Annotated in this window: 56 protein-coding genes and 1 pseudogene; 48 read left to right on the top strand and 9 right to left on the bottom strand. The window is 52.5% G+C overall.

The features are described from left to right. Nucleotides 1-60 precede the first annotated feature (60 nt). From FVQ81_02120 to FVQ81_02030, 19 genes are all read left to right on the top strand, one after another. Nucleotides 61-1,269, top strand: a complete 1,209-nt coding sequence (locus FVQ81_02120; protein ID MBW7995370.1) for a hypothetical protein — start codon at nt 61-63, stop codon at nt 1,267-1,269. Nucleotides 1,270-1,298: 29 nt separating this feature from the next. Continuing rightward, the gene (locus FVQ81_02115; GenBank protein ID MBW7995369.1) at nt 1,299-2,513 is read left to right on the top strand and encodes a hypothetical protein; all 1,215 of its coding nucleotides are present in this window, start codon (nt 1,299-1,301) and stop codon (nt 2,511-2,513) included. 69 nt (nt 2,514-2,582) lie between these two features. After that, nucleotides 2,583-3,161 (top strand): hypothetical protein, encoded by a 579-nt coding sequence (locus FVQ81_02110; protein ID MBW7995368.1) that lies wholly within the window; start codon nt 2,583-2,585, stop codon nt 3,159-3,161. 47 nt (nt 3,162-3,208) lie between these two features. Continuing rightward, nucleotides 3,209-3,547 (top strand): hypothetical protein, encoded by a 339-nt coding sequence (locus FVQ81_02105; GenBank protein MBW7995367.1) that lies wholly within the window; start codon nt 3,209-3,211, stop codon nt 3,545-3,547. An 8-nt stretch (nt 3,548-3,555) separates the two neighbouring features. Continuing rightward, the gene (locus FVQ81_02100; GenBank protein ID MBW7995366.1) at nt 3,556-4,050 is read left to right on the top strand and encodes a hypothetical protein; all 495 of its coding nucleotides are present in this window, start codon (nt 3,556-3,558) and stop codon (nt 4,048-4,050) included. Nucleotides 4,051-4,118: 68 nt separating this feature from the next. Next, a complete protein-coding gene (locus tag FVQ81_02095) occupies nt 4,119-4,916 on the top strand; it encodes a hypothetical protein (protein ID MBW7995365.1) in 798 nt (265 codons plus the stop codon). Nucleotides 4,917-4,919: 3 nt separating this feature from the next. After that, complete coding sequence (locus FVQ81_02090) at nt 4,920-5,612, top strand: hypothetical protein (protein MBW7995364.1); 693 nt, start codon at nt 4,920-4,922, stop codon at nt 5,610-5,612. A 12-nt stretch (nt 5,613-5,624) separates the two neighbouring features. Continuing rightward, a complete protein-coding gene (locus FVQ81_02085) occupies nt 5,625-7,613 on the top strand; it encodes a hypothetical protein (protein ID MBW7995363.1) in 1,989 nt (662 codons plus the stop codon). Nucleotides 7,614-7,721: 108 nt separating this feature from the next. Then, nucleotides 7,722-7,952: a hypothetical protein gene (locus FVQ81_02080; GenBank protein ID MBW7995362.1), complete on the top strand. Its 231-nt coding sequence runs from the start codon at nt 7,722-7,724 to the stop codon at nt 7,950-7,952. Nucleotides 7,953-7,955: 3 nt separating this feature from the next. Next, a complete protein-coding gene (locus tag FVQ81_02075; protein MBW7995361.1) occupies nt 7,956-8,582 on the top strand; it encodes a hypothetical protein in 627 nt (208 codons plus the stop codon). Further along, the gene (locus FVQ81_02070; protein ID MBW7995360.1) at nt 8,583-11,720 is read left to right on the top strand and encodes a hypothetical protein; all 3,138 of its coding nucleotides are present in this window, start codon (nt 8,583-8,585) and stop codon (nt 11,718-11,720) included. 30 nt (nt 11,721-11,750) lie between these two features. Further along, entirely contained in the window at nt 11,751-12,647 is an 897-nt protein-coding gene (locus FVQ81_02065; protein MBW7995359.1) for a hypothetical protein, read from the top strand. A gap of 118 nt (nt 12,648-12,765) precedes the next feature. Beyond that, nucleotides 12,766-13,350 carry a hypothetical protein gene (locus FVQ81_02060; GenBank protein ID MBW7995358.1) on the top strand — a complete coding sequence of 195 codons (585 nt, stop codon included), beginning with the start codon at nt 12,766-12,768 and terminating at the stop codon, nt 13,348-13,350. 106 nt (nt 13,351-13,456) lie between these two features. Beyond that, nucleotides 13,457-14,182: a hypothetical protein gene (locus FVQ81_02055; protein ID MBW7995357.1), complete on the top strand. Its 726-nt coding sequence runs from the start codon at nt 13,457-13,459 to the stop codon at nt 14,180-14,182. 8 nt (nt 14,183-14,190) lie between these two features. Further along, nucleotides 14,191-24,249 carry a hypothetical protein gene (locus FVQ81_02050; protein ID MBW7995356.1) on the top strand — a complete coding sequence of 3,353 codons (10,059 nt, stop codon included), beginning with the start codon at nt 14,191-14,193 and terminating at the stop codon, nt 24,247-24,249. A 4-nt stretch (nt 24,250-24,253) separates the two neighbouring features. Continuing rightward, nucleotides 24,254-24,781: a hypothetical protein gene (locus tag FVQ81_02045; GenBank protein ID MBW7995355.1), complete on the top strand. Its 528-nt coding sequence runs from the start codon at nt 24,254-24,256 to the stop codon at nt 24,779-24,781. A 280-nt stretch (nt 24,782-25,061) separates the two neighbouring features. After that, a complete protein-coding gene (locus FVQ81_02040; protein MBW7995354.1) occupies nt 25,062-26,585 on the top strand; it encodes a hypothetical protein in 1,524 nt (507 codons plus the stop codon). A gap of 9 nt (nt 26,586-26,594) precedes the next feature. Continuing rightward, on the top strand, nt 26,595-27,023 hold the full coding sequence (locus FVQ81_02035; protein MBW7995353.1) for a hypothetical protein: 429 nt from the start codon (nt 26,595-26,597) through the stop codon (nt 27,021-27,023). 57 nt (nt 27,024-27,080) lie between these two features. After that, entirely contained in the window at nt 27,081-27,434 is a 354-nt protein-coding gene (locus tag FVQ81_02030; protein ID MBW7995352.1) for a hypothetical protein, read from the top strand. Nucleotides 27,435-27,692: 258 nt separating this feature from the next. On the opposite strand, the gene FVQ81_02025 is transcribed toward FVQ81_02030, so the two are convergent. Both FVQ81_02025 and FVQ81_02020 read right to left on the bottom strand, forming a co-directional pair. Continuing rightward, nucleotides 27,693-28,082: a DNA-binding protein gene (locus tag FVQ81_02025; protein MBW7995351.1), complete on the bottom strand. Its 390-nt coding sequence runs from the start codon at nt 28,080-28,082 to the stop codon at nt 27,693-27,695. Further along, a complete protein-coding gene (locus tag FVQ81_02020) occupies nt 28,079-28,690 on the bottom strand; it encodes a hypothetical protein (protein MBW7995350.1) in 612 nt (203 codons plus the stop codon). The genes FVQ81_02025 and FVQ81_02020 overlap by 4 nt, the downstream gene beginning before the upstream one ends. A gap of 160 nt (nt 28,691-28,850) precedes the next feature. Here FVQ81_02020 and FVQ81_02015 point away from each other — a divergent pair, with 160 nt between their 5' ends. The 28 genes and pseudogenes from FVQ81_02015 (at nt 28,851) to FVQ81_01880 (ending at nt 50,690) form a co-directional block, all read left to right on the top strand. Then, complete coding sequence (locus FVQ81_02015) at nt 28,851-29,072, top strand: hypothetical protein (GenBank protein ID MBW7995349.1); 222 nt, start codon at nt 28,851-28,853, stop codon at nt 29,070-29,072. A gap of 278 nt (nt 29,073-29,350) precedes the next feature. Continuing rightward, nucleotides 29,351-29,539: a hypothetical protein gene (locus FVQ81_02010; GenBank protein MBW7995348.1), complete on the top strand. Its 189-nt coding sequence runs from the start codon at nt 29,351-29,353 to the stop codon at nt 29,537-29,539. Nucleotides 29,540-29,649: 110 nt separating this feature from the next. Further along, nucleotides 29,650-30,027 carry a hypothetical protein gene (locus FVQ81_02005; protein ID MBW7995347.1) on the top strand — a complete coding sequence of 126 codons (378 nt, stop codon included), beginning with the start codon at nt 29,650-29,652 and terminating at the stop codon, nt 30,025-30,027. A gap of 55 nt (nt 30,028-30,082) precedes the next feature. Continuing rightward, nucleotides 30,083-31,381, top strand: coding sequence for a hypothetical protein (locus FVQ81_02000; protein MBW7995346.1), 1,299 nt, complete (start codon nt 30,083-30,085; stop codon nt 31,379-31,381). Next, nucleotides 31,382-31,825 (top strand): annotated as a pseudogene (locus FVQ81_01995) (hypothetical protein). Nucleotides 31,826-32,012: 187 nt separating this feature from the next. Then, the gene (locus FVQ81_01990; GenBank protein MBW7995345.1) at nt 32,013-34,133 is read left to right on the top strand and encodes an AAA family ATPase; all 2,121 of its coding nucleotides are present in this window, start codon (nt 32,013-32,015) and stop codon (nt 34,131-34,133) included. 53 nt (nt 34,134-34,186) lie between these two features. Continuing rightward, entirely contained in the window at nt 34,187-34,378 is a 192-nt protein-coding gene (locus tag FVQ81_01985; GenBank protein ID MBW7995344.1) for a hypothetical protein, read from the top strand. Continuing rightward, nucleotides 34,375-34,695: a hypothetical protein gene (locus tag FVQ81_01980; protein ID MBW7995343.1), complete on the top strand. Its 321-nt coding sequence runs from the start codon at nt 34,375-34,377 to the stop codon at nt 34,693-34,695. Before FVQ81_01985 ends, FVQ81_01980 begins: the two co-directional genes overlap by 4 nt. A gap of 18 nt (nt 34,696-34,713) precedes the next feature. Then, nucleotides 34,714-35,076, top strand: coding sequence for a hypothetical protein (locus tag FVQ81_01975; protein ID MBW7995342.1), 363 nt, complete (start codon nt 34,714-34,716; stop codon nt 35,074-35,076). Then, entirely contained in the window at nt 35,073-35,810 is a 738-nt protein-coding gene (locus FVQ81_01970) for a DUF5131 family protein (GenBank protein ID MBW7995341.1), read from the top strand. The genes FVQ81_01975 and FVQ81_01970 overlap by 4 nt, the downstream gene beginning before the upstream one ends. A 698-nt stretch (nt 35,811-36,508) precedes the next feature. Further along, nucleotides 36,509-37,075, top strand: coding sequence for a hypothetical protein (locus tag FVQ81_01965; protein MBW7995340.1), 567 nt, complete (start codon nt 36,509-36,511; stop codon nt 37,073-37,075). After that, nucleotides 37,068-37,319, top strand: coding sequence for a hypothetical protein (locus FVQ81_01960; GenBank protein ID MBW7995339.1), 252 nt, complete (start codon nt 37,068-37,070; stop codon nt 37,317-37,319). The genes FVQ81_01965 and FVQ81_01960 overlap by 8 nt, the downstream gene beginning before the upstream one ends. 8 nt (nt 37,320-37,327) lie before the next feature. Beyond that, nucleotides 37,328-37,942: a hypothetical protein gene (locus FVQ81_01955; protein MBW7995338.1), complete on the top strand. Its 615-nt coding sequence runs from the start codon at nt 37,328-37,330 to the stop codon at nt 37,940-37,942. A 210-nt stretch (nt 37,943-38,152) separates the two neighbouring features. Beyond that, on the top strand, nt 38,153-39,949 hold the full coding sequence (locus tag FVQ81_01950; GenBank protein MBW7995337.1) for an ATP-dependent helicase: 1,797 nt from the start codon (nt 38,153-38,155) through the stop codon (nt 39,947-39,949). Next, nucleotides 39,942-40,517, top strand: a complete 576-nt coding sequence (locus tag FVQ81_01945) for a 3'-5' exonuclease (GenBank protein ID MBW7995336.1) — start codon at nt 39,942-39,944, stop codon at nt 40,515-40,517. The genes FVQ81_01950 and FVQ81_01945 overlap by 8 nt, the downstream gene beginning before the upstream one ends. A 646-nt stretch (nt 40,518-41,163) precedes the next feature. Further along, on the top strand, nt 41,164-42,135 hold the full coding sequence (locus tag FVQ81_01940) for an HNH endonuclease (GenBank protein ID MBW7995335.1): 972 nt from the start codon (nt 41,164-41,166) through the stop codon (nt 42,133-42,135). After that, nucleotides 42,128-42,493 (top strand): hypothetical protein, encoded by a 366-nt coding sequence (locus FVQ81_01935; protein MBW7995334.1) that lies wholly within the window; start codon nt 42,128-42,130, stop codon nt 42,491-42,493. The genes FVQ81_01940 and FVQ81_01935 overlap by 8 nt, the downstream gene beginning before the upstream one ends. Then, nucleotides 42,477-43,013: a crossover junction endodeoxyribonuclease RuvC gene (locus FVQ81_01930; protein ID MBW7995333.1), complete on the top strand. Its 537-nt coding sequence runs from the start codon at nt 42,477-42,479 to the stop codon at nt 43,011-43,013. Before FVQ81_01935 ends, FVQ81_01930 begins: the two co-directional genes overlap by 17 nt. After that, on the top strand, nt 43,010-43,699 hold the full coding sequence (locus FVQ81_01925) for a helix-turn-helix transcriptional regulator (protein ID MBW7995332.1): 690 nt from the start codon (nt 43,010-43,012) through the stop codon (nt 43,697-43,699). The genes FVQ81_01930 and FVQ81_01925 overlap by 4 nt, the downstream gene beginning before the upstream one ends. An 8-nt stretch (nt 43,700-43,707) precedes the next feature. Beyond that, entirely contained in the window at nt 43,708-44,052 is a 345-nt protein-coding gene (locus FVQ81_01920) for a hypothetical protein (protein ID MBW7995331.1), read from the top strand. A 47-nt stretch (nt 44,053-44,099) separates the two neighbouring features. Next, complete coding sequence (locus FVQ81_01915) at nt 44,100-45,398, top strand: hypothetical protein (protein ID MBW7995330.1); 1,299 nt, start codon at nt 44,100-44,102, stop codon at nt 45,396-45,398. Nucleotides 45,399-45,761: 363 nt separating this feature from the next. Next, nucleotides 45,762-46,016: a hypothetical protein gene (locus FVQ81_01910; GenBank protein ID MBW7995329.1), complete on the top strand. Its 255-nt coding sequence runs from the start codon at nt 45,762-45,764 to the stop codon at nt 46,014-46,016. Further along, entirely contained in the window at nt 46,013-46,435 is a 423-nt protein-coding gene (locus tag FVQ81_01905; protein ID MBW7995328.1) for a hypothetical protein, read from the top strand. Before FVQ81_01910 ends, FVQ81_01905 begins: the two co-directional genes overlap by 4 nt. After that, nucleotides 46,435-47,310, top strand: a complete 876-nt coding sequence (locus FVQ81_01900; GenBank protein MBW7995327.1) for a hypothetical protein — start codon at nt 46,435-46,437, stop codon at nt 47,308-47,310. The genes FVQ81_01905 and FVQ81_01900 overlap by 1 nt, the downstream gene beginning before the upstream one ends. Beyond that, nucleotides 47,216-48,784 carry a site-specific DNA-methyltransferase gene (locus FVQ81_01895; GenBank protein ID MBW7995326.1) on the top strand — a complete coding sequence of 523 codons (1,569 nt, stop codon included), beginning with the start codon at nt 47,216-47,218 and terminating at the stop codon, nt 48,782-48,784. The genes FVQ81_01900 and FVQ81_01895 overlap by 95 nt, the downstream gene beginning before the upstream one ends. A gap of 2 nt (nt 48,785-48,786) precedes the next feature. Next, a complete protein-coding gene (locus FVQ81_01890; GenBank protein MBW7995325.1) occupies nt 48,787-49,308 on the top strand; it encodes a hypothetical protein in 522 nt (173 codons plus the stop codon). Next, complete coding sequence (locus tag FVQ81_01885; protein MBW7995324.1) at nt 49,309-49,503, top strand: helix-turn-helix domain-containing protein; 195 nt, start codon at nt 49,309-49,311, stop codon at nt 49,501-49,503. Then, nucleotides 49,500-50,690, top strand: coding sequence for a site-specific integrase (locus FVQ81_01880; protein MBW7995323.1), 1,191 nt, complete (start codon nt 49,500-49,502; stop codon nt 50,688-50,690). The genes FVQ81_01885 and FVQ81_01880 overlap by 4 nt, the downstream gene beginning before the upstream one ends. Before the next feature lie 169 nt (nt 50,691-50,859). Here FVQ81_01880 and FVQ81_01875 read toward each other — a convergent pair whose 3' ends face one another. The 3 genes from FVQ81_01875 to FVQ81_01865 form a co-directional block, all read right to left on the bottom strand. Beyond that, a complete protein-coding gene (locus tag FVQ81_01875) occupies nt 50,860-51,687 on the bottom strand; it encodes a transporter (GenBank protein MBW7995322.1) in 828 nt (275 codons plus the stop codon). Next, complete coding sequence (locus tag FVQ81_01870; GenBank protein MBW7995321.1) at nt 51,687-52,046, bottom strand: heavy-metal-associated domain-containing protein; 360 nt, start codon at nt 52,044-52,046, stop codon at nt 51,687-51,689. The genes FVQ81_01875 and FVQ81_01870 overlap by 1 nt, the downstream gene beginning before the upstream one ends. A 362-nt stretch (nt 52,047-52,408) precedes the next feature. Next, nucleotides 52,409-52,888, bottom strand: a complete 480-nt coding sequence (locus FVQ81_01865) for a DUF1917 domain-containing protein (protein MBW7995320.1) — start codon at nt 52,886-52,888, stop codon at nt 52,409-52,411. A 499-nt stretch (nt 52,889-53,387) separates the two neighbouring features. Here FVQ81_01865 and FVQ81_01860 point away from each other — a divergent pair, with 499 nt between their 5' ends. Next, nucleotides 53,388-53,591: a cold shock domain-containing protein gene (locus tag FVQ81_01860; GenBank protein MBW7995319.1), complete on the top strand. Its 204-nt coding sequence runs from the start codon at nt 53,388-53,390 to the stop codon at nt 53,589-53,591. Between the two features lie 426 nt (nt 53,592-54,017). On the opposite strand, the gene FVQ81_01855 is transcribed toward FVQ81_01860, so the two are convergent. The 4 genes from FVQ81_01855 to FVQ81_01840 form a co-directional block, all read right to left on the bottom strand. Next, a complete protein-coding gene (locus FVQ81_01855) occupies nt 54,018-54,224 on the bottom strand; it encodes a cold-shock protein (protein MBW7995318.1) in 207 nt (68 codons plus the stop codon). 1,204 nt (nt 54,225-55,428) lie between these two features. After that, nucleotides 55,429-55,812, bottom strand: a complete 384-nt coding sequence (locus FVQ81_01850; protein MBW7995317.1) for a hypothetical protein — start codon at nt 55,810-55,812, stop codon at nt 55,429-55,431. Between the two features lie 284 nt (nt 55,813-56,096). After that, nucleotides 56,097-56,582 carry a nuclear transport factor 2 family protein gene (locus FVQ81_01845; GenBank protein ID MBW7995316.1) on the bottom strand — a complete coding sequence of 162 codons (486 nt, stop codon included), beginning with the start codon at nt 56,580-56,582 and terminating at the stop codon, nt 56,097-56,099. 43 nt (nt 56,583-56,625) lie between these two features. Continuing rightward, nucleotides 56,626-57,420 (bottom strand): CPBP family intramembrane metalloprotease, encoded by a 795-nt coding sequence (locus FVQ81_01840; GenBank protein ID MBW7995315.1) that lies wholly within the window; start codon nt 57,418-57,420, stop codon nt 56,626-56,628. Nucleotides 57,421-57,671: the final 251 nt, after the last annotated feature.

Genomic DNA, 57,671 nt, shown 5'->3' with positions numbered 1-57,671 from the left:
GGTTACGCCGAGGATTGTGCTCCCGGCCGCTTATGACCGGGGAAATCAACAGGAGATAGAATGTCTGAAGATACAGCAGGAAAAACGGTAGAAGGAATCGAAAAGCCAGCATCGACCGAAAAGCCAGCGGCTACTGAAACGAAGGATGGAACGGCGAAGCCCGCGGATACAGAGAAGGCGGCTTCGGTTTTCAGTGGAAGGACCTTCGTAGTCACTGGTCCAGACGGCGAACCAAAGACGCTTAAGGGCGATCAAACGCTGGCGGACCTTGAGGCCGCTGAAAAGGCCAAGGAAGAAAAGAAGAGCGGTTCCGAAGAGGCCGGAGAGGAAGAGACCGGAGAGAAAAAGACCGAGGCCAAGAAAGAGAAGCCGGAAGATCCAGAGAAGGCGGGGGATTCGGACCCTCCGGATAAGCCTGAAGATGTCGATAGTGATCTGATTGCTGAAGATGATCCCACTGGTGTCAAGAAGCGTATCGGTAAGGCTGTAATACAGCGGAAAGAGGAAGAGCGCAAGAACGCGGCCCTGCAAGCTGAACTCGATAAGAGGGACAAGCGGATTACCGAACTGGAAGGTAAAGACTCTGATCCTGATAAGAAGGGTGATGCAGATCCCGAAAAGAAGGCGGAGAAAAAAACCGACCAGGCTGATGATACCGGGAAACCTGTCAAGCCAGTTGTTAGCGACTTCGAGAATTACGATGATTTCGAGGTCGCGCGTGATGAATATATCGAAAAAATGACTGACTGGAAGGTGGATCAGGCTCTAAAGGGCGAACGCACGAAGAGAGAGCAAGATGCCAACACCGCTCTTGATCTCGAGCGTCAAGCGGAGGATGATCGCAAGATCGCCGCTGCTGTAGTTCAGTATGAGGATTTCGAGGAAGTGGCAATGGTTGAATCGTTGCCATATACCCCGTTAATGGTCGAAGAAGTGTATGAGAGCGATAACTTTACCGAGTTAGCGTATCACCTCGGGAAAAACCCCGAAGAGGTAAAGCGGATAGCTGCTCTCTCTCAAAAAGGCCAGATACGGGAGCTTGCTAAAGTCGATATGCAACTTCGGGCCGATGGCAAGACTCCTATTACCGCCGGCAAAGAAGATAAGCCGGCCAAAAAACGTACAACCGCCGCTGCTGAGCCTATCAAGACGGTATCCGGCGCGGGCGATGCGGAGCCGTTCGATGCAAATACGGCTTCTCCGAAGGCGCTGAAAGAACATTTAGACAACGCCTCACTTGCGCGTATCAGAGGTGAACAGGGCGGTTGAGCGGTTGATGAGAAAGAAGGCAGTTACCGATGGCTAACACTATAATGACCCAGGATATTGTCGCAAAGGTATTTGCGGCTGTCCTGACCAACAAGACAGTGGGCATAAATATCGTCAATATGGACTATACGGCCGAGTTCAAGCCCTCGGGCAAGGGGGATACGGTTCGGGTGCGTGTTCCGGCCAAGCTGAGGTCCTATGACGGTCCTGACATTACTGGCAACGGTGATAGTCAGAACGCAATCGAGTCCTACGTCGATGTCAAGTTGTCACAGCACAAGGTGACGCCGGTTACGATAACGGCAAAGGACATGACCCTGGAAATCGCGGACTTCCAGAGACAGATCGCCGATCAGCAAGTGATCCCGATCGCGGATGACTTCGACACCTACATATTCGGCACCCTCCCCCTGGGTTGCGCGAATATCGTTGGCGAAGCCGGTGTAACGCCGGCCTCGGACGAGGTGGTCAGCGATGCCGCTGTTCGTCTGACCGAGATGGGCTGTCCGGGTGAGGACCGCAATTTCGTGCTCAATCCGGTAGCTCGAGGAGCCCTGGCGCAGTACATCAAGGCGACCTCGAACCAGAAGATCGCCGCAGACGCGCTCCGGCGCGGCTTTGTCGGTCGCACGGCCGATATGGCGTTCTGGCAGAGCAACAATATCTCCCGCCACACCAACGGCTCGTTCAACGGTACCCCGATCGTCATGGGCGCCAGCCAGACGGGTGCTACCGTGGTAATTGACGGGATCGGTGGAGCGTACACCGACTTCCTGCTCCAGGGCGACATTATCACGTTTGCAGGTTGCTATGCGGTCAAACCCGTCAACGGCGAGGCCTTCCCGTACCTGCGTCAGTTCGTGGTAACGGCGGATGTGGATTCGGTTGCCACCGGCACCGGACAGGCCACGGTTCCAATCTGGCCGGCAATCGACATTGCAGTACCCGGTAAGACCTGCTCGGCCAGCCCGTCCAATGACGGTGCGGTTACGCTGTTCGGTGGCGCATCGACGTCCTTCTCCCGTAACCTGGCCTGTCACAAAAAGGCCATTACTTTCGCCAGCTCCCCGCTACATCCGCTGGACGGCGGGAGCAGGTCGTTCAATACCTCGGTAGACGGGGTAAGTCTGCTCTTCACGGCGGGTGATCAGATCAAGGAGCTTCAGACCATCAAGCGGTTCGACTCGCTGTTTGGCGGTCTGATAGTCAACCCGGATATGTGCTGCATGATCGCCGGGGAGTAACTGACGGTGTTCCGAATGTGATGGAAGGGATTTAGGTCCCTTCCCTAACTTTACCCGGAGATTGGCGAAATGAGGAAAGTATTTCTGGCATTGGCGCTGTTCGCTCTGCTGCTGACGGCATTTATTGTCGTTTTTGCACAGAACACGGCGCCGGTTCCTTCTACTTTTGCAATACGCGCAGAACTCTTCAGCCTAATCTTTCGGCCTCCGGCAGACCCCCGGCCAGTGAAGAAAATTACCGGTTACTTTCGTTGGTGGAACGCGAGAGGCCGGACTGACTCATTGGTCACAGCAGATAGTTCCGGTACGGATACGTTGTCTACTCCAACAGAAATGAGGGGTAGACCGGTCGCTTTTGTTCGTGCGGATTCCGCGGCTTTTGTGAACAGATATGGCTTGACGCAAAAGTCGTGGACACTGGTGATTACGGCGAAATCCGATATAGGCTCGGACTTCGGAACCGTTTCTTTCTCAACGATGGATATTTTTGGCGGTTCAAGGCAAGATACGTCTTTACGTATATCCAGTGACGGGCTTGAATGTGATTCGCTCTTTATGGATCTTATTGACGTAGGATTTGCACCGTATGATTCAATATCTGTGGGGGATCGAACTATATTCTCTTGGGTAACAAGTACTTGGCAGTGAGGTGAGCCACTATGTTCACGCACCAGGATTGCGCGGTGGGCCGAAGGATGGATTTCGGCACCATCGGAGTTACGGCGGCCACCGAGTTAATACTTGAAACCTACCAAGTGCAGGAGGCCAGTTTTGGTGTTGCTGTTTCAAATCTCGATGCGGCTGCCGCATTCCAGCTTGAGGGCAGAATCGGTGATTATTGGTTTGTGCTCCCAGGCACCCTTATTAATCTAACGCCCGCCGATGATCCGGCAAGCGATGTTGTCTCCGGGCTGTTGGTTTACAGCCATTGCGCAAGCATTGAGGCAATTCGATGCAGGTTCGTTTTCGCGGGCCCGGGGACCTTGGTTCCCACGGCCCGAGTAAGAGGCGTGGGCGTTAAAATCGCAAGATGAGGATAGTTATGGACATTTTCGGGAATCGATTTAATGCTATCAAGGGCAGGCCTAAAGCGGCTGGTATCGAAGCGTTGGATATCGGCGTAGACGGCAAATGCCGGTACTTTATCTCGGCTTACAACCGGGTGGGAACGGAGCTGGCGAAGGGACAGCCGGTAACGATCGATTATGTTATCACCTACATGTTCGGCGCTATCGCCAACGCCACAACCGGCAGTGAGGTCTACAAGAAGACTGCCGGCGCTCTGAGGGTTACTGCTATTAACGAGTTGGCCTGGTTCCAGACCGGAGGTAAAGGTCTTGGCCTGGTCGATGGCACTGCTGACGTAGCGGCCGGTGACGCCCTCGAAGTGATTAACGCTGGCACTTCCTGGATCAAGGCCGGCTCCGCCCGTGAGCTGGCTACCGGTGCTCTGGCTCTGGTGGCTCAGGCTGCCGATTCCGCAGTGCTGGTGGACGTTCTCTACATCAACGAGCGGCATTCCGTTGAGGCCGCGTAAGTGAAATCGGGGGGGGAAACCCCCCTGTTTTCTTTTTTAACCCTCAGTGCTGTAAAAAGGAGAGCAACATGGGAACGGAGCAACTTCCAGGTCAGACCTACGAGTATGTGAAATACCCCGCGGTCCGCTATCACGCAACCGAAGCACCCCGGACCATCACCAGCGAGGCCCAAGAGGAAAAGGGCTGGCATGATTCTCCCGTAAAGGCCGCGGCGGATCTGCAGAAGATCCAGCAGAAGGCCTCTGACGCCGCGGTGAAAGAGAAAGAGGCAGCTCGTAAAGAGCGGGCCGCTGCTCCCCCGCCCGACTCTGATCCCGACGACACCCTCCCGGACCCGGAAGAAGTAACCGCGGAAGACCTGGCTCAGTCCGCCGAGAATTTCGGTGTCGATATCGAGGGATTGACCGATGAAGAGGCGGTTGCAAAGGTCAAGGCCCACATCGAGGAGAACTTCGATCTTTCGGATGGCCAGGTTATCGATGTGGTCAAGACCGCGGGGCGCTACGGGGTTGATATCGATGGGCTTACCGAGGATGATGCGATTCTCAAGATCGTAGCCTACCTCGAGAAACGTCCCGAGACGACCCCGCTGAATGGCGATGTTCCTCCCGAGGGTGGAGCTGTCGACACAGACAAGAACGAGTCCGAGCCGCCTTCTGCGGATGGCGAACAGGCCCCTGGCCCTGAGATTGTCGACACGCCCGGGCCGGCAGTGGTAATCCCCTCGAAGTCGGCTGTTGTCAAGATGAAACATGCCGACCTCTACGAGCTGGCCGGCAAGCTGTTAATCCTTCTTCCCTCCGATCCCAATGCGATTACCCGGGGAGAAATGATCACGTCCATCCTCAAGATCAAGGAGAAGTAAGTAATGATCGCCACCGAAATGGTTTCAAAACTCGGGGAACGATTAGATCACGATGCCCCTGAAAGAAGTTTCGGCCTTCCCGAGCGTTATGCGCTTCTTGACGAGGGACAGCAATATGTTGTCCAGGAACTACCGATCAACATGGTGCGCCCGGTTGAAAAGGTAAGCACAGCCCAAGCTGTTGATGCCAGTGGTGGCGTGGCACTCGGCAGCCTGGACCCGCTAATTCTGAACGGCGATCGCGGAATACTCGATGTTCTACATTCGAGCGGGTATTACTGCACCGAGATCTCAGATGATGATGAATGGAGGCTTTCGGTAGAAAATAACTGGATATTCTCGACAAACGCCCCTCGTTATCGCCTGCAGGGAACCGATCTGCTACTCCGGCCGTTTACTTTCGGATCGACAACCGGAGTTATCCGTTACAAATCGGTACCAGCGACTATAACCAGTTCTGTTGATTGTGCGCTCTCCGGTACAGTCCAGGAGCTTATCGTTGATTACGCCCTGTATCTCGGCCTCAAGACGGCAAAAGATTACAACGCTGCGGGATCACTGCTCAAACTGGTGGACTCACAGATTACAGCCTACGTCAATACATACGTTAAAAAGAGAACCGTCCGCATGGCAGCGGGCATGATGGATGGCTATGGTGGCGGTGGTGGCCGGGGTGATATTAAAACTTTCGGATAATAGGGCGATAAGATGGCGGCTCCACTTGGGAAAACGGTTCACGAGTTGACGGCTCTGGCTCTTCTTGATATCTCCGATTCCGATCAGTTTCTTATCGGTGATGCGAGTGAACCGTTAAAAGCAAAGAGGATCTCGTATAATATCCTTCGGACTTCCCTCGGCCAAACAGGCGGCTCCGGAAATCCTGAGAATCCAGCTATCGATGTTCCATCATGGGTTCTTGAGGGCAAGAGGGGCTTCTGGCGTGTTAATGTCCTGTCTGCGGTAACTGATGCCTACGCCTATCAGATTTGGTACTATAACGAAGATACGGACACTTGGGTACTATACCCCGTAACTATTACCGAGACTCGCGGGGTCGTTGGACTTTCCGCTGGACCGCTTATCAAGGATATTCAGGTCCAGAGGGATGTGGACGGTATCGCCCCGCGCACCTACAGGCGTTTCAAGATTCAGACCGTGACGGCCACGGAAACAAGCTCTCTGAGCGCGGAACAATCCGCTTACTCGATAACAGCCCTGCCAGCCGATTACGTCCCGACTACGCCCACCCTGGAAGACTCGGGCAGCTATCCCTTCACCGAATCCAGGCCTAAATATATGGCTTACGGCCACAATGTCATTTTGAAGATTCACGCGGCCTCCGGAGAAGAGGATTATATCGATCGCTACGAGCTGCAGCGGCGGGATTATTCTGGCGGCCAGGGAGATGAGGCTGGATGGGCAACCCTGCCGATGCACACACTGACGATCGATTCGCAGTTACCCTCTCCGCTGGCGGTTATCTATAAAGACGACAGTTCCGCGGCGGCGCCCGGGGATGTATTCGAGTACCGGGTAAGAGCGATCGACAGCAACGGAGCTCCGAGTGTTTGGACTTCGCCAGGCAGCCTTCTACAGTACACGGTCGAGGAAGATACTACCGCGCCCGATGCCCCGGTCCTGACGATTATACGGGTGGCACTCGGATTCAAGATTATTATCGCCCCTCCTACCCAAAATGGTGGCGATCCCTGCAGCGATGTTAGACACTGGTTTCTTTTCGGGAGAAAGGGCGCAGATGCCTACGCTAACATACTTGGAGCCGATAAGTTCTTAAAGAGTCCAGAGTTCACCTACCACGTTCCGGATGCGAATCTCGGCCTCGGTTATCAGTTCAAGGCGATGGCCGTAGATTGGAGCGGAAATGAAAGTACCTGGTCAACTCCCGCCGGCGCCACCACGCCCAATAAGCTGAGTGATGCTGTTATGGACACGGCCTGGACCTCGAGGTTTACTGATGTAGAGGATGGGGTGTCTTCTAACACTACATCGATAAGCCAGAATGCCACTGCGATCACGTTGCGGGCTACAAAGGTTTACGTTGACGGCTCGGCCATCCTGGGGGAAATCCAGGTCAATGCCGGTAATATCAACCTCCGGGTGCAGAAGAACGACGTTATCAACCAGATCAATATCAGCATCGAGAGTATTGATATTACGGGACGGACAATCGTATCAGCCGGATCGGGTTCCAGGGTGGAATTTTTCCCCGATAGCGATACCGGCCTCATGGCTTATGACAACTCCAGCAACGAGATATTCAAGATACTCGTGGGCGGCGCTGGCGTTGGCGACGTTATTATAGGTGATGAGGCTGGCCAGTATGCAAAATGGGATAAATCCGCTGGTAAATTTTATATAAACGGGGAGCTCGACGCGGCGGGTGGCATAAGGGTAGGGGCAACGCTATTGGTGGGAGGCGACAAGTCGCTGAGAGGCTCTACGCTGAACCTTACAGGCAACATAGACACGATTGCCAATATATATGCACAGGGCCATGTCGATACCGATACCGCGCTTAAAATCAACGGCGCCAATGTCCTGACCGGGCAAGTCGCAGACCAGGGCTCGGCCAGTGGTGCGGCTGGCGACCCTCCTACAAAAGCAGAATTTGACGCCCTGGTAGGTATCGTGAACGCTGGCCGAGACGCCATGAGGGCGAAAAGTTTAATGGCATAAGGAGGCGCAGCAAGCCCCGAGGACATGGTAATAAAGTTTAACCAGATGCTTACGGCCATGAGAAACCACGGACTGATTGAAAAATAAATATTTGATAGAGACGGGAAAATGACACCACCGAAAAAGCCAGCTCGGAAGAAAGAACCAGAGCCAGATGTAACGCAGGAACATATCGATAAACGCAAGGAACAACTCCAGGCCGCCCTCGATGAGCAATGGGCTATCAGGGGCCAGGCCGGGAAAACCGTGGAAGCGGCCGACAGGATGATAAAACAGATCGAACACCGGATGGATGAGGTTGAACGCGCTGTTATCGCCAGAAGATCAAAGGAGGATTGACCAATGTTCGGTATCTATACCGATGCTGCCCTGACGGTCCTGGTCACTGCCGAGGGTAATATGTCTAACCCGGATGAAGAAACCGACCTCGATGGGGATGCTGGCGAAACGGCTATCCTGGCTCTCTGGTGTGGAGCGATTCAGAGCAAACTCGCCGCGGGGATCGATGATGTTGTGACCACTGTCACGATCGATAACGCCTATTTCCGGTTTACCGATCTACCGGTTATCAAGTGTGGAACCGAGTTGATGTATGTAACCGCGGGCCTGAGTCCTGCCAGTACGACTCTCACGGTGATCCGGGGATGGAACAATACGACCAAAGCAGCTCATTCCCTGGGCGATCGCGTCTACATGGCCTACGACGGGGAAAGTATTACCGTTGCCTGCCGCGATAACGAGCAGGTTGTTACTGGCGATGAGTCTGGTTGGCTTTATTACTGCCTTGATAATGGTAGTGGCAGCCCTACCGGAACGTGGATATTGGTCCAGAACCTCGGCGATATTGACATGGCCGATAGTGTTGCCTTCCACCGCAGAGTTATCGTGCCGGCCAGCACTGGCGCCGTCAGCAAAACAGACCTGATTCACGATATGGAAGATATAAAACTTATCGCGTTGGGATCATAAGTGGCAGAGCCAAGAATAAAAATCCGGGATTTTAACAGCGTGGTCCAGTATGCCGACCTCGAGGATTTACCCGATGGGGCATCCACTGAATTAAAAAACCTGCGGATCATCTACGGCAAGCTGGTGAAGACCTCTGAGCATGGTGCTTTTATAGCATCAGCACTTGATATAACCGGCCTCGCGGTATCCCGGCTCTATACATGGGTACACTCTCGGTTGGGCGCGGCCAGTGCGCCGGTAGGCTCGGGTACGGGCTATCTCTATATAATCGCAACAGTAAATGACTCAACGCAGAAATTACAGGTCTGGTGCTGGAACGGGACAAGTTCGGCCTGGGTCCTGATCGATGCGGTGGCCGGCGGACTCGATCTTACAACCGTTGATTACTACCAGACGCTTGGTGCCGATGTGCCAACACAACAAAACCCGGTTATTTATGCCAATGAGATCCTCCGCTTTCTTCCGGGCCCCACCGCAAAACCGGATGGAACGAATACCGCTAACGGCCTGTGGATCGGCTGGATCGGGCGGGATTACTTTGACGGCCTTCTCCTGGCCGCCTCCTACGGTGCCAAGTTCTTCAGCTATCCCGCGGAAATAGCAAAGCCTGATCTGGATAATGACTTTTCTGCTTTTACGATCGGCCAAGTGCAGGGTGGAAAGTATGCCGAGATAACGGCGAGTGACGGTTACGAGATTGATCAGTTTACCGCTGTGGCAAGTAGCGATTATGCTGATACCCTGTTAATAAGCGGTGATGTGCGTAAGGAAGTCGGAGTAGGATCGAGAATATTTATAACCGGTAGTTCCGCCAATGACGGGCTTCACCGTGTTCTTTTATCGAGGTTCGATATTGCTCTTAATAAAACCTATGTAATGATTGATCGGGTTTACCTGGCCCTGGTAAACAATGTCGGAACAGGTTCCCCGATATTCATTCTCTTTGCCCCGGGATCGGGCGAAGAGGGGTACCGCCAATATTACAAGTTTTCCTATATTTACGATGGTGTCCAAGAGAGCCTTTTAAGTGATGAACTGCTGATAGAGTTCAACTTCGCTCATGGCATGTTTGCTCATATTGAGTTCACAATAACAAATGCAACTTGGAATAAGCGTAGAACTGCTCTGAATATGTACCGTTCAGAAAGCAGCGAGGGTCCATATAGTCTTGTCCAGACGATTGATTTTCTTCGGGAGGCCTCCGATGTGATCAGTGGTAGCACCGGGAAATATATCGGCATGAATGTCTGCTATATCCCCGCCCTGTCTACCTACAACTTCAATGTGGCTTACAATTACAAGATATTCTTGCGCCGGGATGGAACAAATGTGGACGGGAATATTGTTCTCGATGTAGGATCTGCTGCCCTGAATGGAACCGGGTACGATACCTTCCGGGTATCAGGCATAGATTGGATGGATTATCCTTTTTGGGATGTCGATTGGGAGCTCCAAGAAGACGATGGTGGCGGTTACGATGTTGTGAAGCGAGGTGTCGGCGGTGCTTATTCAGGCGATAATACGATCATACTCAATAATGAGGATACCGGGCAACACAGTGCTGCAGGATCGATGATCCATATAGAGCAGATCGGCAGGGGTTTCCACGGTACAACAGTAGCAACCAGTGTTGATTCAGGTAAGAGGACAAAATTCGCCTCACAGCTTATCCACCATCTAAAAGTTGGTGATGTTGTCGAACACACTGGTTTTTCAAACGCGCTGAACCTGCATTACAACAATAGATTTGTCGTTATGATAGTGGATTCTACGACAGAATACACGGTTGATTGCCTGTTCGGTGCAAACGAAACAGGCGCGAATTGGGGCTTGGTCGGGAACTGGCGCGAGATCGAGGATAATTATATCAAGGCCGTCAAGGTCAGTCGGCGCATTACCGGGACCTCTACCAACGATGCCTATGTCATGATCCAGCGCAAGAACGGCCTTTATGCTGCTATAGCAAACGGCGCGACTTCCGAATATGATGCTTTCGACAACGACCTGGTGGACGGCGCGGCCCCTCCGCTCGAGGGTGAAGTCTCGATAAATGCCAACGGCCGCTTCGCAAAAATGATCGCCGGCCGGCTACACCAGGCGAATATAGTTCTCGATCCGGACGGCAAAGCCGAGGAACATCCTGATTGGGGTTCATTCTCCGAGCTGGAACAGCCTGATGTAACACCCGTTTCCAATGTAATGCGCTTCCAGGATAGTGAAGGTGGAGAACTGACCGGGCTTGAGGAATTATTCGGGATGGCCGTCTATACCAAGAAACAGGCAATAATCACCGTCAACTGTAAATCCAGCCCTGCAGAACCCGGCCTGTGGACACGGATGGAATCAAATCACGATATTGGCAACCTGGCTCCCCTCGGGATGGTTAAAGCCAAAGATTCGATCTACCCCTGCTCGAGCGATGGGATCTATCAGATTTCACCGAATAACCTGTCCGACACCGATTCAACTCCCACTGAGAAGCTAAAGATCACGGAGGTGATCAATAATATCTATAACAGCATGACCACGGCTCAAAAACGTGCGATCGTAGGTGTGTACCATCACCGAAGGAACGAGATACACTACTTTATGACATATCCGGTAGATGAGGTAGATACTCTCAAGCGGTGGGCTTATAACGTTGTTACAGGGGGATGGCGGGAGATTTACGCTGATTATGCTATCTTGGTGGCCGGTAAAGACGAAGACGCCAACGCGATCGCTATTGAATCGCTTTCGGCTGGAAATGGAGCTGGTGTCGTTGCGGTTGAAACAAACCTCGATGATCAGGATGGAAGGTGTCTCTTCCGATCGAAGGTTTTCCCGCTTTCCGAGGAAACACCCGTTCCAATCCCTAAGATCATTGTAATTTATAAGAGCCCGCATGATTTGGTGCTCCGCATTTACCTTGATGGCAACGAAACCATGACAGAGGAATACAACCTGCCCGCTCAGGCAGAACAGAAACCTTATACGGTTGCTGTGGGATACAGTGCCTACCGCCTTCAGTTCGTTATCACAGATGATACCGGCGAAGCATTGGTAGCCGAGGAAACAAGTGCTGGCCCTGTGTACTTGATAGTAGAACAGAACGATTTAAGCCCCAATGTTGAAATCGGGGGCATGGACATATACTAAGCACGGTTATCTCTCACGGAGGTTTCAGAAATGAATGTTGCAAAGGCAGTTGGATTTCTCGCAGAACGCTTTGGCGATCTCGGCGAGAATAAATTCACAGGTCGAATCAAGGTCGATCTACTGGAAAACGCCGAACTCGATCTTGCGAACAAGCTTCACCCGGCTTATCTGACCGAGCTGGAAGTCCCGGAAGAACAGGTCGCTTATGCGACCGAATTTACCCTCTTGTCGGCTCTGGCGAATAATGTCCTCGGTGGTGCCGAGGGTATCCTGACCGTAAGGCTGACTGGCGGGAAATACTGCCGCAAGATCGACCCGCGGAAGATCAAGGATACCGAATCGTACTACCGGACCGGTTCTGACGAAGACCCGATGTATTACGTCGAGGGGAACCGCATCAATATTCTGGCGAATAGCGCCTCGGGGAATATCGATGTTACATACCGGAAAGTTCCCGGTCCTCTGTATTATCTGTTCACGGTAGTTGAAGAGGGAACTCCCTCGACAACCTTGTTCAAAGGCACTGCGGGGGAAGGGCTTTCCGCGACCAACGATGCCTACAACGGCGCGGTGATCTATAACGTCACCAACGACACTTACCATGTCGTTACCGATTATGTGGGGGCTACGCTACAGTTTACCGTTACTGCAGAGGTGGCCGGTGCGCCGCGGACTTTCGATAGCGGTGATAAAATCCGCTTCCTGACCCACGATTTCGACCTGCTCAATCTGGCGAGTGTGGAATTCACCCTTAACCCCTCACTGCATGAGACTGTCCTCCTGCTGACCGAGGCCGCGGGATGGGCGCAGACACCAGAGGTCAGCCGGCGCGATGGCGCTTGGGATAAGGCGGTAGCCTCGATCAACACATTAAACGCGAAGTACAAAGAGCCGGAGGTTCTCGGCACACAGAAACAGGGGAGGTAATAATATGGCCTGGCCCTTAATTGCGGCATCTGCCGGGTTACAGTTCGGTAGGGGTGTCGCTGGATACCTGACTCGCCCCAAAGTCCCGAGGGCGGGGGAAACAGCCAGGGGGCGGCAGTTGCTTAAACGCTCTCGTGAGGGCATCTACAGCCCGACCGCGAGGCGGGCTATCCTCAATGTTGCTGGCCGTGCCAGTGCAGACACCGCGCAGAGTTCGAGAGCTAAAATCCGTGGTGGCCTGGTGCGTGGTGGCCAGATAGGTTCTATCTCGTCACAGCGTCTTCTTGCTCAACCTGGTTTACAACGGCAAAAAACGATGGCTGACCAGGGCGATCGCCTAACCACCACCAATGAGCTGTCGAAGGTGCAGGCAGGAGAGGACTTCGCAAGTCTTCAGGATAGGTTGGATTCAGGTAGGCGCGAATCCCGCAGGCAAGGCTTGGGTAGCTTGCTCGAGGGAGGATTGAACGCAGTCGGGGCTGGCGTTGAAACCTATTTACAGGAGGATGCCCTCGAGGATCTAACCGATTTCAACCGGAGATACTCTCAAATCGATCTGCTTATTCAGGCCGGCAAGTATGATGAGGCACAGCGGATGATGGAAGAGTTGTTCGGCGCCGGCGGCGGTTTATCAGTATCGGGTGGCCTGAGAAGCCGAGTACCCGCCGTGCAGGACAGGGTACATCAGCATGGGGGAAGCTAACATGCCCTACAATCGATACCAGAGAGATCGGATAGGATATTCCGGGAGGGGGGGATTTGAAACGACAACGGCTCGTTTCCAGCTCGAGCAGTACAAGGCTGATAGGATGGCCGAATTGTCCAACCGGTTCCAGTCGAAAAAGAAGTATGATGAAGACCATGCATGGATGAAAACCATGCGGTCCAGGTCAAGGACCAACTGGACACAAGAGGATGAGGACCGCGCCCTCAGAATCCAGCGCGAGGCAAAAACGGAAACGAGGCAAGATACTCTCTATAGCCAGGGGCAGGAGAAATACGAACATGGCTTACAGCGCCGTCCGAAAGTTGAGGCACAACAGGACGAACTCTCTGGCCTCCGGAGGCGTGGGGAAACGTTGCGGATAGAGGATTACGAAAGAGGTCCCCGGCCGACCATGACAACCGGCTATAACACCAAAACCGGCAAATACGAAAGGGAGCTGATCGATCCTTACACCGGAAAAGCCACCCCGATCGAGAGCGATCTATCTCCGGTTCAGTCCAGACGGCTTTATGATGTGACCTCCGCGGAAGTATCAGCGTGGAAGGCCTCGAATTTCGACCAGTCGAACGGTGTCCCGAATGAAGATTTTGTTCCCCTGGACGAATGGGTGTTACGGATGCGGGCGGCATTGGGCGAAACTTCCAGGGGATTGCGATCGCGATCGCAGGGCCGGGCTCCACTGTCCCCAAGAATCAACATTGACTCCTTGGATGGTGGTTTGAGGCTGATGAGAGGCCAAAACCGCGGAGGTGGTCGCAAGCCCGCACAGAAGATAGCTATCCCGGACCTTTACGAACCTATTGGTTGAGGTACGGCATGCCGACTGACAAGCTCAGATTAATCTTCGATACTGTGGGGAAAAATTACGATCTCGGTAAGTTTGAAGATTTCAGAACGGCAATGGGGGCGCCAGAGAAACGAAAGGCCTTCCATTCAGCCGTCAGTAAGGGTATCGAGGGCGGTCCTGCCTTCGAGCTTGGAGATTACGGCCAGTTTGATAGCTTAATGACTGCAACACTTGAACCACCTTCCCGCATCCCCGCTCGAGAGCTTGGACAATCTCCGGAAGGGGCGTTCTACACCCCACCGAGTAAACCCAAACCCAAAGCCGACCCGAACCAGCTAACCGCCCTCGATCGATTCAGGGCGATCGGGGAAAGCCCGACTCAGTTGGTTCCTTTCCTGGCCGGAGCAATGGAAATAAAGGACATGGCCGAGTTGTCCGCGGCGGCATGGGATATAAAAAACAATGGCGATCGCGCAACAAAAAAGAATCAGGACAGGATTCAAGCCTATCTGAAAGAAAACGCCAAGAAAGAAAACAGCAGCTTCGGCTACAAGGTGGTGGACGTTCTCGCGCAACTCCCTTCCTTCGCTGGTGAGCTGTATGCCACTGGTGGGATCTATACCGCTGGCCGCAAGGCCGCGGTAAAGGCCTCTCGCAAAGCAATCAACAAAATACTACTGGAATCAACACGAAAAGGCCTTGGGAAAACCATCAAGGTAGGAACCAGCCGGGTAGTCGGGACCGTGGCCGGCGCCACCATACAGACGATACCAGCTCGAGGCCTGAATATTATCGCAGAAACATTCCAGAGAAGCGCACCTTCTGTCCGGATGGGCAAAGCTGATACCGAAGACCTGGCGAAGTTCGTTGTGGAGGATAGCGGGGATGATATTATGGCCGCGATCGCCAAGTCTGTAGGAAGCCAATGGACAGAAGTTGTCTCCGAGCGATCCGGTGGAGCTTTTAACGCCCTCGGGCGCGGTGGCCGTTCTCTCGCGGTAAAAATGGGCTTGGTTGCCGCACTGAAGAAAGCGAACCCCGGCAAAACATCCCGGGGGATTCGCAAGATTGTCGAGAGAACCGGCTGGAACGGGATTATCGCGGAAGTTTTTGAAGAGCGTGTAGGCGAGGTCATGCGGGCGGGAATAGGCCTCGAAGACTATCAGCGACCCACCGCAGAGCAATTAATGGTTGAGCTGGTAGCTTTCTCGATACCTGGCGCCGGCATTGCAATGACGAAGAGTTCCGCACGGAGCAAGGACCAACAGGCACAGCCATTCACAGCCCCAACAGAACAAGAACTCGCGGATATTGGTGTAGAGGGTGCTGCGGAGAACGTGGCGGCCGCGGGAAAAAGGAAGCAGATACAGGAGAACCTTCAACGGCTTCCGGATGAAATGTTTGATGAAATGCACCAGGCCAACCTCGAGGAACTACAGGAAAACCCTGATAGCGAAGAACACAAACTGCTTGAAGAGTTTTTTACCGAAGAGGCGGCGGTGCGGGAAGCACGGCCAAAGACTACGATCGGGGGCCTGATAACCGCCATTACCGATGCCGAAGAGGCTGAATCCGTAGAAGACGTTGAAGATTTCAGCGATATACCGCCAGAAGTTCCTGAGAGCCTCGTAGAAGATCAGGCGGCACAGGGGGCACAGGAAGGGGCTGAACCGGAGATCGCTCAGGAGGCTCCACAGGGCGCGGCAGGGGAAGGGGAAACTGCGGGCGCCGAGACAACCGAGGACTTGGGAAGAATGATTGAGGTCCGTGGCCGTCCGGTTGCTATTGATGCACAGGGGAACGTAAGAGCAACAGAGCCAGGCTACTTCCCAATAAGCTCCACAGGCTACCGCAGTGGCGCTACCGGGGGAGAATGGACCCCTGAGTCTCTCGAAGCGCAGGCGGTGGAAGAGGACAAAGAGCGGGCTAAAACCATTAAGAGGGCAAAGAAAGCTCTCAAGAAAAAGGGCAAAGAATACGCCAATTCAGACTACAACAATCTGCCAAGTGAGCGGGATTATTTACTCGGGTACACCTACTACGCGCCGGATGAAGAGCGCGAGGGTATGCTCGATCTGGCCGACCAGCTCAACGAAAGTGTTCTCGAGCTGGACGATAAAGAGGACGTAGCAGAGGCCAAGAGAATGAAGGTTGCGATCGCCGCGGCAAAAGCTGGCGATTGGAAACCGATGTACGAGTTGAACAGTGTTCAGATTACCACCCCGCAAGAATTCATCGATCCGGAGGGCTACCGGATAAAAGAGGAAGAGCGGGCCGCTGAACAGAAGGCCGAGAACGATAAAAAGGCCGCGCAGATGAAAGAGCGGTGGGGGTTCTCCGAGCCTACCGGCTACGACGACTACGACAGGCCCGAATACAAGCTCAAGCGCGAAAAGTTAAAGCAAGACCCGAAAGCTGACCGCGGCAACAGTATTGATCTCGGTACCGGCCCGAATGGCCGCTGGAGCTACGGGCGGAATATAGAAGGGTTAAGTAGCTGGATAGCGCACACGGAACACAGGACACAGTATTCCACCCGCGAGGATGCTCTCGCCGCACTGATCGAGGAAGCCAGGCCGGAGCTCGAGAAGAATAAGGAAAGCGGTACGGCCAGGGAGAAAAAAGAGGCAAGGGACGCGCTGCTCTGGCTGGACCAGCTCGAGGCCGAAGAGCTGAAAGGCCGGAAGCCGACTCTTAAAAAGGAACCTGGTAAAAAGCCGGTGATCAGCAAGCCAAAGGCAGAACCAGAAAAAGAGTTATTACCCGAGGGCAAGGAGTTCGGAGAGCCCACCTTCAAAAAGGGTGATGCCGTCCAGTGGACCGACAACCAGGGCGTGACTCATACCGGGAAAGTGCGGAGCGATTACTACCCCGAACACGATGAGCAAGTCTCGATCGATAACGACAAGGGTGCATTAGCTGGTGGCGTTCCCATTGGCCGGATCGATGGTGTTCCTCCCGATCGGCTGAAAAAGATCGGACCGCAGGGCGATTATACTGAAAAATTGAAAAAGCGGCGCGAGGACCAGGGGAAGACTGCCGAGGGCAAGGTACTTCTCAAGCAGCTCTCCCGCGCTGGTGCAGCTACCCGCAAGGGTATCACGGTTAAGATACTGACCGATCCACAGGCAAAGCCCGAGGACATCACGCCGGGTAAGGCCATGCACGGCGTTGAGATCACCACCAACGGCAATCGCGTTGCCCCCAAAGCCTACGATCTCAGTCTCGCCGATGCCCGCCAGGTTGCGCTCGATGCCCTTCTCCCTCCACCCGGGGAGCCGGAAGCAAAGCCCGAGCCCGAAGCGGAGCGCGGTATAAAGCGGCCGATCCGCAACACCGAGGTACACGATGCGCTGCTGGAGGCCTTTGCTCGAGGTAAGAGCGTTGTCCTGGCAACACACCTAAAAGCCACGAAGCTTTCCAAGCCCGCGCATATCAGGGTAAACGATGTTGGCGAGTTCCAAATAGTTCGGGGCCGGAATTGGGATACCCTTTTCGATTACCAGGTTGAGCAGCTTGCCAAACAGATCGGCCTGACAAGACCCGAGAAAAAAGAGCCGTGGCAAATGACATTGGAGGAATGGCGGCAACGAGAACATGACGTATCCGCGTCTGGAAAGGAAATGTACTATTGGAGGTCGAGGGAGCCCAAAGACAGGGTCATGTGGCCCGCAATAGGCGGGAAAGGGGCCGTTGTTCAGAAACAACATAAATTTGAAATCGAAGAAGCTATAAAGCAGGGTAAGCCCGTACCCGCCGAGGTATTAGCCGAATATCCCGACCTGGCAAAGCCGGCCCCGGCAGCGGAGAAAGAGCCGGCCTTCCCTGATGTAGCGCGTATTCAGGAGTTGAAAAACTCCCTGCGCGAAGGCGAAATGATTCTTGAGTCTGGTCGCAAGTCAACCGGCGAGAAAATGTCGGAAGAAGAACTGGCGGTTGTTCGGCGTTCCGTGGAAAGCACAAAGAAAAAGCTGGCCGAGGAACAGGGAGAGGCTCCGCCTGTTGAGGCCGCGCCTGAGCAGCGCGAGGAACTACCTGAACGCGAGTATAAGGCTGGTAAGAAGCAGGAAGTCTTTCTGCCGGACAATACAAAGGTTGAGACTGAATATGCCGTGGTCGATCTTGGTGATCTGATTGTCTCACACACGGCAGACTTTGCTATCAACAAGAAATATCCACAGGAACTACAGCCGCGTGACCGGGACCGTAAGGCCATGCGCTATCAGGTTGACCAGATGGCGAAGAAACTTGAGCCTGGGCGGTTGATGGAATCAAATACGGCGGGGACCGGCGCCCCGATAGTGGGAAAGGATTTCGTTGTTGAGTCGGGCAACGGCCGGATAATCGCGCTCGAAGAAGCATACAAGGGCCAGGCCGGTAAGAAATACAAGTTTGCCCTGCAAAAAGCGGCTGAAGGGTTTGGCATTACTGCGGATGATGTTTCCAAGTTCAAAAATCCTGTTCTGGTGCGGGTACGCACGAGTGATGTTGACCGTGTTGAATTTGCAAAGAAAGCAAACTTGGGTGAAGTAGCCCGCCTGAGCCCGGTTGAACAGGCTAAGGGTGATGCGGAGATACTTCAACCCGAAGTTCTAAGACTGTTTGCGCCCGATCAAAGTGGGAATCTGACGGCAGCGAGCAACAGACAATTCCTTACCAAGTTTGTCAATGCTCTTGGTGCGGAAGAGGCCACGCAATACGCGACTGCGGAGGGTGCATTTACTAAGCAGGCGATAGATAGGGCGCAGGTGGCGCTCTTCCAGAAAGCCTACGGCGAACCGGAGTTACTTGCGCTGGTTGCTGAAGAGGCTGATCCAGAGATCAAGAATATCCTGAACGCCCTGACTACAGCATCGGTTGAGTTTATCAAGGCAGAGAATATCAAGGCCGATCCCAACATTAAAACTATTATCAGGCATATCACTGGAGCGGCCAAGTTGCTACGCAATACACGCCAGCGGGGGACAACAGTAGAAGCCACGCTGAATCAGGCTACCCTATTTGAGCAGATACCAGAAGACACGGCGAACATCGCTATGTTTTTTGAGAAGAATGTTCGTAGTTCCAGGCGCATGGGTGAGATGTTGAGTGAACTTGGGCGCGATATTCAAGAACGCTTGATAAGAATGGGTAATATTGATATATTTGATTACGAGGAAGAAATTAATCCTTCCAAGATAATCGATACTGCAATTAAATTCATGGAGGCCCCGGATGCCCAAGCCAGAGCGGAAGTACAAAGCCTCTTCGGTGCTGAACCGGATGTTAGTGAAAGCCGCCCAAAAAGCGAACAAGCTGAAAGTAAACGAGCCACCGCTGGATCTAAGCCCGCTGCAAAAGAAGTAAAACCACCCGAAAAAGCAAAACCGCCGGCCAAGCCTGAGAAACAATTAATTACCTTTTCCAAGTCGGATATCCCGGAAGAAGTTGCAAGGCGGGCCCACCAGGGAACCAGTTTTGTTCCGGAGAAAAGGGCCGTCCAGGAGCAAGAGGACTATTACAACCGCATCAAAAAAGTACACGATTCAATACTGGCCGAAATCACCCCTGAGCAACATGGCCAGGCCGCAGAAGAGTTGAACTTCTACAAAAACAAGTATAAGAGTAAGCTCCTTGATTTTCTTGCCGCCAAGTCTCGCATCATGTCAACGATGATTGCTGGCCCTGCGAATTTCCCTGTCCGCCGTATGGAGAAGGCCAATAATGCGGCAGACAAGAGATATGAAGACCTGGTTGAGTGGGAGAAGAAGGCCATTCGGGGAATCAGAAAACGTCTTGGCTTGACCGGCAGGGGAGCAATCTCAAGTGATGCAGAGGACGCTGTCCAGCAGTTACAAGCCAAAGTTGATAAAGCGGAAAACCATCAAGAAACGATGAAGGGCGTTAACGCGATAGTCCGCAATAAAAAGCTGTCAGACGAAGAGAAGATTGCAAAAATCAAGAAAGATTACGGTCTTTCTGAGACAGTAGGTAAGGAACTGTTAAAACCAGACTTTTCTGGTAGGGTTGGTTTTCCCGCCTACGAGCTTACGAATAACAACGCCAATATCCAACGTATGAAAAAGCGCATTAAGCAAATCGAAAGAGATAGGGCCGATGAAACGACAGAGATTGAGATTGGTGGTATCAGGATTGTGGACAATGTTGAAGATAACCGGGTTCAAGTATTTTTCCCCGGGAAGCCTGATTCGGATACAATAACAAAATTAAAATCGCGGGGATTCAAATGGGCGCCGAGTATAGGTGCGTGGCAACGCATGAGATCACCCGTAGCTATGCGCCTGGCTCGTGAGATAACCGGTCCGGAACCAACCGAACCCGACATAAATTTTTCGGTCAGCGTTGGCAAGGAAACCGAAAAAAGGGGAATGTCTGTCAAGGCCGTCCAGGATGCGGTTGCGGGAATGAAACATAAGTTTATCCCGAAAGTGAATGTAATAGCCGATGTAAGCGAAGCTCCGGTAGATTACCAAGAGGGGATCAGGTCAATCCAGAAGAAGGGCCGTGTTGTCTATGGCTTCTATCACCCCGAGTCCAAATCGATCTATTTACTCGCGGATGGAATATCAAATCCCAAGAAGGCGATCGAGACAGTTTTCCATGAATCGGTAGCGCATTTTGGCCTGCAGAAAATAGGCGGGCCCACAATGTTGAGATTCCTCGATGATCTGGCCGGGAGCAAGAAATACGGGCCTGATATACACCGGCTGATGGAGGAAAGAAACTGGCATAAATACAAAGCCGCAGAGGAATGGTTCGCCCGCCAGGTGGAGAGCGGCCAGCTCGATCCAAGCCTGTGGAGCCGGTTCATGTTCTACTTCAAAAAGATACTCCGGAGCATGGGTATCAATGTAACCTTTGGTAAAGCAGAGGTTGAACGGATGATCGCGGCATCGGCCCGGGTAGCCAGGGGAGAGGTTGCGGGCGAGGGGGATGGCCTCGGTTCTGCCGAACCTGCTTTCAAATCTCAGACCGACATGCTGGACGATTACGAGAGAACCCTCGAGCATTTGAAGGCTTTACCTGCGACACGGAATAATCAAAGCACTGACGCGATCCGGAAGCGGTTGGAGTACAAGCTGGCGTTACTCGAGCAGCAGATGGCCGGTACCGAAATAATGTTCTCCGAGTCTACTCCGGATGAATATACCGCGGCTGACTATAAGCAGCAGTCCCGCGCGGAGAACGATCGGCTGATCATGCCCCACTTCGCACAGATGGCGATCGAGGAAAACAGAAAGCGGGCGGCGGCGGTCCTGTCGGGCGGCGGTAAGCCACCGAGGAAAGTATCAGCTCAAGATATGTACCGGATCACCCTCCACATGAAACAGGGCATGGGGTTCGGCAAGCTGGCGCGGATGGCAGAGGCCGGCCACTTGCCGAGGGGTGAAGGCCGTTGGGACGATATTGTTGATGCGCTAATTGAACAGGCGCGAGACAGCTACAAGGAAGAGCTGGAAGACGAGAGGGTAGCAACGATCGTTCCGGGCCTGCCTCCCGAAGTAAGCGGGAAGCTCTGGCCTTATATGGCGTGGATTATCGAGGAACACGGTGGATCGGAAGAGTCCGGAGCGGTGGCGCTGATATTCAAGGGTGTAGCCGAGAAGAAAGCCTATATCCGGCGGGTTCTCGGGAAAAAGTTCACCACCTGGGAAGAGTTTGTCACGAAAGAAACGGCAGAGCCCTCGATAATCCGGTTAAAGGATGAGTACCTTGCGGATCTGGACGATCAAATCCAGGAAGCCCGATCGACCGCCGAAAGGCTGAGAGACAAGCTGAAGAGAATAACAGGAGCGGATAAGCGGAAGTGGTACGAGGACAAGTATCGAGAAGAGGTTGAGCAGGGTCTTGAAATGGCGATCGCCCTGCACATTGATCTACGCGAGGCCGAGTCGCAGGAGTACGGTACGCCGTCTGAGCAGTTCGAGAAGTACAAAAACGAGCTGACGGAAGATCAAGTCAATCTCTATCACCAGAGCCAGCAGCTATCCCCCGCAGAGCAAGAACTGGCTGATGAGATTATCCGACTGAATAAGGAATTCGGGCGGGCCCACCAAAAAGCCTTCCCCGGCGATAAGAGTCCCGCGGCCATCCTCTCGAGGGTTCGGGATAACTACAATATGCGGCTCTGGAAGAAGGACGGTAAGGAAGAGGGTGCACTCAGGCGCAAGTTCGGTACAAGCACCGGACGGGCGAAAGAACGCACGTTAGAGAGCATCCTGCACGGTTGGAGCTTGGGGAAAGAACTCAGGATCAAGGGAGCTATCAATGCACTCGAGGCCAGCCGGGAGGAAATGATAAAGGTCAAGGTCCAGCGCGATCTCCTGGACAAGATTGAAAAAGCTGGCCTGGTTACAACAAAGCCCTCTTCTGACGGCAGTTGGCTTCAAGTGGAACATCCTAACTTTGTTAAATGGGTTCATGCCGGTAAAGCGGATCCCGATAAAGTCTATGGTCGAGGATTTCTTGCAACCGAGGATGGCGATCTGTTTACCCGGGTCGATTACTATGCTGCCCCGCGGCTGGCAAAACTGCTGAATAACTTACTCGGAAGCTCTTATCTCTATAAGGTTCCGGGTTTCAAAGGACTGACTCGGTTTTCCGCAGAGATCAAGCATACGATATTTGTCCTGTCCAGTTTTCACCACCAGGCTCTATTGCGATCGTACTTTCTCGGCGGCCGCTTCCGGAGAAAGGATGTAAATCTCCGAAAGCTGATCCGCGAGGGTGCGGACATGATAAAAGCCTACACCCCCGAAGTACGAGCGTTGGTCCGTGGCGGGCTGACGATCGGGCGTATGCAGGATTGGGATGAATTACAGTGGGTCCAGGACGAGAATACGAAGATCGGGGAGATAATCGATAAGGTCCCGATGGTAAAAAGTCACCGGGCAAAGTTGATGCGGCTGCGCGAGGTTCAGACGCACTTCCTTTTTCAGCGGATGATGCCGGCTCTCAAGGCGCAGGCGGGTGTGATCGAGTTTCAGCATTTGATGAAACGCCATGCGAAAGACCTTGCTGCAGGAGAAGTAACAGAACATGAGCTGGCAAAGATGGCGGCCAGCCTGATCAATGATGATTTCGGAGGCCTCCACCACGGCAGAATAAACACTCTCGGCCGTAACCCCACCTGGCAACACATATTCAGGTTGTTGGCGTTGGCGCCGGATTGGACTGAATCTAACGTCAGGTCTATGGTTGGTGCATTTAAGCGCGGTGATGAGGGCAGGATATACCGTGAATTTTGGGGGAGAGTATTTGCTAAGTCGATCATGACTACTGTCGCATTTAATTTAATCCTTTCCGCTGCGGACGATGATGATTTCTGGACTCGCTACAGAAAGGCCTGGGAAGCTGGCCGGCTAAAATGGTTGGATATAGATGTTACTCCCATCTACGAGCTGCTCACAGGCAAAGAGGCGGAGCGGAGAAAGTATTTCAGCCTGATCGGTCACTTCCACGATCCATTGAAGTTTATCGCCCATCCTATCCGCTCGATCCAGCACAAGGGCTCACCGCTGGCGAAGGCGGCCATGGAGGCAATCGTTGGAGAGGACTGGCGCGGGGCCAGGTTCACAACCGTTGAAGAGTTTCTTGGTCTTGACGACAAGGGAGTTTACGGCACGGATCGCAAAGGACACCACAAAGCCGGTGATCCTAAAGGCGGGAAGGATGCCGGGAAGTTGACAACGTGGGTATGGGGGAAGAGCGGATCTGTCGAATGGAACCAGATACCGAGTTACTTAATCCATGAAGCTCGAGGGTTCACGCCGATCCCCGTTCAAAATATGCTCTCTTTCCTCACTGGCGAAATGGACGGGTGGGATGCGCTGCTGAAATCTTTGGGCTTTATGGCTACGAGCGGACCGCCACCGAGAGGGCTGAAAGACTCCGAACTGATAAGACGTTACGAGCAGTATTATTCGATCGAGCCGGATAAACGTCCGTCAGGGATGAAAGAATCTCTGCTCGAGGAAATACGGGCGTATAACGAAAAGGCCCGGCAGACCGAGGATAAGCTCATTACCAAACAACTCTTGAAAAACGCCTCAAGGCGCGGTACTGCACAACAGAGAAAGGAACGGTGAGGGCATGTCTCTATTGACCGATATAATCCCTTTCAGCATGGCCGATAACAAGCGAGGCATTACCGTTGAGCGGAATATCTCTTCCCTCTCCGCGCAGCTTGAGATCGGGGCCGGTACGATATCGCTAAAGGACGGCACGGCCAACGATATATTCGGCGCCAACGATGTGATCATTGGCGCGGAGGATGTTCTTGTCGGTGCGGGTGACAATATCACCAGGGCGCAGAACGGCACTGCCGATATTCTCCACAGACTCGGGGCAACGGTACGCCTCCTGGGTGGCGCAACGATAGCTACCTTCTCCTTCACTGGTAGCGAAAGCGTTACGGGTATCCGAGCAGAATGCAATGGTCCAGCAAGTTTCCAATTAACATTCGATGGGCTTTATACCCCAATGATGCACACTGGCGGTCTTGGTCAATCAGTATTCTTTCCTTTCTCCGGTATCCAGCCGGACGCGGGGGCCGTGGTGATTGTACTTGGCTGGACGAATTTATTGAGTGCCGATTTTTGGGCATGGTGCCACAGGTAAGAAGGGGAAGAAATGCACTACCAGCCTGTTCCGTGGATGTATTATCATTATTTGTGGCTCGGTCCTACGATTGCCGTGCGGTCCAACACTGGTCAGACCAGGTTGAACACTACGGGCGAGAAAACAAGCTCTACCCAAAGTAGATTCCTTATGACTTCCGAGCAAACTGCGAGCTCACAATCAAGAATCAATACCTTCTCTGAAGTAACGCGATCGAGCCAAAGCAGGTTCATCGTCCGCGTTGCTCTCAGGGTTACGAATTAAAAGACTTGGAGGCAGTATGCTTAAAATGATGAAGCTTGTGATTTTGCTGGCTGTCTTCGCAGTGGCCCCCGCGATCGCGCAGTTCCCACCGGGGCTATTGCCGGCCAGCCACGAGGAGGTTGGAGATACCTCAACGGCAATCCGCGACAGCGTGGAGGTGCTATACCAGTTGAACGCGGCCCGGGCCGACAGCCTCAAGAACGCCGTGGACTCGCTCCAGAACACACTTGACTCGCTGTTCCTGCTGATAACCGCGAACGCGGATAGCGTGGCCGTCAACCAGGGGCTTATCGCTACCCTCATGACGGAAATGCTGGCCGCTCAATCAGCAATCGACTCCCTCCAGGCGGCGGCTGATACCTCCGGTGGCGGTGGTGGTGGCGGCGGCGGCGGCGCGATGCTCGATACTACTTGGTACGATATAATATTCGGCAGTACTAAAGCAGATTCATCAACGTATGGAGCCTTTTCGGGCTTCCGCTGGTACGCTGGCGGGATAGCCGACAGCTCTATCGGAGATACCCTTATCGCCGTCGCCGTGCGCGGTGGCCAGGCGTTTCTCTTGCCGGGCGACAGCCTGTTCGTATTTGACGATGATTCGCTGGCAACGGCTGATACCGTGCAGACCGATTGGACGCTGACGGGTGGGGATAAGTACCGTTCAATTATAGCAGGCGACCCGGACGATTCGCCGCTCTATTTTCGCAATAGATTTGATGATGCGGGCTGGACTTTCAGAAATCTTGCCCTTGTGAGTATAGACGGGCCACAGGCCGTCGGGACTACAATGTTAATTAACACTTTAACGAGTTGCAATCTGATCTTTGACAACTGTTATATGGTGGGTGAAATCTTCTACACATACGGCCTGAATGGAAATGGGCAGGATTCGACATTGGTTGTTCGAAATTGCGAGATGGCAGGAGCCTCGTTTCAAATACACTTTGTCGGTGGTGATTATGATGATACACAGGTTACGTTTGAAAACAATACTGGAGATGTGAATAATTTCCTGACTCTTGGCAATGCTCAGGGCACGATTCACATGATTAACAACACATGGTATCTGAGCGGCGAGGGAATAGAGGGTTTAGGCACCTGCCAGTATTTCATACGATATACCGGCGGGTATTATGAGTTCGGGCCGTCAACCTACAGGCCGATGTATAAAACCAATGTATCGGCAAGCGGCACGACCTTTCTGTTCGATGTGAGCGCAACCGATCCGCATATCTATATGTTTAATGAGCGCTACATATTTAGCGGCTGTACCTTTATCAACGGCGGGATATTCAATTCGGCAGCCTCACAGCTTGGCGTTGTCGGGTGTAACTTCTTTGATCTAAGGGGTGGGGCAATAGCTATCAACATAGACGTGAGTAGCGCACAGGTTGTTGGGAGTCATTTTTACGGCTGGACAACTGCAATAGATGTTGCAGGAGCACTATCAAATGTAACTGTTGGTGGAAACATTGGCAATAACAACACCACAGACATCAACGGTTCACCAAATACAGTTTTTGACAACACTTGGTACTAAGGAGCGGATATGAAAACGATACTGATGATACTGCTGTTTCCAGCCCTGCTGTGGTCGCAGGTCGATACGGTTTCGATCTTACGGGAGAAAGTAAACGAGGACGGAAAACAGGGTTTAATTGTAGCAATCTCAGCCGTGCCGTTTCGGACAGTGCTGGATACAGTTGGCTGGTGGGGGCCGACTCCCAAGACCCGACCCGTGCTGATGGGGGATGTCTACTCCGAGCCAGACTCTCTCGGCAATCGTGTGGTCTGGCGCGACTATAAGATACAGCACAATCCTGACCGGGTGGACGTTCTCAACGATGTAGTTATTGATCTGACCGCCGACCAGATCAGATACAAGAAGCTACTGGTCGCCGGGAAGATTCGGGACAAGGACTATGTCGTGGATTCTAAGGCGGTGGCCGATGATGTGACCTGGAAGGTCAGCCGGTAATAGCGCCGGGCAAGTACGAGGTCAGCGGGGATAGCTTAATCAAGTAAGAGGGAGAAAATGCGCGGTCTGTTTATTATGCTCTTCACGGCCCTCCTGGGTTGCGCTGGGCGTCTTCAGGGGCCGATCCGGGTTATTCTACCGCCGCCAGAGGTAGAGGTCAGGACCGATACCGTCTGGATCATGCCGCACAAGGCGGCGGTGTTCGTAGACGGGATGCGGAAATCGAACCCGAACTGGAACAGGCAGGTTGTCGGATTTCATATTGCCGCTGAGGATACGGTAGATATACTGTTTGATTCGCAGCACAGCGGTAAATATGTGCTGCGGTTTGTCTACAATACCCATTGGAACCAGTGGCATTTGATGGAGAACCATTGGGACCAGAGGCATTTTATGGAGAAACCGCCTTAACGAGCTCATATAAAGCCCTGTAAGCAACGATCGCCCCTGGAGGTATCAAGCCATTCCTCCAGGGGTGTTCTCTTTGTAGGCCTGTGGCGGGCGTAGCGAGGGGGTATAAATCTACGATAGTCTATATTGATATTCGGGGATCAGTTATGTTTACTGGCAAGATGAATATGAAGGGCTCTTAGAACATCACTCTGCCGGCGGCCGCGGTAGAACAATGTTGCCTACGGGATGCCAGCCGGAGGGGTGTCTACCTGGACACTATTTCTCCACTCCCTCTTTTTCCTTGATATTAATCTGCTTGGGGTCAGTGACGACTATCTGTGGTTTGCCTCTATATTCTGATATCTTGCCGGTGACACGGACTTTCTTTTTCAGAAAATGTTTCTCTGGCGGCTCATCGAATTTAGACCTGTTCGATCCCCAAATTACGACCGTGAAAATTTGATTCGGATATGGTTTGTCGAGATTCAAAAAGGTGGGCTTTCCGCGGCTGCCAGCGGCATATTTCGCGCTGACGACCTGGCCGATTACGGTCTTCGTTTCTCCAATGTAGTTCTTAGCCTGATCTGCGGTAATGGCATCATTACCACCTGCGGCGGAACATAAGCAGAGTACCGATAGCAGTAAGAAGAGCAGAAAGCTTCTCATCTTTTCTCCTGATTAAGTTCCTCGATCAGATCCTTCAGCATTCCAGATATATCATCGATCCAGCCGCCGCCGTAGAAGCCGGAAACTTTCTCACAGAACTCTTCCAGGGCATGGTCCGGGACACCGTCGGGGAAAGCCGCCTGCGCTTTCTCGGTACGGGCCCAGCGCAGCAGCAGGCCAGCATTGCGGTCGTACTGCATGATCCGTTGTTCGGACAGATGATCCGGCGGGTCGGGGATTGTCAGATGGAGCTCGGTAGCTTCGTAGCGCGGCCCGTCCTGATGGCCCGATTGCAGCTCAACCAGCCTGCCGGTATTTTCTCCGATTGTTCTGAGCAGCGGCAGGATTTCGTTGAGCAGGACGACGGGTGCATTCTGCGATAACAGCTCGTTCAACAACTGCCCCGGCTGCCGCTTTTCCTCCAAATACTTCTCCCCTTCGCCGGTTATAAGCCAATTTAGACTAATGCGCTCGATAGACTTTTGAACCTTCATTTTGGTTCTTAATTCGACATTGCTACCTTGCAGAAGCTTAGAAATAGTGCTTTGGTGGACGATGGCCTTTTCAGATAAAGCCTTTAAATGTGGCAAGTTAAGTTCTTCAAGCACCGATTCTATCCGCTTGACTACTTCAGGCGGAAAATTTCTTTGTAAAGTTCTTGACATGTGCGCTCGATCACCTTATAATGGACTTGCATAGAGCTAAACATCTTTAGGCTACGTTTCCAAACTCGAGAGGTGAAATAAATCTGACCAGTTAGGTACGAAGATGAGTAAAGACAACAAAAATAAAGTCGACGATCTCACGGCATTGCGCCTGATGGAGCTGGCCGTGGGGTTTTGCAAAAACGCCGGCGAGCAAAACCTGGATGATCTGATCGCCACGTACAAGAAAATGGTCGAAGCGTTCTGCGAAAAATCAGTCGGGGTATTTGAAAACCCCGACAGCGGCCGGGCTATTCTCCGCCGACCAGATTCCGAAGGCCATTAAGCTTCGAACTGATTTCATTCAGCAGCCGTGAATGCTCTGCCAGGGCTTGTTCTTGTTGTTTGGCCAAGTAGCCACCGCTGTAAAATTCCAGCGTTCCGACAACGGAGTGGCAAGAGCAACACTGGACGAACAGGACGGAATAGGTCGAGTTCTTGGGTTTCTGCTCGACGATCTCGAAAGAACCGCCTTTGCAAACAGGGCAAATAGAAACAGGCACTTAGAAGTCCTTAAATGGGTGAAAACAGAATGAAGCAACAACCAATCACAAGGATCAAAAAATGCCAGCACAAGCTGACAGAGTGAGCACCGAAGCCAGCAGTTTCACGTTCTACCTGTTCGAAAAGCACAAGGCGGCACTGAAGCAGCTCGCCAAAGAACGAGAAGTCGCCGGGCGACAGCCTTCCGTTTCCCAACTCATCAGCGAAGCCCTGGACGGTTTTCTTCGTGAGTTGGGGAAGATAGACTAACGACAACCAAGGCAACCGGGGCCGCCCTGTCAGCTAATTATAAGCACGTATGCTCGGTTTTGGCAAGCACTATTTGCTTGATTATCCTGTTTTATTGGGGAGAGAGAACGATGCCTACCTACCTGAAAACCGCCTCCGAAACGGACACCTGCCCGCGGTGCGGACTGGAAATGCCCGCCGATTTCGCCGAGAAACACCACGATCTTAAATGCTGCCGCGACAGGGCCGATCTGCAACCGCTGTATGCCGAAGCGATAATCATTTTCCGCGGCGAAGGCGAAGAGGACAACGCTTTCGACTGGCAGTATCTAACGGAAAGCATCAATGAGCTGATCGGGCTGCACGGCTTCCGGATCCCGGGCGAGCTGGTGGACGTCCAGGTGGAAGCGATTACTCCGGAGGATGAGCGATTCGGCGAGTGCGAGAAATTGAACAAGCAGAAACAGCGAGAAACAAAAGAGGTTCCGGCCAGTTCCCCGCAGGAATGACGGCCAGGACCTTTTTCTTTTTCAACAATTTCCAATCTAGAGGGGAGAGCCAGCCATGTCAAATCAAACTGAACAGAAACCACCGGGTACCGGGGAGAAGAAGAAGCCGCCGGAAACCGCCGCACTCGGCGACGGCAGGGTTTTCGTCGGCCGCGACAGCCAGGGAGCGGTCCAGACGGTACGGGCCGAAATGGTTCTGAAAGAGGGTATCCACTACAACAAGATTTCCGGGAAGGCCGCAATCAACAGCGGTGGATACAATAGACTCAACCAGGTCGCCAATATCAATCTGATCAAGCCGAATAGTACGATAGTTGACGGGAACCTGAAACCGAACCCCCATGTAGAGATCGACCAGAAGACCAAATGTATATCTATGGTCTGGACCCGCACGGTGGGGATCGGCTTTTCTCCCGTTGGCAACCTGGTCCTCGTGGACAAGTCGGTTGTGTTCAACGTCCGAACCTATTTCCTACAGGATTTACAGGCGAAAATCAAGCGGTTCCCCACCGCTGGAGTAATGGGCAGGCTCGATAAACCGCCTACATCGTGGAAAGGCATTGAAGAGAAGTGGGCGAAAACCGATAGCGGTAAAAGCTACAAGGAGAAGAAAGAGATCGAGGTAAAGCCGGGAGCGGATTCTGACCTGTTCTTCGTCCCGGTGGATTACTTCGGGGATACCGCCCTGGGGCTGTGGGTTGATCTTACCCATCCGGAAATACAAGCCGCCTACAACGAACACCAGCAGCGACAGAAATTCGCGGACAGGATCGCGGATACCATCTGCGGCCGGAACGTCCTGAAAGCTCACCCCGCGATCGGCCAGGGAGATATTACTGATCGTATTGTAAAGGACGCGGCAGGCAAAGACACCGGGACGGCCAGGGTTATCGTGTACGGCTTCAAACACGCCCTTGATCTTACCGATATGAAGAAACTCTCAACGTCAGCCGAGCATGGCGACCTGGATGCGGCGAAGGAAGTTATCGAGGATGCCAATGTCGAGATTATTACCGATGAGGAACCGAACGAGCCAGGGCTGGATGAAGTTGACCAGGGGAAAGCGGAGCAGGTCGAGGATGAAGAGGCCGAAGAGAAACCGGACGACAAGAAGAAAGGGCCAGATCCCGAACCGGAGCCGGAAAAACCTCCCGCAGGCGAGAAGGCGGACCCAAGCGCAAAGCCTGAATTCAAGGGCAAGATTGCGACACTGGCGCTGCGCGGCACGGTCCACCCTCAGCAAATCGTAGATACCGCAGAGGCCCTGGGTTTCCGAGCCAATTTGTATACGGAATTGAGCGAAAGTCAGGCTGAAGAGGTCTACCGGATGTTGCAAAAAACGGGGGACGTATAGTTGGGCGAACTGATTGACATAACCGGAAAACGATTCGGCTCCTGGACCGTAATCGAGAGAGCAGAAAATGATCGAGCGGGTAAGGCGAAGTGGCTGTGCCGGTGTATTTGTGGTACGGAAAAAGCAATTGAGGGCCAACGGCTTAGAAGCGGCTCTGCCCGTCGATGTAAAAGCTGCTCGAATCGAGGCAACCGCCACGGGGAAACGCATGGTGAGTCGGGTGCAAAGCTTTATAGCGTGTGGAAGAATATGCGACACCGTTGCAGCCTAAAGAACAACAGCGCTTACAAAAACTACGGCGGCCGGGGGATCCGGGTCTGCGCCGAATGGGACGAGAATTTTGAGGCTTTTCGAGATTGGGCGTTGGCGAATGGCCACAAGGAGAACCTGGAAATAGACCGGATCGACAACGACGGAAACTACGAACCCGGCAACTGCCGGTGGGCGACGAGGCGAACTCAGTGCAGGAACCACCGGCGGAACGTACAGATCACCATAAAAGGAAAAACACGCTGTCTTACTGAATGGGCCAAGCTTTACAATCTCAATGCCGTAACAGTCAATTCTCGTTACCGCAAGGGCACCCGAGGGGCCGCCCTACTCAAACCGGCAAGAAGAAGGAGAACAAGCAATGATTGAAAAAATTCGAATGATCAACTTCAAATCGGCGCGTGATCTCGAAATCGAGATAGCCGAAGTCGTTTTGCTGTGCGGCCCTAACGGGTCGGGAAAGACCCAAACTATTCAGGCCACCAAGCTTGCGATCACCGGGGCCCTGCCGGAAGCCTCGGTCAGCGGAACGGCGGATGTGTTCAAACTCGCCAACAGCACACCGGACACCAACTACATGGGGGTTGAAATATCCGTAGCGGACTCGAGAACTTTTCGCCGGTCCTGGGATAGAACCCTAAAGCGAGATCCCGCCAGTGGGGAAACCAAAGAAAAGATTACTCAGGAAATAGACCTCTCACCCGAGCCGGCTGATTGCGGCACGAAGTTATCCTCGAAGGAAGGGGTAATCCGGCAATGGGCCGGCCTTGATCCTGTAGTGGTGGACGTGCGGGCTTTCTTGGCTATGAGCGGAGATAAGCGCAGGGATTTCTTTTACCGCCTGGGTGAGTCTTCCGAGGTAACGGGTGCTCGGATTAAAAAACTCTTGAAGGAATGCGCTCGAGGGGAAGCAAAGTTGGCCGGCGTTGTTTTGCACGAGATCTCCGTTGAACTGGTGGATCTGCATGGCGGTGATCTCGATTATGCCCTCAAGTGGCTTGCGGAGGAAAAGAGTACCGCCACCAGGGAAATCCAGAACGCCAGGGGCGCGGCGGTGAAGATGGCCGAAGCACAATCCGAGCGGAAAACTGTAGCTGGCGATCTTCGGGGGCTGAAAACTGAACTGGACCAGGCTCGAAAGGACAAGGAAATGGTTGTGTCCGAACTTGCCAAGAACGCCCCCCTGTTCGCGGCGTTGGAGTCCAGACAGGGGCGGACTGATTCACTGTCCGCCCGTATTGTTAGGCTGAAAGAGGGTGGCGCCGACATAGGTGCGATCAAGAAAACGATCGTGGATCGCAATGAGCGGGAACCGAAGCAGAGAGAGGAAAACGCCACCGCTCAGGCAAAACTGGAGAAAGCCCACCAGGAAGCGGGTGGTTTGTATGAAACGGCGAAAGCGGAAGCGGCTACCGCCTTGAGGGTGGCCCAAGGACTACGCTCCCAAAAGAACGCCTTTGAAGAATTAGGGGATATTCGGGACCAGCTCTGCGAGAAGTGTAGTCCCCTGTTTCCATCATCACCCGATATGGACAAAAAGATTGTTGAGAAAGATGGCAACTCGAAGACGGCGAATGAGGCCGAGGGCAAGGCTTACCAGAAAACCCTCATTACCAATAGCGCCCTTAACGAGGCGATCACTGCGGGTAAATTGTCCGAGGGCGACCTCCGCAACGAGATTCTTGCTCTGGAAACAAAACGGGACACCGAAGAGGCCGCAGCGTCCACCAGAGGGGCGGAATTAGAGGAAGCGGAGAATGAGTTGAAAGACGTTCTCGCTAAAAAAGTGGAGAACCCGGTTGCGACCGATGGAATGGAACAGCAACTCGCCGGCCTGAAAACGAGGATCGAGACTCTTGAGGCTCAGCTCGATGCGAAGCAGGAAGAGGAAAACGAGCTGAATATCCAGTTGCGCTCAGTCGGTGATGCTGACGCCGCGCAAACGCGCCTGTATTGCATAAAGCAGATGATCAAGGTCTTGGGGCCGAGTGGATTAAAGGGCGATCTGGTGAAAGAAAAGCTTAATCCTATCAAGCTCGAGGTAAACGAGAGTCTCAGGCTTTTCGGCATCGAGGGCGTAGAGTTCAGCTTCCGGACCGTTGACGGCCGGGGTACTGAGATCTTCGATTTCGGTTGGAAAAACGGCGGTAACTATATCGCTTTCGATAGCCTTTCCACCGGCCAGGGTTGTATCCTGCTGGCCTGCCTGGTGGCGGTGATCTGTAAGCACAGCCAAAGCCCGTTAAAGCTTCTTGCCCTGGACAACCTCGAAGTGATCTCCGCGGATTACGAGGAAAAGTTCTTGCGCGGTCTGCCGAAAGTAGCTGAATACTGCGGCCTTGATAACGTGATCGCGGCATCGAGCAAGACTCTTCCTGAATCGATCGTTGGGACGTGGCCAGATGGCAGTCGGATTCCTGCCGATGTTTGCCAGACGGCGATCGAGGGCATGGAAATTATCGAGTTCCCATTGATCGGTTAGGTTAGCCAATGATATTCGTTCACGAGTTCCCCGGCTGGCAGGATATTAAAGAAATGTTGGACTGGCCGAGAGAGGAAGTCGAGGCCGTGAAGGGTGTTTATACCTGCCCGTTCTGCTCGAGGAAAGTTGCCGCGGTAAACGATACGACAGCGATTATGGTCTGCGCCGTGATCGGTGTGCATGTCCAGTACGATATAAGGGGACGGATGTTAAACGGAAATCCGGCGGCAAAGGGGTTTGCATGAAAGCAATAATCTGTCTCGGGAAAACGGGCCGCTGGTGTCTCTTGGGGTGGGATAAGGATGCTTCGCCCGGTGATGTTGTCACCCTCAAGCAGCACGAGTCCATGAACCGCACGATAGACCACATGGCGCCAGGGGTGTATCAGGTGGAGTTCCTACCTTCCAAAAGGACAGATGATCCGCGAGCACCAAGCGCCTTCCACCACAGCATGGAGCCGGTTATCGACCTGTGCGCGGAAGAACTGCACGAATTTTATGCCTTTGATTATATCGCCTTCCCGGAGGACGACGATGCCCAAAGAACCATTGCTCCCCGCTGATCTGGCCGGGGTCGTGAAATGAACGAGAAAGAGAAGCTATACACCATACATGAAGCCACCACCCTATTTAATCTCGGTCCCCAGCAACTACGCTTTTGGATATCGGCGGGCTATATCAAAGTGGCTTTCCCAAACGATGGGAGAAGGGGGAAAAAGCCATACCGGCTCACGGTTCACGATATGCAAAAGATATACCTCTTCGCCGAGCTGACCGAGCAAGCGGGCCTCTCAAGGGATATTGCCGGTTTATTGGTAGAATCTGCCGGGGAATCTGTCCATCAAAAGAGCATTAGGCAATGCTGCTTCAGTAAAGACGGCAAGAGGCGTTTATTAGAGATTAGAGCTTACCTGCCAACGCCCGAAGAGATCGGGTTAAAATGAGAAAACGTAAACACAACGCAATCGGCTGGTGTCACGAAACGAGAAATCCGATTACGGGTTGTGACAAATGGTGCTCTTACTGCTATGTGGCGAGGGACGATCAGCCGAAGATGAAGTTTTTCTGGCCGAAAGGCTACAAGCCTACCGAGGCTGAAAAAGAGGCCCGCCGGCAGGAAATAATGAAGCCGACTTTTCATCCTGACCAGCTGGCAAAAATGAAGAAAGAGCTGGCAACAACAGAACCCTCCAGGGTATTTGTCGGCTCCTGCGCGGATATGTTCGGCAACTGGATCAAGCCGGGGGCTGACGTTTCGCCCGTTCATGTGCTCCAGGTGCTTGAGGTCTGCGCTGGCTTGCCACAGCATCGGTTCCTGTTCCTGACCAAGAACCCGGTCGGCTACGCACAGTACGAGTTTCCCGAAAACTGCTGGTGCGGAACGAGTGTAACGGGAGAAAGAAAAACGAATGACCGCATTAAGGTATTGATGGATTCTGTTCCAGAGCGGCGATTTGTGTCAATTGAGCCCTTTGTCGGTGGCGTTCTACCGGTCGATGCTTTTCATGCTGACTGGATTATTGTGGGCGGGCTGACCGGCAAAAATCCTCAGAAGCCCAACGATTCGCTAATGTGGGCGGTTGTGGAATTGTCTAAAGAGTGGGGAAAGCCTGTTTTCATCAAGGACAACGCCGGGAACGGCCCACAGCAGCTCCCCGAAGGATTGGGGGTAGACTGATGGACCTTACCAATGAAAATGCGTACTGGTTTTTTCTTGTGATTGTTTTATGGATAATAATTTTTTGGTCGGATACCCAGAAACCGTGAAGGAGCTCCCGCGGGAGCTCCAAGTGGAGGGGAAATAATGTCCGGGAAGCTTAGGATTCAGATGATCGGACGAACTTTCGGCAGATGGACCGTACTTGAACGGGCTGAGAACAGTAAGACCGGTGTGGCCCGATGGTTATGTCGCTGTGATTGCGGGTACACCGGGGAAGTATTTGGCACCAACTTACGGCGCGGGCAAAGCGTCCAGTGTAACGAATGCCGAATTGCCGAGGGCCCGTGTGCCACGACCCACGGCCTGTCAGGAACCCCCATATATTCTACTTATCATCAGGCGGTGAGGAATGGGGCAACGGCGTGGAAAAGCTTTGGGGCGTTCAGGGACTGGTCTTTTGCCAATGGATATGAACAGGGAAGGCGCCTCAACCGCAAGGACAGAACGAAGCCGCATTGCCCGGAGAATAGCTATTGGAGTACCGAGCAGCAAGGCAAACCAGGCAGGCCCATCACGATAGGAAAGAGAACCAAGAATATGGCAGAGTGGGCGCGGATTGCTGGCATTTCCCGCGAAGCCCTACGGTTACGCTACAGCGGGGGGGAGCGGGGCTATATCCTTCTCCGTCCGCCGACTCCAGGGATAGGGGCGGGTGAATGATGATAATCGAAGCCACAGGCCAGGTGCTTGTCAACCTGGAGGCGCGAGAGTGGTGCAAGCTCCCTTATCCCGGTCATCCGAAAGGTTGCCCGAATTATGGAAAGAAAGCGATATGCCCACCGGCCGTTGCGACCATAGATCGGGTGTTTGATCTGGAAAGGCCGTGCTGGTTTGTTGTTGAGAAATTTGACTTAGGTGCACATGCCAAAAGGATGAAAGAGAAACATCCGAAATGGTCAGACAGGCAATGCCGCTGTGTTTTGTATTGGCAAGCGGGCGTGAAAAGCAGATTGAAAGAAAAGACGAAACTGATATTGTATAATAAGCTTGGAACCATAGCAACAGATTGCCCGGAGGCAATGGGTGTAAATGTGACCACAACGCTTCGGCGCTTGGGTTTGCCAATCAAGAATAAGCCCGATGGGACAGTCTATAAAGTGGCATTGGTGGGATACCCGGCCGCCCTGCTGGACGGGAAGAGCGGCGAAGTGCCGAAGCCGGTACGCGATGGGAAGCTCACGCAGGAGCAGTTCGATAAACTGCTGGCGGGGGAAAATGAGTAAAGTCGAGAAATTTAGACGTGATATTGAGGACAGGTATGCCCAGCACCCGACGGGGGGCGGCGGGAGTTTTGGAGAAATCATTTGCTTTGAACTTCACTCACAGCCGGTCAATCCGCGCATGACGTGCAGATCAAGCACTGGGTTTTCAACGGGGCTGACATTCAGAGAACTCGCAGAGAAGTGGGGCGTAAGTGTTTCTTTTCTGGGAGAGTTAATAGCGGATCACTGTGCCAAACTGGACTGAGGTGGGTTATGGCTGAACAACTGTGCGAGGTACACGATACGCCCCTGTTTTGTGAAGTGTTTCCAAGTATGGGCGATCCCACGGCAAAGGAAGAAACACAGGAGAAGTGGTTCTGTCCTCACTGTCGCATCGTGAAGCTTGAGGCAAGAATCGAGGAACTTTCAGGGCTGAAGTTTTCTGATCGGAATTACGGGGCCATGAAAAGCCGGGTGGAGGCCGCTGAGAAGGAGCGGGATGAGTGGAAAAAGAAGTTTGAGCAAGGTTACAATCTCGTAGATTCGGCCATTCTCGATCGAATAGAAGAGGTCAAATCCGAGCGCGACCTACTCCGTGCCCTGTTGCGGGAGATAGAGGGCATGGCCCTTGACGCATTCGAGGCCCCGATGAAAACTGCGAAGGAGCTTGCAACAATCATAAACGAGGTCCGGTTAGCCGCGAAAGGAGCCGCCCTGCTGGACGGGCAGAAGGTCGTACCGAGTGAGGAAAGCCTTTTGGACGCCCTGGGAAAAACTACCAATCTACTCTGCCAGCTCAAGGGAGCGTTGGATAATTACCTCCGCCCGGAGGCACGTTTTCCAGAATACCAGGCGCGAGTAGCAAAGAACCGCGAACTTTTGAAATAGAGGTAGAGCGGGGCGGGCAGCCCAATCTCTCCGGGCGGCAGACAGGACTGCCAGTCCGCCCCGCTCCCTCGTTAATTCAAGGAGATTCAATCCATTGCCAACCTGCATGATCTACTGTAACAACGGACCGAGAATTAGCCTGGAAGAGCGCCGCCGGCGTGAAATGAAGTGGCGTAGAACCCTCCGCCGCCGGGCCAGAAGGACGAAGCGATGAACCTTAATAAGGAACAGTTAGCGGCTGTTAATTCCGATTCTGACAGGATTCTAACCGTGGCCGGCGCCGGGACCGGGAAGACGCACGTTCTGACAAACCGGATACAGCGGCTTGTAGAGAGCGGCGAATCCCCGAACACCATGCTTGCCCTGACGTTTACCCGAAAGGCCGCGGGGGAAATGCGAGATCGCCTCGGCAAGATGCTTACTCCGGCCAAAGCTGGCAAGATGCGGATCGGGACGTTTCACGCGATCGCCCTGCAGGTCGTCAAGGATTGGGGGGACCGGCTCGGTTACAAGCCAAACCTCTCCATCTACGACCAGGTGGACCAACGGGACGTTATAGAATCGATAATAAAAGATTTCGGGGAGAAGGTGTCCGTTGGCCTTGTTCTGGAAGTTATGCAGCATGAGGCCGAGAGGAAAACCCCGGCCCATCCCAAGCGATTAGAAGTTCTGCACATTCTTCACCAGTACAAAAATATCCTTCGCAGGTATAACGCCCTGGACTATCAAGGGCTGCTGGATACCGCCCTTAAATTGATGATCGAATTTCCCGAAGTGATCCTACATTATCGCCGGCTCTGGCGGCTGGTGTTTGTCGATGAATACCAGGATACGGATATTGTTCAGTGGGATTTCCTGCAAATACTGAGTCCAGATAAGCTCTTTGTTGTCGGAGATTACCGGCAATCGATCTATGGATGGCGCGGGGCACGTCCGGACCTGTTGATGAAGTATGCCGATATTGCTACCCGGTTCGACCTGGTGAAGAACTACCGGAGCCTGCCGGGGATAGTCTACTTCGCCAACAATATTGTCTCGTCTGCTCTTTACGGTGAGCCCCTTATCCCCACCCGGAAGAGTCCCCGAAAGGTCCATGTCCACACCGGGGCGTTTGCCGACCTGCTCCATGAAGGAATCTATATCGTTGAAACGATCAAGGAGCTTGTAGACCACCACGACTACAGATATGCGGATATAGCTGTAATGGCAAGGAAGAACGGCCAGCTTAAAAACTTTGCACAGTGGTTAAAGGATAGCCGGTACGATGAGGATGTTCCTTTCGTCAGGATCGGCTCGAAGCTGGACTTCTGGAAAAGCGAACCGGTCCGGGTGTGCGCCCTGGCCCTCCGCCTGATCAATAATCCCTTCGATAACCGCACTCTCTATTCGATACTCCGGACCCTGAATATCGAGGTTCCTGACCTCAAGCGGCTGGAATGGATGGCAAATAAGGCCGGTCAGCCGATGTTTACCTTCTTACCAGAAGACAATCCTGTTCGGCGTGGCTGTGCTTATGCTTGTAATAGCAAAGTTGGCGATTATCCGGCTTCGGTTGTTTTCAAAATCTTTACACGCCATTGCGATATAAAAGGCCACTACTCCGAGAGTAAGCGAACAACAAAGGCTGGCCTGGTTGCCAAGTTTGCAGAGATTCTTGATTACAGCCTTATCCCCTGGACGCTGCAATCTTTCCTCGAGTGGCATGCTTTCCGGGAGATCGAGGATGAACTATCGGAAGAGGAAACCGGCGATACTGTCCGGTTAATGACGGTTCACGCGGCCAAAGGCCTCGAATTTCCTGTGGTGATCGTCATGGGCTGCACTGACGAAGACTTTCCCGCAATGAAGGGTGACGAACAAGAGGAACGGCGGCTCTTCTATGTAGCCGCTACGAGGCCGCGAGAAGGGCTGTATGTCACCTGTCCGCTGATGAATGAATGGGGTGGGCTAAACCGGCCATCGAGATTTATGACCACAAGCAAGAAAGGACCGAAGAGAAATGTCTAAATTAAAGCGGCTTTTCTGCGACTGCGAAACATCGGGGCTGGACAATAAAAAACACGCCGTTTTGCAGATAGCAGGCATCGTGGAAATAAACGGCAAGGTTGAAGAGGAATTCAATCTACGAGCCGCGCCTATCGACGGAGATTCTTGTTCAGCCCAAGCGCTCGAAGTGAACGGCTTGACAATGGAGCAGATTCAGGCTTTCCCGCCAGCAGAAGGGGCCTATGCTACCTTTTGTTCCATCCTGGAGAAATATGTAAACAAATTCGACCGTAGCGACAAACTGAGTTTTTTGGCCTACAATGCCAGCTTCGATGCCGACTTTATCCGCCAGTGGTTCAAAAAATTGAATGACAACTATTTCGGCTCATGGTTCTTTAATCCGCCGATTGATGTAATGGTGCTGGCCGCCCACCACTTGGAGCCTGAACGCCACAAGATGCCGAATTTCAAGCTGGCGACGGTGGCTGAATACCTGGGGATCGAATTTTCGGAAGGCGATTTACACGATGCTTTGTTTGATGTAAAACTCTGCCGTGAAATTTATTTACGGCTTTCTTCAAAGCCCTGAAAGGACCGAAGAGAAATGCCGGACGGATCGGATAAAAAAAGCTACCGCCTGGCCGAAAAGGGGGAATTCACCTGTGCCAAGTGCAAATACATGAACATCAGGGAAGTGTCTGGCCGGCCAGAATGTACTTACGGCCCGGGGCCGTATTATTACGCGATCGGTCTTAAACGAACCTGTGAGTATGTAGATCCTAAATAGCGGGAGTTGCGTTACTCTTGGCGGGGAACCGCACTCCCGGAAGTCCAGACAAGCTCAACGAGGGAGGTCTATGAAATAATAACAGTCGCTTCAGATTCAGTCGAGGGTTAGCGCAAGGCCGGGGGGATGCACCTGGTCCCCCCGGTAATATAAAACGATAACCAGCGGAAAGTGATAAATGGGGAAGGCGCCAGCGTTCCAATTCTATCCAAACGATTGGACCAGGGACTTAGAAGAGCACCCCCTCGATGTAGGGGGGGCTTGGATAATGATTATTTGCAAATTGTGGTGGTCGCCGACCTGTGGAGAGCTTACGCGAACGCTCAAGCAATGGGGTAAGGTTTTGGGGGAAACCCCAGATAAAACGAGAGAGATATTGACATATATAAGGGACGAGGAAATCGGAGAGATAACGGGAGACCTGTCGGCTGATGGTAAAATAACAATAATGTCGCGCCGGATGTTTAGAGATTTTGCCGCCCAGATGGATAACCGGGAAAGACAGCGCCGATTCCGCGAAAAGGGCGGCGGGCGATCCGACAGATGGATAGCGACAAGGGCTGTAATATTGGAAAGAGATGAATATATGTGCGCTTATTGTGGTCGGCGGGCCGACACCGTTGACCATATCAAGCCGAAAGCGAAAGGTGGGGACGAGAATCATAATAATCTCGTCGCCTGTTGTAAGCGTTGCAATATGAAAAAGGGAGATCGGACGTTACAAAAAGCCGGGATGGTGTTCTGGAAAGGCTTTGATATATCTAAGGTTAAGAAATGTAACACCGATAGTAACACCGAAATAACACCCCCTTCTTCATCTTCTACTTCTTCTTCTACTTCAAAAACAAAAGAGGATACGTCCCCCGGGGACGTAGTTGACGATCTCGAACTCGATCTCGCCAACGCATCTGACGATCCTGTTTTTCTGAAAATTCCTTTAGCTGATAATACCGAGTTTGAAATACGGGAGAGCATGATCGATCGATACCGGAAATTATACCCGATCCTGGATGTGAGACAGTGCTTTCGTGAAATGGAACAGTATTTCAGGCATGACCGGCCAGAAAAACGATCAGTAATGGTTAGAACGTTCAAGGGCAGGATAACAACCTGGATGAAGCGATCGATCGAGAGAAGGCAAAACCTCTTGGCAACAGGAGTAAACACAGCAGTAAAGAAAAAGCCGAGAAAGCCAGGCAATTACCCGAGGAACGTTGACTGTAAGTTCTGCGGGACAGAATACATCATGCACAGCGACAATGAGGAATGCCCGAACCCTGACTGTGGAGAAAGGTATTATACCCGCCGCATAGAGGACGGGGAAATCAAAGAGAGGTATCCGGGGGATGCGCCAGCCGAAAAGGGAGTTCGTAAACTGGTAAACGATCTGGCCGAGAAGAAAGGGGTGGAGCGTGGATAAGCCCGTTCTGTTAAACCCCGATGATTGGAGCGGAGATCTGATGATGTTCATCTTCTCGGGAAAGATTAGAGAGTCAGCAATAAAAGACTTCATGGAAACCGAGGGGATTGCAATACCGGAGGGAATGAAGAGGAAGGCGCCGTCCTGGTACTTCGTAATTCTCGAGCGGGATCCGAAGACAGACAAGATAACAGGGTTCTTCCCCACCGATCCCGATGATCCCGCCGGCCAGTGGATCACTACGGCCCGGTTTCTTTCTATCGAAAGGAATGGGGAGCCGTCCGACTACGAGCGGAGAAAGCAGGCGCGGCTCGAGCGGGAAGACGCGGAGGGGGATAACGTTGAACTCCCCATCTGATTTCCTCGGTGATATCGTCCTGTCGATTGATCCCGGTGTTTCTATCGGGTGGGCCCGCATAGACGTTGTCACTGAAAGGCCGCTGGACTGTGGCGTAATCAATACAAAAAAAGCAGGATGGATCAAGGAGCTTATCGGGCCGATGAACTGCTCGGACTTTTTAATAATCGAGGATCAGTATTTGCACGTTGACACCAGAAAAGGAGGGAAGAAAAAACAGAACCCAAACACCGTGATCAAGCAGGCCGCAAAGCGGGGGGCGATTGAAATGCTTTGGGCGATCACCAAAAACCTCAACCTGGGGGGGCGGCGCGAGCTTGCGAACCCAAAACGGTGGCAGAGCAGCTTGGGGATACCCGTCACGGCAGGAAGAGAGGCGGTAAAAAGAGCATCACAGCGTCAGGCCTGCATCCTCACCAGAATGCAAGAACTACCGCAGGATGTGGCGGATGCTATATCTCAAGGCACTGCTATCATTCGTAGACTCAAAACGTCCAGGAGGGAAAGGAGAGGCTTGTGAGACAGAAGAATCCTAAACCGCCAAGACTCAATTACCAGGGTTATGTAACCGCTCTCCGGAAAAAGCGTAAGATCTCGCAAGCTGTTTTTGCGGAAAGATTGGGCGTGAGCCTCGGTGCCGTGGGAATATGGGAGTATGGTCGGGGAACCCCGAAGTATGATACTGCGATCAAGCTGATCGCCCTCGATCCGGAGCTGGCAAAGAAGTATGAGCTTCCCGAGAAAGAGGAAGACCAAAAAGAAAGCAAGACGCCGTGGGGAAGGCAAGAGCGGCACGACCGCATTGCGGCTGCGGAGAAGGGAGAAGAGCGGCCGGCCGCGGCGGTAGAGCCGGCGGTAAAGCCGGGGCCGAAACGCAGAGAGGTAATTGCCGAAGAACTGCTGCAGGAGCAGGAAGCCAAGCAGCCGGCCAGTTCCGAAACCTCTCCGAGTGGTATCCGCCAGCACCCCCAACCAGTAACCCGCAGGCCTGCGAAAAAAGAGACCTGCTGTGATGGAATGGAGGCCTTGAGAGAGGTTTTTCGGAGCTTAAAGGTTCCCCTGCAGATACTTGCCAACAGTGCTAAAAGCGCCGACTTGTGGGACAGCGAGATAAAAACCCTCTCACACGAAGTTACCGCACTGGATAAAAGATTAGAGCGGCTGGAGCATGGCCTCCGCGCTCTCCTGGCGCTGGAAGTGAAATAGGAGGGGTTATGGTAAGCGTACCGTATTTCTGTGGCGCCGGGCTGACCGAGTGGGAAAAATTGGCAAAGTCCAGGGGTAGGGTGCGCCAGCTCTGTAAGAAGGTCCGGCAGCTCGAGCAGAGAATAAAAGAGCTTTCGGGGCTGAAGTTCTCTGATCGGAATTACAATGCGATGAAAAGCCGGATGGAAACAGCGGAGCGGGAAGCCGCCGAAATGAAGGTCTATCTGGAAAAGATAGGCGGTAAATGCCAGAAGTTGCAAGGCCAGTTTTTGCCGATGAAACGAACTCTCGGACCTATCGATACCCTTGACCAGATAGAGCGCAGGCTCACCGAGGGGGATTCCAGTGGCTGAGCAGATGTAAATCCCCTTTCACCAGAAGCAAGAAGGAGAACCGGATCATGGAGAGCACAGAGCAACAGGATAACACGCAGGTAGTTGACAAGGTTGTAACCAAGCCGACAACCCGGCAGTGCAAGTATTTTATCAACTACGATGATCGCCTGCAGCTTGGGGATCGATTCGCGGAGGCAGAGCAGACTCTTCAAATTCTGGACCGGGAGCTGTCAGGGATCAAGGACAGCTTCAAGGCGAAGATAAAAGCAGCGGAGGCCGTGATAACGTCCTGTGCATCGATAATCCGCAACGGGTACGAAACGAAGGAGCTTGAATGCGAGATCACCCTCGACTACGACAAGGGGATGGTGTTTATCACCCGTAGGGATACCGGGGAGGTTGTCGAGAACCGGTCTATGACCGCGGAAGAACAGCAGATGAAGCTGTTTGAGAGTTCCATCGAGGGTATCCAGGGCGGGGAGAATTTAGACGAACCGGCCACCGAAAAACCGGAAGAAACCGAACCGGAGGAAGGGCCGGTAACGGGTAGTCCAGATCCCGAGGAGGGGATATTACCGGTCGCTGTGATGTTCAATGTTATCTGGAAACCGAAAGGGGCCAAGGGGGACAAAAAGGCCGTTATCCAGAGTAAGTATGCACTCATGCCGGGGGATCGCATCAGCCCGTTGACACTGCCCGAGGGCGATTTACCTGAAAACGAGCTGGTATTCTGGCCGCTCTCCACCTGGAACGAGGAAAAAGCGGTAAATAAATTCGGCAAGGCCGTGGTGGATCTCTGGAACCAGCATGAAAAACTGGCCGCGGAAAAAACGCTCTTGGCCTATCGTGAGTCGGAGCTGAAAACCTTTGTCCGGGTGGATATGCTGAATCCGGCAGACGCCCCGGAAGAAAGCCAGCCCGAAGAGGGACCGATCGAGGGAGCGGAAACCGCACCTCACGACTCCAAGCAGTCGGGCGATACCGACGAATCTCCGGGTGAGGTGCCAGAAGAGAAAGCCGTTGAAGAGGCCGGGTCCGTCATGTTTAACGTTCTCTGGAAGCCTGTCGGTACCGACAATAAAGCGGCCACCGTACAACGGCGGTATGATATAAAGCCGGGCCAGGTCGTTCAGACCTTCGACTTCCCCGAGGGCAAAGATGCACCTGGCCCGATCCTCTTTACCGGGGATGCTGAGTCTTTCGGCAAAGCGGTATGTGATGTTTGGAACATGCAGCAGGAAAGTCGGGCCGGCGATGGGAAAAAGGCGCCACCGGACAAGCTGAGAGAGTTCGCCTTCGTGGAGGTTATTGGCGAGGCCGCGACTCCAGACGAGCGCCAGGCAGAGCATTCTTCTCAGGGGTAATAATGCTTTGTGCTCCAAAGGTCGGCCAGCGGGTACAGCTCTGGTACGCCGAGAAATGGCATGGGGTAGCTATCCACCACGGCCAGACGGGAGCGGTGACGGTATCAAGCCGGGGAAAGCCTCGAAATCACGGTGTTTTACTGGATAGCGGGAAGTCTGTTGTAGTACCCTGCGGGAATCTCAGGAAGGAACGGTAGAAATGAGCATGTACGGCAAGATGGCCGTTAGCCACCCGAAGTTGAGCCGTGGCCAGGTGTGGTGTAAGCGATGCGACCGCAAGCTGAAAGTTGATTCAGCCAGGTGCTTGAGCAAGGGCTGGCCTGAATGCTGCGGCGAGACAATGACAATTGATCCTCCGGAGGAATGGAAATGATTTGGATATGGATCGGATGTGCTGCTATCGGAATCCTGTTACTGCTGGGCGCCTATAAGTTGGGATATAGCGATGGGAAAATAGTGGGTAAACAGGAAATGCCTTTGCCGATGGTGATTCAAAACTACGAATTGATTGGACAGTTGCAGAAAAAGGTCGAGGCCAGAGAACGAACAATAAGTGAATTACTTTACCCGCTCCGCGGCGGATCGCGGCGGGCCAGGGGAAGGAGCAGGACGGCATGAACATAGACCGCAGGACATTTCTCGGATCGCTTTGCACCCTGCCGGCCATCGGGTCGGCAGCGGCGTTCAGCGCGGATACCAAGAGCGCCTGGTGGTGTGACTTGGTCTATCCGATCCACAACTGGTGGAAAACGTGTGTCACCGGGGAGTGGCCGGGACCGGCGGGGTGTGGGGAAACGGCGCAGATGCCAAAGACAACAGAGACAGTGGCCGGGAAGTGGGAATCCCGGGGCCGGTTAACAGCCGAGGATGTTTTCGGGCCTCTGCCGCCCTGGGTGAAGATTGAATCGATACGGTCCGAGCATACAAGGGCTTTTTGCCCGGACGGAGCGGAAAAGGGTGAAATGCTGGAGATCAAACCGGGACCGGACGGCCTCACGGATGATGAGTTTGTGGAACAATTCTACGGGAGGGCTTGATGCCTACGCAATGCTACTATCACAGCGGTGATCTGGACGGGAAATGCAGTGCGGCCATAGTGAAAAGGGCCATTCCCGATGTCGAATTGATACCGTTCGATTATGGGCAGGTCTTCCCGTATCCGCGGTATCTGGCCGATAAGACCCCTCAGCCCGAAGGTGGCCACGATGTTTTCATGGTCGATGTCTCACTTGGTATCGGTGATATGGAGTTTCTATCTGGGTGCTGCAATCTGGTCTGGATAGATCACCATGAGCCGATAATCGAGGCGGTCCGGGCCAAGAACCTGAAAATCCCCGGCATTCAACAAGTCGGCAAGGCGGCCTGTGAATTGTGCTGGCAATACCTGTTCGGCACGTTGGCACCTTTAGCGGTGCGCCTACTCGGCAGTTACGACGTTTGGGATTTCGAGGGCAACTCCGATGTTCTGCCGTTCCAGTGGGGGATGCGGATCGATGATTGGGATCCGGCCAGGAATTTTGACCGGTGGGTATCGGGGCCGCTGCAATTTGGGCCGCAAGGAGTAAGATTCATCAAGGAAACCATCGGCAGGGGTGAAACCATCCTCCAATATCAGGGCCAGCAGAACTCGGAACTGGTAGACCTGTGCGCGTTTGAGGGATCGTTCGAGGGACTGCCCGCACTGGTGGTCAACCGTGCAAAGGCGAACAGCCAAGTTTTCGAGAGCAAGTACGATCCGGCCAACTACAAGCTGATGATCGCCTTCTATTGCCGCTCGGATCATAAGTGGGTGGTCAGTCTTTATTCGACCCACAAGGATGTCCACTGCGGCGAAATCTGCAAACGCTACGGCGGCGGCGGTCACAAAGGGGCTGCCGGTTTCGTTGCCGATAAACTCCCAAATATCGTCTGAGGGAATGATGATCAAGATACCCGAAAATACGATGATTCAGGGGAGTGCGCTGGAGGCTCTGGCCGGGCTGCCGGCGGAATCTGTGCAGATGTGCGTGACCAGCCCGCCGTATTGGGGGCTACGGGATTATGGTATCTCGCCGTTGGTGTGGGGCGGCGACCCGGATTGCCGGCACTTGTGGGAAGAAACGCGGGCACCCGGCGGACAGGGATCAGGGGTATCATTCCGGCGCGATAAAAAAGCAGGAAGAAAAAGGAACGGCCGCCAACCGGGATTCTGCCAGAAATGCGGAGCTTGGCGCGGGTGCCTGGGGCTGGAGCCAACGATAGAGCTGTATGTGGAGCATATCGTGATGATCTGCCGCGAGATCCGGCGGGTGCTGCAAAAGGACGGCACGTTCTGGTTGAATATGGGAGATTCGTATGCGACCGGCGGCAAGGATGGCCATCGGAGAGGGAAGTTGTTTGGTGGCTTCAACGGTAAATTGCCACCTGGTAGATTTACCCCACCAGCAGGGCTCAAGCACAAAGACCTGTGTGGCATACCCTGGCGGGTGGCTTTTGCGCTGCAGGCGGACGGCTGGTGGCTGCGCTCGAGGATACCCTGGCTGAAAATGAATTGTATGCCAGAGAGCGCAAAGGACAGGCCGACAACGGCGATTGACGATGTTTTCCTGCTCACCAAGAGCGCCAAGTATTATTACGATTTCGAGGCGATAAAGATGCCGGCAAGTCAGAACTCACACTCTCGGGGCCATGGGGTAAATCCTAAAGCCCAAGCGAGTGGACCGGTGGCGGGTTGGGACAATTCGGTTGGCGAGGGCAGACACAATAAGAATAGCGGCAGATACCCGAAACCAAAACAGAATGAATCGTTTTCCGGGGCTGTGAAGGAAGTAGTAGAAATGCGTAACCGCCGTAATTCTGACTGGTTTTTCGAGAGCTGGCGGGGGCTTTATCAGGAAGATGGGGAGCCGCTGGCTTTTATCGTGAACACGAAGGGGTACAAACAGGCCCATTTTGCCACGTTTCCGCCCGATTTGATCCGGCCGTGCATACAGGCGGGAACCAGCGAACACGGAGCCTGCCCGGAGTGCGGGGTGCCCTGGGAGAGAGTGATAGAGAAAGGTTCTAACGCTTCGAGAACCATCGGTTTTCGTCCCACCTGTGGACATTACGACAAGAAATACAAAAATGAATTTGCTATGGCGAAAAGCACTCGGAAGCGATATCAGCGGGAACGTTCCGGCGACTGGTGGAGGCGAGTTCGAAAAAGACCGGGCAAGGATGCCTGGCCGACAGCGCGGTGTGTGGTACTCGATCCGTTCATGGGCGCCGGCACAACCGCACTGGTCTGTGAGCAGCTTGACCGCAAGTGGATCGGGATCGAGTTGAACCCTGAATATATCGAGTTAGCGGAGCGGCGGCTGGCGAAATACAGAGAACAACTGAAGCTCAATATACGGGGAGGCTGACGATGGCCGAACAACTATGCGAAGTACACGACACGCCTTTATTTACTGATGCGTTTCCCGGCATGGGTGTTGTGGATGCCGATGGGCAGGAAGTGCAATATAAGTATTACTGCCCGTGTTGTCGCATCGCAAAGCTTGAGCAACGGGTAAAAGAACTACAGGGGCTTCCGTTCAGTGACCGGAACTATGGAGCCATGAAAAGCCGGGTTGAATCGGCAGAGCAGGAGCGGGACGAAGCAGTCTGCGCTAAGAATTCGGCTTACTCCGAGCGTAATAAGCTGGTAGCTGCTCTGAGCAAATTCTTACCTTCCTATCTCGGCAAACATCCCGACTCGGACCTCGATTGGGAAGACGATTGGCGTTGGATCGTATTTATTAACGCTCCTAACGGTCAATTGTCATGGCATATCCACGATAGCGAATTGCAGTTGTTCAATCACTTGGACACAGACAACAATGCAGTGTGGGATGGTCATACGACAGAAGAAAAGTACATCAGGCTTGCGGAGTTGAGAGTAAAATAAATGGCTGATTTATTGACATACGAACAGGCTATGGCCAAGTTGGGGATAGAGAACAAAGGTACGTTTCGCAATCTCGTTTCCAGTGGCGTACTCAAACCGGCAAGGGTGAAAATCCCCGGTATGAGGCCGATGATGCGAGAAGACGTACTCGATGAACTGATTAACGAGTTCACTCTTCATCCCCTGGAGGCATGATGGGAACGGTGTATCGTATCTACCAATGCACCAACGGTCAGTGCCGGAAGCAGTACCAGCGCAAACAGCCGAAAGTATGTCAAAGGTGCGGGGAGAAGGAGTTCTCTGCCAGCAACCCGATAGTCGATTGTTGGGTAGAGGGGAAGAGACTTCGCAAGGCAATTAAGAATGCGTCTATGGCTGAGGCGAGAGCGGTACTCAGAAAGGTAGAAGGTCAGGCGGTATCAGGTGAATATGGCCTGATGCAGGGGAAAAGGACGAAGCTGAAGGATTTTATCGAGGATAGCTACTGGTCGTGGTACAAGGTGAAAGATAGTGCCAGGAACGTCCGCTACGAGCTGGACGGGCATATAATACCGGAGTTCGGGGATAAGCTTCTTCAGCGGATCGGCACAAAGGAGATCGAGGGCTGGCGAACCAGGTTACTGGACCAGGGATTAAAACCATCGACCGTTAACCGGCTGGTATCTCGAATGAGCTCTATCTTCACCCGGGCGGTCCGCTGGAAGGAAATCGCGGCTCATCCGATCAAGGGTAATATCGAACAGTACGAAGAGAACAACGAGCGGATCTACTACCTGACTCCCGAACAATACGGCAAGCTGATGAAATTGGTGGAGGAAACGGAGTGGCCGGCAGTAACCAAAGTCAACATGAAGGCGGCAATCACGCTTTCGATACAGACGGGACTTCGCAAAGGCAACCTGTTTCGGTTGGAGTGGGGCCGTCATGTGGATATGAAGAACGGCCTGATCTACATACCCGGAACGGAATCGAAAAACAACGAGCCTATTGCAATCCCAATCTCTGATCAGGTGGCCGGGACATTAAACGCACTGCCTAAACCACTGCACAGCAGCTTTGTATTTACGGATATGCACGGCGGGCAGTTTAGCCGGTTTATGAAAAACTACTGGCAGGAGCTTCGGGATAAGTTTGCAGAGCAGGAGAAAGACTTCCCGGCAGATTTTCACTGGCACGATTTGAGAGCGACTTGTGCAACCTGGATGAAGATGGCCGGGGCGCCCGACGACGTGATAATGAGAAAGTTGAATTTGAAGAGCGCCAGGGTGCTTAAAAGGTATCGTCACCATACACTCGATCAGCTCAAAACATGGGAGGAAAAGACTGCGGAATATTTTACCACCGACCAACGAGTGACCAAGCAGGATAAAAAGAGTTCATAACTCATTGTAAATCAATGCCGTAATATGGCAGGGGACACGATTGGAAATCGTGTGATGTGCAAGCATCCGAGGGTTCGAATCCCTCCCTCTCCGCCATGTTAATTCAAAAGAGCCGCCCGGATCATGCTGATCCGGGCGGCTCTTTTGTTCTGCAAAATTAAAAACCAAATCAGAACATCACCCTGGCGCCCACCAGCACCGTGCTCCTGCGCTCGGCCAGGCTGCCGTTCTGGTGCTGCCAGGACGGGTTCTGCCACAGCGCTTCGAGCACCAGCGAATTGATGGTCAGCTTGACTCCGGGGGAAAGGTAGATTACGCTTTCTCCGGTGTCACCCACCGGGTTGCCGCCAAGCTCCGCATGGGATACATCTAGATACGAAAGCTCCAGCAACGGTGCCAGCGTGATTGAAAAGTCGTTGTTGAGGCCGAACTGACGGGCGATTGCGAAATTGATCGCCAGTTCATCGCCCGGGTCCACGCCACCCGCGCTTTCTCCGGCCATACCGTTCCAAGTATATGCCAGTACCAGATCCTCGTCCCAAAGCCCGTGGCGGAATGTAAAAAACAACCCGGGCCGGAGGTCCCAGGTGTCCGAGGAGAGACCTGTCTCTCCGGTGGGCAACTCCAGACCCAGGGTGGGGGCTATACCGAACACGTAAGAACGGGTATTGATCCTCAGCGCCTTGAATTTGGCCATCAGGAACGTGTCCCCCAGGCCGGTTTCACTCATTGCACCCATTTCGCGACTCATCACCGCCTGGCGCAGCATCACTGTCACGCCCGAGCGAAGGCCGTAGGCTACCACCAGCGGAACCACCGTGGCATCCATTTCCGCCGCACCGGCTGTGATTGGCTCCCGTCCGGTAAGCCGTACCTGGCTGCGGACTATCCAGCGGTCCAGCGGTGGAGTGAGGCCGCTGTCCACGCTGATCCCGGCCGCGTTAAGTCGTGGAGCGGCCAGAGAAATAAGGAACACTAACAGATAAAAAATTCTCATCAACTCTTCCCGTCACTTTCTTCCACGTCTAAACGCTTGCCGGGCGTGAAATTCGCTTTGCGGATCGCCTCGAAAATTAGTTCGTCATCTACCGAAGCCCCTTCTGCGAATGTCACTTTTAACCGCTGCTCCTTCCAGTTAACTTCCGCCTCGCTGACACCCTCCACCTTTTTGACCAGCTTGGCGAGACCTCCCTGGCAGGCAGGGCAGCCCATACCGAATACCTCGTAAATACGGACTTCACCCTTCTGCTGCTCCGCGCTGTTTTCCGCAGCCGGAGCCAGCTGAAAAAAAGCCACCATGGCTGCAAGTGCCAATGCGCTAAGAACACTTCTGAGAATGAATTTTACGGATGTCATCTGATAATCTCCTTTAGTTCAGTACTGTGTTGAAAGCCAAGCTGGTTCACAATAATTAAAATGAGAATAATTGTCAAACGAAAAGTTGAAGGTTCGGATTGGAAATCGGGTGATGTGCAAGCATCCGAGGGTTCGAATCCCTCCCTCTCCGCCATAAACAAATAAAGCCTTAACCTATAACGGGTTAAGGCTTTGATTTTGACAGGGTGCCCATAGGGTGTCGTTTTACTCCTTATTCTTCGACACTTCCTAATCCAATTTCCCTTCCAACACTAATCTGAAATATTTATAACTGACATTTCTAATTTTGAATTAATTGCGATTGATATTTGGAGCTTTATAACAATGATTAAGGAGCATTCTTATTCGTAATACTTTGAAATGCGTGTATGCTTGCGGTTCGCATAAACGCCTGAACGGGTTTCTTTGTCCGCCTTATAAGGAATTTTCCAAGAAATTCCGATTTCACGCAACGAATTACGAACTCGCATTACATCATTTGTATCCTTCCAGTCGTAAGTGTAAACACAAATTACTTTTTGCTTAGAATCTCTTGCATTAGGATTAGGTTTATCTGTTGCTACTTTAGATTGTCCGCCTAAAACTCCCGATATTGTAGCGTTCTTGATCTTTTCCCACACTTCGTCAATTTGATCGATCGAAACAAAAATCAGCCACTTACCGCCAAACTCGGTATGCTGTGGGTAAGTACCGGTTTCGCGCTTGGCAAAAAGCCAATAAACATCATTTACTTGTGAAGGTTTTAGATGCTCTGTATGTTCATTGCCATCACTTTGACTTGAGTTCGTCAAAATTCCAAACCTAGGTTTAAATAAAAACAGGGGGCTTGTTCATATTCTCTACTTTGCGGTAGAAGTCTCTACCATTATTATAATATGAGCAAGCTTTCGCTTTCCAGTGCTATTTGTCTTCAGCAACAGATCAATCCAATATTCCCCATTTCAAAATTGAAACTGCAAATTCGGCACCACCTACAATCTACTATCCCACCCAATTTCACCTGACACCCCAGCGATACCGGGTACCTGACTCAAAATCAACCCCAAATCCTAACATTATACCTGGACCTATTTCCGGGGGGCAGGTCAGCCTCAATTTTGTCGGCACTTCCCACTCGTGCTTTTCTCGTAAAACATTAGAACCGTTCACGAGAGTTGACTCTGCTCGCCAAGAATGATAACGTTATTTTAAAGACTCGCATTTCGGCATATCGGACAGGCCGGCCGCGAAGAGAGCGACGGCGGACATTGATTCTTTTTCGCTAGCAAGGTAATAAGTCAAATCATTCCAGGCGTTTTTCAAACTCAAGGAGGTGAAGATTTGAAAGGTAAGATAAGCAGCATTATCCGAGGCAAGGGTTTTGGCTTCATCGAGGCAGAAGATGGGCAGGAGGTTTTCTTTCATCGATCCTCTTTGGAAGGAATGGATTTTGACGCTTTAGAAAATGGCAACAGTGTAGAGTTCGAAGTGGAGGAAGGGCCTAAAGGCCTAAGGGCAGTGAAAGTAAGCATGGCAGAGTCATAATTTGAAACTAACAAGGCAAATCGTGGTGGCAATGGGGTGAAAAGTCTGGTAGATATGCTGTAGAATGGGAGGTGTGCTACACCCGCATTCACCATATCAAGATTGAAAGTGGCTTTCCAAACCGGCCGAAAAATGTGGCTCTCTGGAATGAACCGAGGGAGAAGAGTCTCTTTTTTTCTGCTCAGGCCCGGCAAATCATTGATACTCACGATGAGAACGGATAATTTTTTTGTAGAAACGAAGGGAATCTCTCGATCCAAGATCAAAAGGACGAAAGAGATCGCTCAGAATCGAAAAGGAAAGCGGTCTTTAGCGGTTTTAACTTTTAAGATGGTGAATATTTGGATAAATACCCGTTGACAGCCCCAACAAAAAACCCCCGGAGATATGAACCTCCGGGGGCCGAATCAAAAATTCAGGCTATTGTCAACCCTGGACGGGCGTAACATTTGCAGACTGAAGGCCCTTGGGCCCCTCTACGATATCAAATTCCACTTCCTGATTTTCGTAAAGAGTTTTGAATCCTTCTGCGTTGATGGTGGAATAATGGACGAACACGTCCGGTCCATCTTCCTGCTCAATAAAACCGAATCCCTTGGATTCATTGAACCACTTGACTTTACCGCTTGCCATCTTGGAACACTCCTACAGCAATAATGAAAATATGCAGGCCGCCTGTTTTTTCGAACAGAAGCAACGGCCAAAAAAAAGCAGAGAAAGCAAGCTTCCCCTGCTACGCGACCCAAGGTAGCACATTTATTTCCCCAAGTCAAGTTTTTATCGCGGTTGCAGGGCAGCTCGCTTATTCCGGATTATATTACGTTTAAATCAATACTCTTTAAGAGCTATGGACTGTAAAAATCGCTGCATACAAGTGCCAATATAAAGGCCCTGTAGCTCATATTACACACGGTCCTCTTCCCCCTGCACACCCCTTTTGTCCTTTATTTCCTCAGAAATCAGCTAAAAATGTTGGGGATAGTGTTGGGGGCGGGAATGGCTTGAAAAGATAAATTGGGTTGAGATATCTTCCAACCAGTATTGGTTCACCTGACGCCTGCGGCCAACTTCTTGAAAGAGTCGAAACCCAACCCAAGCATGAAAGAGATGAAGCCTGGCTCGAAAAATTCATTTTCAATCAAACCCTTTCAACTGAACAAAAAAAGAAAGGATTGACTTCTCTTATAGACCAAAATATCCTTTAACCAGGTGCTGCACTTTCCAGCCGCCGTTTCCAGTACCGTTATCGGGGAAGGAGATCATCTCTCCGCGCTGAATAAAAAATGAAGGCCTGCATTGACGCAGGCTCTGCCAATGGATTACTTTTCTTGCTGTGGGTAAGCCACTTGCTTAACTTCCTGCCCTTATCTCTTCTCGATTCGGAGGTGCGATATGTGTCCTATCTGTTCCGGCTGTTTCAATCCTTACGTGTGCGTAATAATCGGCATCGTGATCCTGGTGCTTGCGATTATTTACTATGTTTATCTAGTGCGCGCGATCCTTCAAATGCTGGTCCGTGACACGAACACAGTGCTTTTGACATTCTCGTTTCTGTCTCTTCTTCCCACTCCGCCAACGGGTATCCTGGGAATCCTCGTGCTTATCATCTGGAGGCGCCACCGCGGATTTTGACAGGTAACACACAGCTGACAGCTTTTGCTAACTGTATCCCTTTCCCCCAATGATACCATGGTACTGACACATGGTAGAGTGGGCAAGATCGAACTGATTGCCGATGTTGCGGCTCAGCCTTCACTCAGGTAATCAGACCACAGCCATCAGGATAAACGCTCTCTTAATTATTGGACAACTTTAGCCCGCCTATCGTAATCGAGCACTATTTTTTACGGAGGAGAATTACTTTCAAAGGTTGCTCACCCAATCTGGATGTCTCATAGACTGACCACGGTTTCCAGATAATCAGAACTCCCGCAAAAAAGACAATCGCCAGCAGGACTATTTCCATTAAAGTGGGCGGACTTCCGCTGGATAGGGGATAACGGAAACCTGGTGCCGGTCCGGAATACACGCCATCGGACTTGGTCAATACGCCTTTTACGGGAAGGGCGAAAAGTGAGACACCAATCAAAATGACTCCGATTATATTCTGGAACATGCGCCGGAAAAGCAGGCTTCGAGCACTGTTCCCCTCCACGATGATCTTTTCTTCCTTGTTTCGCCGTGCTTGTTCGAGTTCTTTATTTGTATATACGACAATCATTTTAAAAAATCCTGGTGAGTGACATCATTTAAGTTATACTCAACAATGAATGAAAATGATCCTCTTTGGCCTCAGTTAAGATTATTTCTGATTTTTTCTGTTGGATCCAACGATACTATTTTTCAAACTTTTCTGCGTGAGATGCCGAAGAAGATTATAGAGCTGATTCAGGCGGTGGCGGCTTGAAGCATTTCGCTAAAACTGGATCAGCTTACTGGGAGGCGAGTTCAAGGCGGACAGGTGGAACCGCTGGTTAGGCTGCCATGCCTGGGTGCATACATGTCTCAGTAGTAAAGATGCTTACCAGCAGAATGCACAACCTTCCATTTACCGTCCAACCGCTTGAAGACGTAAGTCCAAGCTCCGCGAGACCTCGTGGTATCGCCAGCTACGCTCGTCATACTCCACTCAAACTCCATACTGTAGGCGGCCGCATCTCGACTTAGTACATAGACTTGAGGGTCCCTAATCTCTATGCTGTTGACCTGAGCCGTGGAACCGATGGCATCGCGCAACTGGGCCGCGTATGCATCGTAGCCGATCGTCAGCGATCCGTCCCCGGCGAAAACGAATCCATCGGTGTCTGCCCAGAACTGAAGCATCCGATCGAGATCAAGAGTCCTTATCGCAGCAACATACCATTCGACCCTCTTCCCAACTGATTCAGCGACAGCAGCCTTCTCCTGCTCACTCATAACGTCCGGTGAAGCCGGAGCGCAGCCCTGAGCGATCACTGCGCAAACAAAAAATGCGAACATGGCTCGAACCATACGGACCTCCCTATGATTCGTTGGTATATACGGCGGCCTAACGTCATGGATGAGCGGCGCTGTCAAGCGTCCGCTCCATCCATTTGTTGTGCCATTCTGTCGGTTTGCATAGAACGAGAAGCGCAACGTTAAAACAAAAGAGAACAAGCATTCCCGCGAATCCCATGACACCTACCTGTAGAGCATCACCACCCTTGAGCACGATGGCGGGTGCCATGGCCGTTCCGTTCAGTGCGCCATGCATTATTGCAGCAGGTATTACCGAGTTCGATCGGATGGAGACGTAAGCGATTAGGGGGCTGAACAGAACTGTCCACACGATCATCATGAAAACACCTGCAATGGGATAGCCTGGGTAGTTATAACCGTGAAGAATGAAAGGAAGATGCCACAAGCCCCAAATGAGCCCAATAGTGAAAGATGCTCGCCAGAATCCTAGTCCGGCTAATTCGCGAAGAAGAAGTCCGCGCCACCCGAGTTCCTCTCCAAAACCAGCTATCCCGTTGATTGTGAGACCGGCAATCGTGCCACCAAGTAATACCAAGAGAAAAGGATGCATGGGTAACTCGGTGACAGATCGGCTAAGTGTTGCCAACTGGTCCTTGGGGAGGCTGTTGCCGAGAAACTCGAAGATACTTGCTTCAGTCGGATCAACCGTCAAGGAAACACCGGGGAAAAGAAGACTCGCGGCAGTAGATCCGAGGGCAAGAACGTCAGGCAGAAGCAACGCAACAAGGAACCATCGGTTGAGCAAAAAAGAGACGCGCAGGGGCCTCATCACGTTTTGCCGAAATATTAGCTTCTGGGTGATGCTTGCAGAGATTAGGGGTGTGAACATGAAGTAGATAGCCATGGCTAACCAAGGTGCCGAATATGATTTCATCCCGCTGCCGAAGCCACAAAAGGCGACCGGCCAGCTGAGAAGAAACGTGAGGGCCGAGAATATCGCTGTTTTTTTCATTCTTATCCTGAGGCCTAACGGCCAGCTTAAAAGGCGCGCGCTTTTTTACGCGTCCTTTTTGAAGCTGTTGTTAGGTGCTTTTCCGGCTTGTAAAGTACTTCCATGCATCGACGATATCGAACACCAAC

This window comes from Candidatus Glassbacteria bacterium (assembly GCA_019456185.1).
Classification (GTDB): Bacteria; Gemmatimonadota; Glassbacteria; order GWA2-58-10; family GWA2-58-10; genus JAJRTS01.
This window is presented reverse-complemented; position numbering and strand designations above follow the sequence as displayed.

What these genes read in the sequence shown, in the direction of transcription:
- FVQ81_02120 (MBW7995370.1), top strand. Translation starts at nt 61, where the DNA reads ATGTCTGAAGATACAGCAGGAAAAACGGTAGAAGGAATCGAAAAGCCA.
- FVQ81_02115 (MBW7995369.1), top strand. Translation starts at nt 1,299, where the DNA reads ATGGCTAACACTATAATGACCCAGGATATTGTCGCAAAGGTATTTGCG.
- FVQ81_02110 (MBW7995368.1), top strand. Translation starts at nt 2,583, where the DNA reads ATGAGGAAAGTATTTCTGGCATTGGCGCTGTTCGCTCTGCTGCTGACG.
- FVQ81_02105 (MBW7995367.1), top strand. Translation starts at nt 3,209, where the DNA reads ATGGATTTCGGCACCATCGGAGTTACGGCGGCCACCGAGTTAATACTT.
- FVQ81_02100 (MBW7995366.1), top strand. Translation starts at nt 3,556, where the DNA reads ATGGACATTTTCGGGAATCGATTTAATGCTATCAAGGGCAGGCCTAAA.
- FVQ81_02095 (MBW7995365.1), top strand. Translation starts at nt 4,119, where the DNA reads ATGGGAACGGAGCAACTTCCAGGTCAGACCTACGAGTATGTGAAATAC.
- FVQ81_02090 (MBW7995364.1), top strand. Translation starts at nt 4,920, where the DNA reads ATGATCGCCACCGAAATGGTTTCAAAACTCGGGGAACGATTAGATCAC.
- FVQ81_02085 (MBW7995363.1), top strand. Translation starts at nt 5,625, where the DNA reads ATGGCGGCTCCACTTGGGAAAACGGTTCACGAGTTGACGGCTCTGGCT.
- FVQ81_02080 (MBW7995362.1), top strand. Translation starts at nt 7,722, where the DNA reads ATGACACCACCGAAAAAGCCAGCTCGGAAGAAAGAACCAGAGCCAGAT.
- FVQ81_02075 (MBW7995361.1), top strand. Translation starts at nt 7,956, where the DNA reads ATGTTCGGTATCTATACCGATGCTGCCCTGACGGTCCTGGTCACTGCC.
- FVQ81_02065 (MBW7995359.1), top strand. Translation starts at nt 11,751, where the DNA reads ATGAATGTTGCAAAGGCAGTTGGATTTCTCGCAGAACGCTTTGGCGAT.
- FVQ81_02055 (MBW7995357.1), top strand. Translation starts at nt 13,457, where the DNA reads ATGGCCGAATTGTCCAACCGGTTCCAGTCGAAAAAGAAGTATGATGAA.
- FVQ81_02050 (MBW7995356.1), top strand. Translation starts at nt 14,191, where the DNA reads ATGCCGACTGACAAGCTCAGATTAATCTTCGATACTGTGGGGAAAAAT.
- FVQ81_02045 (MBW7995355.1), top strand. Translation starts at nt 24,254, where the DNA reads ATGTCTCTATTGACCGATATAATCCCTTTCAGCATGGCCGATAACAAG.
- FVQ81_02040 (MBW7995354.1), top strand. Translation starts at nt 25,062, where the DNA reads ATGCTTAAAATGATGAAGCTTGTGATTTTGCTGGCTGTCTTCGCAGTG.
- FVQ81_02035 (MBW7995353.1), top strand. Translation starts at nt 26,595, where the DNA reads ATGAAAACGATACTGATGATACTGCTGTTTCCAGCCCTGCTGTGGTCG.
- FVQ81_02030 (MBW7995352.1), top strand. Translation starts at nt 27,081, where the DNA reads ATGCGCGGTCTGTTTATTATGCTCTTCACGGCCCTCCTGGGTTGCGCT.
- FVQ81_02025 (MBW7995351.1), bottom strand. Translation starts at nt 28,082, where the DNA reads ATGAGAAGCTTTCTGCTCTTCTTACTGCTATCGGTACTCTGCTTATGT.
- FVQ81_02015 (MBW7995349.1), top strand. Translation starts at nt 28,851, where the DNA reads ATGAGTAAAGACAACAAAAATAAAGTCGACGATCTCACGGCATTGCGC.
- FVQ81_02010 (MBW7995348.1), top strand. Translation starts at nt 29,351, where the DNA reads ATGCCAGCACAAGCTGACAGAGTGAGCACCGAAGCCAGCAGTTTCACG.
- FVQ81_02005 (MBW7995347.1), top strand. Translation starts at nt 29,650, where the DNA reads ATGCCTACCTACCTGAAAACCGCCTCCGAAACGGACACCTGCCCGCGG.
- FVQ81_02000 (MBW7995346.1), top strand. Translation starts at nt 30,083, where the DNA reads ATGTCAAATCAAACTGAACAGAAACCACCGGGTACCGGGGAGAAGAAG.
- FVQ81_01990 (MBW7995345.1), top strand. Translation starts at nt 32,013, where the DNA reads ATGATTGAAAAAATTCGAATGATCAACTTCAAATCGGCGCGTGATCTC.
- FVQ81_01985 (MBW7995344.1), top strand. Translation starts at nt 34,187, where the DNA reads ATGTTGGACTGGCCGAGAGAGGAAGTCGAGGCCGTGAAGGGTGTTTAT.
- FVQ81_01980 (MBW7995343.1), top strand. Translation starts at nt 34,375, where the DNA reads ATGAAAGCAATAATCTGTCTCGGGAAAACGGGCCGCTGGTGTCTCTTG.
- FVQ81_01975 (MBW7995342.1), top strand. Translation starts at nt 34,714, where the DNA reads ATGAACGAGAAAGAGAAGCTATACACCATACATGAAGCCACCACCCTA.
- FVQ81_01970 (MBW7995341.1), top strand. Translation starts at nt 35,073, where the DNA reads ATGAGAAAACGTAAACACAACGCAATCGGCTGGTGTCACGAAACGAGA.
- FVQ81_01965 (MBW7995340.1), top strand. Translation starts at nt 36,509, where the DNA reads ATGATGATAATCGAAGCCACAGGCCAGGTGCTTGTCAACCTGGAGGCG.
- FVQ81_01960 (MBW7995339.1), top strand. Translation starts at nt 37,068, where the DNA reads ATGAGTAAAGTCGAGAAATTTAGACGTGATATTGAGGACAGGTATGCC.
- FVQ81_01955 (MBW7995338.1), top strand. Translation starts at nt 37,328, where the DNA reads ATGGCTGAACAACTGTGCGAGGTACACGATACGCCCCTGTTTTGTGAA.
- FVQ81_01950 (MBW7995337.1), top strand. Translation starts at nt 38,153, where the DNA reads ATGAACCTTAATAAGGAACAGTTAGCGGCTGTTAATTCCGATTCTGAC.
- FVQ81_01945 (MBW7995336.1), top strand. Translation starts at nt 39,942, where the DNA reads ATGTCTAAATTAAAGCGGCTTTTCTGCGACTGCGAAACATCGGGGCTG.
- FVQ81_01940 (MBW7995335.1), top strand. Translation starts at nt 41,164, where the DNA reads ATGTCGCGCCGGATGTTTAGAGATTTTGCCGCCCAGATGGATAACCGG.
- FVQ81_01920 (MBW7995331.1), top strand. Translation starts at nt 43,708, where the DNA reads ATGGTAAGCGTACCGTATTTCTGTGGCGCCGGGCTGACCGAGTGGGAA.
- FVQ81_01915 (MBW7995330.1), top strand. Translation starts at nt 44,100, where the DNA reads ATGGAGAGCACAGAGCAACAGGATAACACGCAGGTAGTTGACAAGGTT.
- FVQ81_01910 (MBW7995329.1), top strand. Translation starts at nt 45,762, where the DNA reads ATGGAAATGATTTGGATATGGATCGGATGTGCTGCTATCGGAATCCTG.
- FVQ81_01905 (MBW7995328.1), top strand. Translation starts at nt 46,013, where the DNA reads ATGAACATAGACCGCAGGACATTTCTCGGATCGCTTTGCACCCTGCCG.
- FVQ81_01900 (MBW7995327.1), top strand. Translation starts at nt 46,435, where the DNA reads ATGCCTACGCAATGCTACTATCACAGCGGTGATCTGGACGGGAAATGC.
- FVQ81_01895 (MBW7995326.1), top strand. Translation starts at nt 47,216, where the DNA reads ATGTCCACTGCGGCGAAATCTGCAAACGCTACGGCGGCGGCGGTCACA.
- FVQ81_01890 (MBW7995325.1), top strand. Translation starts at nt 48,787, where the DNA reads ATGGCCGAACAACTATGCGAAGTACACGACACGCCTTTATTTACTGAT.
- FVQ81_01885 (MBW7995324.1), top strand. Translation starts at nt 49,309, where the DNA reads ATGGCTGATTTATTGACATACGAACAGGCTATGGCCAAGTTGGGGATA.
- FVQ81_01880 (MBW7995323.1), top strand. Translation starts at nt 49,500, where the DNA reads ATGATGGGAACGGTGTATCGTATCTACCAATGCACCAACGGTCAGTGC.
- FVQ81_01875 (MBW7995322.1), bottom strand. Translation starts at nt 51,687, where the DNA reads ATGAGAATTTTTTATCTGTTAGTGTTCCTTATTTCTCTGGCCGCTCCA.
- FVQ81_01870 (MBW7995321.1), bottom strand. Translation starts at nt 52,046, where the DNA reads ATGACATCCGTAAAATTCATTCTCAGAAGTGTTCTTAGCGCATTGGCA.
- FVQ81_01855 (MBW7995318.1), bottom strand. Translation starts at nt 54,224, where the DNA reads ATGGCAAGCGGTAAAGTCAAGTGGTTCAATGAATCCAAGGGATTCGGT.
- FVQ81_01850 (MBW7995317.1), bottom strand. Translation starts at nt 55,812, where the DNA reads ATGATTGTCGTATATACAAATAAAGAACTCGAACAAGCACGGCGAAAC.
- FVQ81_01845 (MBW7995316.1), bottom strand. Translation starts at nt 56,582, where the DNA reads ATGGTTCGAGCCATGTTCGCATTTTTTGTTTGCGCAGTGATCGCTCAG.
- FVQ81_01840 (MBW7995315.1), bottom strand. Translation starts at nt 57,420, where the DNA reads ATGTTCACACCCCTAATCTCTGCAAGCATCACCCAGAAGCTAATATTT.